Origin of the sequence: Desulfosporosinus sp. HMP52, assembly GCF_000765145.1 — a bacterium.
Taxonomy (GTDB): Bacteria; Bacillota; Desulfitobacteriia; order Desulfitobacteriales; family Desulfitobacteriaceae; genus Desulfosporosinus.
Genome location: NZ_JMGA01000002.1, coordinates 1 through 57,671, shown reverse-complemented (window position 1 = coordinate 57,671; position 57,671 = coordinate 1). Strand labels below are relative to the sequence as shown.

General features: G+C 42.0%; 57 protein-coding genes and 5 riboswitches. Of the genes, 15 read left to right on the top strand and 42 right to left on the bottom strand.

All coding sequences use genetic code 11. The annotated features are described in order from the left end of the window. Positions 1-147: 147 nt before the first annotated feature. Together DP73_RS00810 and DP73_RS00805 are read right to left on the bottom strand one after the other, a co-directional pair. Positions 148-804, bottom strand: coding sequence for a Crp/Fnr family transcriptional regulator (locus tag DP73_RS00810; RefSeq protein ID WP_034596732.1), 657 nt, complete (start codon positions 802-804; stop codon positions 148-150). A gap of 121 nt (positions 805-925) precedes the next feature. Then, the gene (locus DP73_RS00805; protein ID WP_034596730.1) at positions 926-1,510 is read right to left on the bottom strand and encodes an RsbRD N-terminal domain-containing protein; all 585 of its coding nucleotides are present in this window, start codon (positions 1,508-1,510) and stop codon (positions 926-928) included. Positions 1,511-1,751: 241 nt separating this feature from the next. On the opposite strand from DP73_RS00805, the gene DP73_RS00800 reads away from it, so the two are divergent. Further along, positions 1,752-2,225: a hypothetical protein gene (locus tag DP73_RS00800; RefSeq protein WP_034596728.1), complete on the top strand. Its 474-nt coding sequence runs from the start codon at positions 1,752-1,754 to the stop codon at positions 2,223-2,225. A 209-nt stretch (positions 2,226-2,434) separates the two neighbouring features. Here the strand turns inward: DP73_RS00800 and DP73_RS00795 are convergent, their stop codons facing one another. From DP73_RS00795 to DP73_RS00735, 13 genes are all read right to left on the bottom strand, one after another. Then, complete coding sequence (locus DP73_RS00795) at positions 2,435-3,085, bottom strand: amino acid ABC transporter permease (RefSeq protein ID WP_014901580.1); 651 nt, start codon at positions 3,083-3,085, stop codon at positions 2,435-2,437. After that, the gene (locus DP73_RS00790) at positions 3,082-3,753 is read right to left on the bottom strand and encodes an amino acid ABC transporter permease (protein WP_014901579.1); all 672 of its coding nucleotides are present in this window, start codon (positions 3,751-3,753) and stop codon (positions 3,082-3,084) included. The genes DP73_RS00795 and DP73_RS00790 overlap by 4 nt, the downstream gene beginning before the upstream one ends. Continuing rightward, a complete protein-coding gene (locus tag DP73_RS00785; RefSeq protein WP_034596727.1) occupies positions 3,753-4,562 on the bottom strand; it encodes a transporter substrate-binding domain-containing protein in 810 nt (269 codons plus the stop codon). The genes DP73_RS00790 and DP73_RS00785 overlap by 1 nt, the downstream gene beginning before the upstream one ends. A 94-nt stretch (positions 4,563-4,656) precedes the next feature. Next, the gene (locus DP73_RS00780) at positions 4,657-5,382 is read right to left on the bottom strand and encodes an amino acid ABC transporter ATP-binding protein (protein WP_034596725.1); all 726 of its coding nucleotides are present in this window, start codon (positions 5,380-5,382) and stop codon (positions 4,657-4,659) included. 435 nt (positions 5,383-5,817) lie between these two features. After that, positions 5,818-6,168: a type II toxin-antitoxin system PemK/MazF family toxin gene (locus DP73_RS00775; RefSeq protein WP_007778968.1), complete on the bottom strand. Its 351-nt coding sequence runs from the start codon at positions 6,166-6,168 to the stop codon at positions 5,818-5,820. Next, on the bottom strand, positions 6,165-6,443 hold the full coding sequence (locus DP73_RS00770) for a ribbon-helix-helix protein, CopG family (RefSeq protein ID WP_014183054.1): 279 nt from the start codon (positions 6,441-6,443) through the stop codon (positions 6,165-6,167). Before DP73_RS00770 ends, DP73_RS00775 begins: the two co-directional genes overlap by 4 nt. A 250-nt stretch (positions 6,444-6,693) precedes the next feature. Further along, positions 6,694-7,446: a glutamine amidotransferase gene (locus DP73_RS00765; RefSeq protein ID WP_034596720.1), complete on the bottom strand. Its 753-nt coding sequence runs from the start codon at positions 7,444-7,446 to the stop codon at positions 6,694-6,696. Next, the gene (locus tag DP73_RS00760) at positions 7,443-8,846 is read right to left on the bottom strand and encodes a MurT ligase domain-containing protein (protein WP_034596719.1); all 1,404 of its coding nucleotides are present in this window, start codon (positions 8,844-8,846) and stop codon (positions 7,443-7,445) included. Before DP73_RS00760 ends, DP73_RS00765 begins: the two co-directional genes overlap by 4 nt. 445 nt (positions 8,847-9,291) lie before the next feature. After that, on the bottom strand, positions 9,292-9,549 hold the full coding sequence (locus DP73_RS00755) for a hypothetical protein (RefSeq protein ID WP_034596717.1): 258 nt from the start codon (positions 9,547-9,549) through the stop codon (positions 9,292-9,294). Between the two features lie 149 nt (positions 9,550-9,698). Then, positions 9,699-10,811, bottom strand: coding sequence for an alanine racemase (gene alr / locus DP73_RS00750; RefSeq protein WP_034596716.1), 1,113 nt, complete (start codon positions 10,809-10,811; stop codon positions 9,699-9,701). A 5-nt stretch (positions 10,812-10,816) separates the two neighbouring features. Then, positions 10,817-12,403 (bottom strand): bifunctional ADP-dependent NAD(P)H-hydrate dehydratase/NAD(P)H-hydrate epimerase, encoded by a 1,587-nt coding sequence (locus tag DP73_RS00745; protein ID WP_034596715.1) that lies wholly within the window; start codon positions 12,401-12,403, stop codon positions 10,817-10,819. 25 nt (positions 12,404-12,428) lie between these two features. Further along, a complete protein-coding gene (gene acpS / locus DP73_RS00740; RefSeq protein WP_034596714.1) occupies positions 12,429-12,785 on the bottom strand; it encodes a holo-ACP synthase in 357 nt (118 codons plus the stop codon). Positions 12,786-12,804: 19 nt separating this feature from the next. After that, on the bottom strand, positions 12,805-13,404 hold the full coding sequence (locus DP73_RS00735; RefSeq protein ID WP_034596713.1) for a TrkA C-terminal domain-containing protein: 600 nt from the start codon (positions 13,402-13,404) through the stop codon (positions 12,805-12,807). 138 nt (positions 13,405-13,542) lie between these two features. Next, positions 13,543-13,673: riboswitch (cyclic di-AMP (ydaO/yuaA leader) on the top strand. A 152-nt stretch (positions 13,674-13,825) separates the two neighbouring features. Between DP73_RS00735 and eam the strand changes: the two genes are divergently transcribed. Continuing rightward, a complete protein-coding gene (gene eam, locus DP73_RS00725; protein ID WP_034596710.1) occupies positions 13,826-15,076 on the top strand; it encodes a glutamate 2,3-aminomutase in 1,251 nt (416 codons plus the stop codon). A gap of 25 nt (positions 15,077-15,101) precedes the next feature. After that, entirely contained in the window at positions 15,102-15,284 is a 183-nt protein-coding gene (locus DP73_RS00720) for a hypothetical protein (RefSeq protein ID WP_034596709.1), read from the top strand. A 35-nt stretch (positions 15,285-15,319) separates the two neighbouring features. On the opposite strand, the gene DP73_RS00715 is transcribed toward DP73_RS00720, so the two are convergent. The 9 genes from DP73_RS00715 to DP73_RS00675 all read right to left on the bottom strand — a co-directional run bounded on the left by DP73_RS00715 (position 15,320) and on the right by DP73_RS00675 (position 23,419). Continuing rightward, positions 15,320-16,261 (bottom strand): TIGR01212 family radical SAM protein, encoded by a 942-nt coding sequence (locus DP73_RS00715; protein WP_034596852.1) that lies wholly within the window; start codon positions 16,259-16,261, stop codon positions 15,320-15,322. Positions 16,262-16,436: 175 nt separating this feature from the next. Continuing rightward, positions 16,437-16,820, bottom strand: coding sequence for a VOC family protein (locus DP73_RS00710; RefSeq protein WP_034596850.1), 384 nt, complete (start codon positions 16,818-16,820; stop codon positions 16,437-16,439). A gap of 139 nt (positions 16,821-16,959) precedes the next feature. Beyond that, complete coding sequence (locus tag DP73_RS00705) at positions 16,960-18,174, bottom strand: DVU0298 family protein (RefSeq protein ID WP_034596708.1); 1,215 nt, start codon at positions 18,172-18,174, stop codon at positions 16,960-16,962. Positions 18,175-18,384: 210 nt separating this feature from the next. Next, entirely contained in the window at positions 18,385-18,600 is a 216-nt protein-coding gene (locus DP73_RS00700) for a tautomerase family protein (protein WP_014901563.1), read from the bottom strand. A gap of 279 nt (positions 18,601-18,879) precedes the next feature. Beyond that, entirely contained in the window at positions 18,880-19,635 is a 756-nt protein-coding gene (locus DP73_RS00695) for an ABC transporter ATP-binding protein (RefSeq protein ID WP_034596707.1), read from the bottom strand. Continuing rightward, complete coding sequence (gene cbiQ, locus DP73_RS00690; RefSeq protein WP_034596706.1) at positions 19,632-20,441, bottom strand: cobalt ECF transporter T component CbiQ; 810 nt, start codon at positions 20,439-20,441, stop codon at positions 19,632-19,634. Before cbiQ ends, DP73_RS00695 begins: the two co-directional genes overlap by 4 nt. A 91-nt stretch (positions 20,442-20,532) precedes the next feature. Continuing rightward, entirely contained in the window at positions 20,533-21,585 is a 1,053-nt protein-coding gene (locus DP73_RS00685; RefSeq protein ID WP_034596704.1) for an energy-coupling factor ABC transporter permease, read from the bottom strand. Between the two features lie 1,091 nt (positions 21,586-22,676). Continuing rightward, complete coding sequence (locus DP73_RS00680; protein ID WP_242865654.1) at positions 22,677-23,153, bottom strand: ABC transporter ATP-binding protein; 477 nt, start codon at positions 23,151-23,153, stop codon at positions 22,677-22,679. Between the two features lie 71 nt (positions 23,154-23,224). Then, complete coding sequence (locus DP73_RS00675; protein WP_034596703.1) at positions 23,225-23,419, bottom strand: hypothetical protein; 195 nt, start codon at positions 23,417-23,419, stop codon at positions 23,225-23,227. Positions 23,420-23,697: 278 nt separating this feature from the next. Between DP73_RS00675 and DP73_RS00670 the strand changes: the two genes are divergently transcribed. Then, positions 23,698-24,513 carry a sugar phosphate isomerase/epimerase family protein gene (locus tag DP73_RS00670; RefSeq protein WP_034596702.1) on the top strand — a complete coding sequence of 272 codons (816 nt, stop codon included), beginning with the start codon at positions 23,698-23,700 and terminating at the stop codon, positions 24,511-24,513. Positions 24,514-24,558: 45 nt separating this feature from the next. Here DP73_RS00670 and DP73_RS00665 read toward each other — a convergent pair whose 3' ends face one another. Continuing rightward, the gene (locus DP73_RS00665) at positions 24,559-24,978 is read right to left on the bottom strand and encodes a hypothetical protein (protein ID WP_034596700.1); all 420 of its coding nucleotides are present in this window, start codon (positions 24,976-24,978) and stop codon (positions 24,559-24,561) included. A gap of 184 nt (positions 24,979-25,162) precedes the next feature. After that, positions 25,163-25,344: riboswitch (cobalamin riboswitch) on the bottom strand. A gap of 364 nt (positions 25,345-25,708) precedes the next feature. Here DP73_RS00665 and DP73_RS00660 point away from each other — a divergent pair. Next, positions 25,709-26,239, top strand: coding sequence for an FmdE family protein (locus DP73_RS00660; protein WP_034596698.1), 531 nt, complete (start codon positions 25,709-25,711; stop codon positions 26,237-26,239). A 4-nt stretch (positions 26,240-26,243) separates the two neighbouring features. Continuing rightward, positions 26,244-27,065 (top strand): class I SAM-dependent methyltransferase, encoded by an 822-nt coding sequence (locus DP73_RS00655; RefSeq protein WP_034596695.1) that lies wholly within the window; start codon positions 26,244-26,246, stop codon positions 27,063-27,065. A gap of 55 nt (positions 27,066-27,120) precedes the next feature. Here DP73_RS00655 and DP73_RS00650 read toward each other — a convergent pair whose 3' ends face one another. The 11 genes from DP73_RS00650 to DP73_RS00595 all read right to left on the bottom strand — a co-directional run bounded on the left by DP73_RS00650 (position 27,121) and on the right by DP73_RS00595 (position 38,968). Next, entirely contained in the window at positions 27,121-27,627 is a 507-nt protein-coding gene (locus DP73_RS00650; RefSeq protein WP_034596694.1) for a hypothetical protein, read from the bottom strand. A 24-nt stretch (positions 27,628-27,651) separates the two neighbouring features. Further along, complete coding sequence (locus tag DP73_RS00645) at positions 27,652-27,843, bottom strand: hypothetical protein (RefSeq protein WP_242865653.1); 192 nt, start codon at positions 27,841-27,843, stop codon at positions 27,652-27,654. A 510-nt stretch (positions 27,844-28,353) separates the two neighbouring features. Then, positions 28,354-29,364: a substrate-binding domain-containing protein gene (locus tag DP73_RS00635; RefSeq protein ID WP_034596691.1), complete on the bottom strand. Its 1,011-nt coding sequence runs from the start codon at positions 29,362-29,364 to the stop codon at positions 28,354-28,356. A 17-nt stretch (positions 29,365-29,381) separates the two neighbouring features. After that, on the bottom strand, positions 29,382-30,191 hold the full coding sequence (locus DP73_RS00630; protein WP_128751357.1) for a metallophosphoesterase: 810 nt from the start codon (positions 30,189-30,191) through the stop codon (positions 29,382-29,384). A gap of 157 nt (positions 30,192-30,348) precedes the next feature. Beyond that, positions 30,349-30,996: an alanyl-tRNA editing protein gene (locus DP73_RS00625; protein ID WP_034596688.1), complete on the bottom strand. Its 648-nt coding sequence runs from the start codon at positions 30,994-30,996 to the stop codon at positions 30,349-30,351. 1,294 nt (positions 30,997-32,290) lie between these two features. Continuing rightward, on the bottom strand, positions 32,291-33,460 hold the full coding sequence (locus DP73_RS00620) for a YibE/F family protein (protein ID WP_081962892.1): 1,170 nt from the start codon (positions 33,458-33,460) through the stop codon (positions 32,291-32,293). A gap of 106 nt (positions 33,461-33,566) precedes the next feature. Next, positions 33,567-35,054: an alkaline phosphatase gene (locus tag DP73_RS00615; RefSeq protein ID WP_034596686.1), complete on the bottom strand. Its 1,488-nt coding sequence runs from the start codon at positions 35,052-35,054 to the stop codon at positions 33,567-33,569. Between the two features lie 214 nt (positions 35,055-35,268). Next, complete coding sequence (locus DP73_RS00610) at positions 35,269-35,448, bottom strand: hypothetical protein (RefSeq protein WP_034596684.1); 180 nt, start codon at positions 35,446-35,448, stop codon at positions 35,269-35,271. Between the two features lie 419 nt (positions 35,449-35,867). Continuing rightward, positions 35,868-36,051, top strand: a riboswitch (cobalamin riboswitch). Between the two features lie 334 nt (positions 36,052-36,385). Beyond that, positions 36,386-37,243, bottom strand: a complete 858-nt coding sequence (locus tag DP73_RS00605; RefSeq protein WP_034596683.1) for a metal ABC transporter permease — start codon at positions 37,241-37,243, stop codon at positions 36,386-36,388. Then, entirely contained in the window at positions 37,227-38,042 is an 816-nt protein-coding gene (locus tag DP73_RS00600; RefSeq protein ID WP_034596682.1) for a metal ABC transporter ATP-binding protein, read from the bottom strand. The genes DP73_RS00605 and DP73_RS00600 overlap by 17 nt, the downstream gene beginning before the upstream one ends. After that, a complete protein-coding gene (locus tag DP73_RS00595) occupies positions 38,039-38,968 on the bottom strand; it encodes a metal ABC transporter substrate-binding protein (protein ID WP_034596681.1) in 930 nt (309 codons plus the stop codon). Before DP73_RS00595 ends, DP73_RS00600 begins: the two co-directional genes overlap by 4 nt. Before the next feature lie 241 nt (positions 38,969-39,209). On the opposite strand from DP73_RS00595, the gene DP73_RS00590 reads away from it, so the two are divergent. From DP73_RS00590 to tsaA, 3 genes are all read left to right on the top strand, one after another. Further along, positions 39,210-39,671, top strand: coding sequence for a Fur family transcriptional regulator (locus tag DP73_RS00590; RefSeq protein ID WP_128751356.1), 462 nt, complete (start codon positions 39,210-39,212; stop codon positions 39,669-39,671). A 160-nt stretch (positions 39,672-39,831) separates the two neighbouring features. Continuing rightward, positions 39,832-40,032 carry a CooT family nickel-binding protein gene (locus DP73_RS00585; protein ID WP_014901452.1) on the top strand — a complete coding sequence of 67 codons (201 nt, stop codon included), beginning with the start codon at positions 39,832-39,834 and terminating at the stop codon, positions 40,030-40,032. A 13-nt stretch (positions 40,033-40,045) separates the two neighbouring features. Next, positions 40,046-40,609 carry a tRNA (N6-threonylcarbamoyladenosine(37)-N6)-methyltransferase TrmO gene (gene tsaA, locus DP73_RS00580; RefSeq protein WP_034596679.1) on the top strand — a complete coding sequence of 188 codons (564 nt, stop codon included), beginning with the start codon at positions 40,046-40,048 and terminating at the stop codon, positions 40,607-40,609. Between the two features lie 240 nt (positions 40,610-40,849). On the opposite strand, the gene DP73_RS00575 is transcribed toward tsaA, so the two are convergent. Continuing rightward, a complete protein-coding gene (locus tag DP73_RS00575; RefSeq protein WP_034596677.1) occupies positions 40,850-41,653 on the bottom strand; it encodes a manganese catalase family protein in 804 nt (267 codons plus the stop codon). 241 nt (positions 41,654-41,894) lie between these two features. After that, a riboswitch (cyclic di-GMP riboswitch) is annotated at positions 41,895-42,005 on the top strand. A 375-nt stretch (positions 42,006-42,380) separates the two neighbouring features. On the opposite strand from DP73_RS00575, the gene nhaB (DP73_RS00570) reads away from it, so the two are divergent. From nhaB (DP73_RS00570) to nhaB (DP73_RS00560), 3 genes are all read left to right on the top strand, one after another. Next, positions 42,381-43,910 (top strand): sodium/proton antiporter NhaB, encoded by a 1,530-nt coding sequence (gene nhaB / locus DP73_RS00570; RefSeq protein ID WP_034596676.1) that lies wholly within the window; start codon positions 42,381-42,383, stop codon positions 43,908-43,910. Positions 43,911-43,969: 59 nt separating this feature from the next. Further along, a riboswitch (cyclic di-GMP riboswitch) is annotated at positions 43,970-44,073 on the top strand. Between the two features lie 165 nt (positions 44,074-44,238). Beyond that, positions 44,239-45,768 (top strand): sodium/proton antiporter NhaB, encoded by a 1,530-nt coding sequence (gene nhaB, locus DP73_RS00565; protein ID WP_034596675.1) that lies wholly within the window; start codon positions 44,239-44,241, stop codon positions 45,766-45,768. 325 nt (positions 45,769-46,093) lie between these two features. After that, positions 46,094-47,599 (top strand): sodium/proton antiporter NhaB, encoded by a 1,506-nt coding sequence (gene nhaB / locus DP73_RS00560; protein ID WP_034596673.1) that lies wholly within the window; start codon positions 46,094-46,096, stop codon positions 47,597-47,599. A gap of 138 nt (positions 47,600-47,737) precedes the next feature. Here nhaB (DP73_RS00560) and DP73_RS00555 read toward each other — a convergent pair whose 3' ends face one another. From DP73_RS00555 to amrA, 5 genes are all read right to left on the bottom strand, one after another. Beyond that, positions 47,738-49,177 (bottom strand): carbon starvation protein A, encoded by a 1,440-nt coding sequence (locus tag DP73_RS00555; RefSeq protein ID WP_034596672.1) that lies wholly within the window; start codon positions 49,175-49,177, stop codon positions 47,738-47,740. 155 nt (positions 49,178-49,332) lie between these two features. After that, positions 49,333-50,142: a LytTR family DNA-binding domain-containing protein gene (locus tag DP73_RS00550; protein WP_034596669.1), complete on the bottom strand. Its 810-nt coding sequence runs from the start codon at positions 50,140-50,142 to the stop codon at positions 49,333-49,335. After that, positions 50,139-51,908, bottom strand: coding sequence for a LytS/YhcK type 5TM receptor domain-containing protein (locus tag DP73_RS00545; protein ID WP_242865651.1), 1,770 nt, complete (start codon positions 51,906-51,908; stop codon positions 50,139-50,141). The genes DP73_RS00550 and DP73_RS00545 overlap by 4 nt, the downstream gene beginning before the upstream one ends. 19 nt (positions 51,909-51,927) lie before the next feature. Beyond that, entirely contained in the window at positions 51,928-52,890 is a 963-nt protein-coding gene (gene amrS / locus DP73_RS00540) for an AmmeMemoRadiSam system radical SAM enzyme (RefSeq protein ID WP_034596665.1), read from the bottom strand. After that, the gene (gene amrA, locus DP73_RS00535) at positions 52,883-54,145 is read right to left on the bottom strand and encodes an AmmeMemoRadiSam system protein A (protein ID WP_034596841.1); all 1,263 of its coding nucleotides are present in this window, start codon (positions 54,143-54,145) and stop codon (positions 52,883-52,885) included. Before amrA ends, amrS begins: the two co-directional genes overlap by 8 nt. Positions 54,146-54,552: 407 nt before the next feature. Between amrA and DP73_RS00530 the strand changes: the two genes are divergently transcribed. From DP73_RS00530 to DP73_RS00520, 3 genes are all read left to right on the top strand, one after another. After that, positions 54,553-54,933, top strand: coding sequence for a RidA family protein (locus tag DP73_RS00530; RefSeq protein WP_034596662.1), 381 nt, complete (start codon positions 54,553-54,555; stop codon positions 54,931-54,933). Between the two features lie 193 nt (positions 54,934-55,126). Beyond that, positions 55,127-56,446 (top strand): MFS transporter, encoded by a 1,320-nt coding sequence (locus tag DP73_RS00525; RefSeq protein WP_034596660.1) that lies wholly within the window; start codon positions 55,127-55,129, stop codon positions 56,444-56,446. Positions 56,447-57,040: 594 nt separating this feature from the next. Next, positions 57,041-57,556 (top strand): hypothetical protein, encoded by a 516-nt coding sequence (locus tag DP73_RS00520; RefSeq protein ID WP_034596656.1) that lies wholly within the window; start codon positions 57,041-57,043, stop codon positions 57,554-57,556. The last annotated feature ends 115 nt before the right edge of the window (positions 57,557-57,671 follow it).

Here is a 57,671-nt window from a genome sequence, read left to right as displayed (position 1 = left end):
TTAACAACACAAATTGATTGTTAAAACCAGACTGAAGACATTTTTATGTCATTTTAACGACAGAGAAATACAGCCGACAAAATAAAGGTCGTTCGAGTGACCTTTATTTTGTCGGCTGGATTACATTCTTTCTAATGAGCTATTTTACTATTCTTGAATCCAGGTTTTTAGCTTGTTGGTATTTACACCAACTATCTCTCTACCTTCATATTGGATGCTTCCATCTTCCTTAAACAAGTTGAGCAGGGAGGAAATTGTTTGTCGTGCTGAACCTATCACACAGGCCAGTTCTTCTTGAGTAACCCGCAAGCGCACATGAATGATACCATCTGCCCCTTTATCCCCAGAACGTTCAGCCATAGCTAACAAAAAGATCGCCAGCCTCCCTTGGATGGGGTTCATGATAAAATCATAAATAGTATTTTGAGCTTCCCTCAACCTATCACTCATCAATCTGACTATTTTCTCAGAAAATATTGGCATCTCGGCCATCATCTTTTTAAAACCATCTTTCCATATAATCAGAATAGAGACATTGTCCATAGCTTCGGCACTATATTCTCTCTCATTGATATTGCTAAGTACTTCAGCCAGACCAATGAAGTCCCCGGGATAACGAAGTGCCACAGACACCTGACGGCCGTCTGAGGTGGTGCGATATATTTTTACTAAACCAGATTTAATATAATAAACTTCGTTGGCTTTTTGGCTGGTGGAAAAAATTATCTGCCCTTTGGGATATTTGATTTCTGAAGCTATTTGATTTAAATACTTCAGTTCTTCTTCGGCTATCTCAAACATCATCTTCCCCCTCTTACATAAACAATTAATATGGAAAAAGCCGGTATATTACCGACTTTAAATCTCTTACCCATTATATCATTTTTGACCGCCAGCAAATAAAGTTCTTTCTTATTTGTGGCTATTACTCTTTTGTCTTCTCGGAACCATTATTTGGGTTGATAGGGGGACTATCTCTATGTCCGAATTCTTCCATTGGGAGCTCAGACATTAAATTTGCCTTCTTAAGCAGAGTAAATGTCATCCTTTTTAGTTCATCTGTCCTAAGTTCGTAAAGCTGTTCTCTGCATTTTACATAGATATTGAAAGCATTAAGAGCAAGCTCATCAATTTCTGATTCAAACTTCATGAGCTCACCATATATTTGATGTTTTTTAATATCCTGTTCTAGTTCTTTACGAACCACTCCTTTAAGAGAAAAAACAAAGCTCAATGCTTTCGCTGGGGTGAAATCTTGGATCGCCCTAACTCTTATTATATCATCAATGAAGGGCAGCTCCTCCTCGAATCCCTCTCCGGCAATTAATGCTTCTAGGATTTTGTCCATTCCCTCAGTAAACGTATGCCCAACCGGATTTCTAAACCTATCTTTCTGATCCTTCAAAAAGCCCGAGGTATCTGTAGGATATGTCGCCATGATTGCATCAAACCACTTCTGCAAGATAGCAGATTTCTTTTCTTCAACGAGGTCTTTTATCATCATATCCATTTATTTAATCTCCTTATTTAAAAGAACGTGTTTCTTTTTCCGATGCCTCTTCAAACCTTTTTAATATCGATCTAGCTAAGGCCTAATATAGTATTTGCGGATCTAATTTAATTATGTAATCATATTTGCCAAACGGAGATTTGCTAATATATAAGAACCCTTTGAAGTATAAAAAAATACATGCAACAAACACTAATCAATATCAATCAAAATAAACGTTTAACTCTAGGAGGATAAATTTATGAGAAAACAAACTAAAAGATGGGTTGTGTTTACTACTGCTTGCTATATATTTATGTTCCTGTTGATTCATCCCAAAAGATTAGTAAAAGCAACAACCTTTGGATTTTCGTTAGGTTTTGTCCCTGCAATCTTTTTAAACTGGTTTACGGTTAAAACTTATAGACTATGGAGATTACCTGGTGACATTCTATTAAATGGAATCCCTATTCTGGCTTGTGTCTCTTGGCTTCCTCCTGCTGCGATTTTCGGTAATTATTTCCCTTACAGAAAAAACCTCACTTGGAAAACTGGTTATATACTATTGTTTTCTTTAGGAACTACAATGGTTCAATCTCTGCAAAGTGCAATGGGTATGTGGGAAAATAAAAACTGGAAAACTCTATATACTCTTCCACTTGCTATCTTAACACATACTTCAATGACCTTTCTTCTACCACTCTTTAAATTGCACAAAATAAGGATAGACAACTAAATATCAACTTGACATTAAGTTGTTTATCCCTTAAACAACTACAATACTACAATCTTGTTTCAGCTTGCTGGCCCTTCTTATTAAAGGGCCTTTTTGAGCATTCAACCGCTATATTAAGCACATAAAATATTTTGCAATAAGGCGCTCACTAACTCTCTTAAGGGTAATAAAAAGGCGACCCCATTAATAGGGTCGCGACTAATTATAAGTTAATAGCTTTGATGAATCATTTTTAATTGTTGCCGACGAGCTAAAATTGAAAGTGAATAATTCAAAACGAAGTACGTTGAGGCAATCATTCCAAATACTGTGAAGACTTGACCTGTTGTTCCATATTGGCCCAAAATGATCATGCCCTTGCCAGTAAGGTCTTCTACACCTACAACCCATACGAAAGATGTATCCTTAATAACAGTTATAAACTGAGATACTAAAGGCGGTATCATCTTGTGCATGGCTTGCGGTAGTATAATATGCATCAAGGTTTGGCGATAAGAAAACCCCTGGGACTTGGCAGCTTCCCACTGCCCTTTGTCAATGGAGGTTAACCCCCCTCGAACTATTTCTGCAATGATCGCTGATGTGAAGACTGCAATTGCCACAATTCCCGAATTAATCGGTTTCATCGTAGTCATAAAACGAAAAACTAAAATAAATAGCAGCATAGGAATGTTTCGAACACATTCAATATACAACGCAGCAATTCTGCCCAGAATAGGCTGTTTAGAATAACGAGCAATTCCCAGTAGGGTTCCAAAGACAAAACTGATCAGTATTGCCATGACAGCAATATACAAGGTCGTCATAAGTCCCTGACCAAGAAAGCGAATTAGTTCAGGTTTAAATACTTCTTGAATCATGCAGATACCCCCGTTTTACCTTCGAAGCGGCGTGTTAGCGTTGCTAAAGGTAAACAAAGAAGGAGATAGAGCAGCCCAACTGCAACATAGGCAGGCCCGTAATATAGATTATCACTTGACCATGAGTCGGCACGATACATCAGATCTCCACCGGCTACCATAGCCATTACCGATGTGTTTTTGATCAAGTTAACCGCTTGATTAGTAAGGGGTGGTAAAACTACTCGAGAAGCTTGCGGCAAGATAACATGCCGCATTGCTCCCCAAAAACTAAATCCCTGAGATAAGGCAGCTTCCATCTGCCCCTTGTGAATCGAGTTGATTCCAGCCCTGACCACTTCGGCGATATAGGCCCCATGATAAACCCCGACACCTAGAACCCCCACAGTAAACACCGGCAGCATAACGCCCATATGCGGCAGCCCATGATAAAGGAAGAAAACCTGGATAACCAGAGGCGTGTTTTGAATAAATTCCACATAGACGCGACTTACTAGCTTTGCTAGTGTCCACTGAGAAGTACCTAACACCCCAAACACTATCCCTAGTATCAATGCTAATGCAAGGGAAAGGATGGCAACCATGATTGTAGTTTTAAACCCCTCAGCAAGTACCGTCCAATCACGGAAAAGTGCTTCCCATTTAAACCAAGCAAAAGGACCAACCACTATTTAAGCCCCCACTTTTGAATCATTTTATCGAGTTCACCGGATGCTTTCAACTCAGCAATGGTATCATTAACTGTTTTTGCTAGGCCGTCATTTCCTTTCTTGGAAGCAACGCCATAGTCTTGAGGACTAAAACTATCGTCTAAGATAACCGTTGAGTCATCTAAATATCCAAACAAGATAGAGCCATCTACCGAGAAACAATCAACCCGGCCGGAATCCAAGGCAGTCTTAATTTCCGGATAAGTGCTAAACTCTAAGAAGGTAATTTTTGCTCCAAGTTTATCTGCAGCCTCTTGAATGGCTTTCTTACTGGTAGCACTTTGGGCTACACCAATCTTTTTGCCATTTAAATCCTTGAGGCCTTTAATACCGGAATCCTTTTTGACCATCAATTTTACACCATCTGTAAAATATGAATCAGAGAAGTTATAACTCTTTTTGCGCTCTTCGGTAACTGTAAATGTGGCAATAACGAGATCCACATCTCCACTGTCTACTAATGGTCCACGTGTCTTTGCTGTTACTGCAGTAGTTTCGATTTTCTCAGTTCCCAATATTTTTTTAGAGATAGCTTTAGCTAAGTCAATCTCATAACCGTCAACTACGTCAGACTTAGGATCCTTATAACCAAATTTAGGAACATCAACTTTTACCCCTACTTTAAGAACGCCCCTGTCTTTAATGGCCTGCACATCTGCCGGCAGTCCGCCACTGCTTTTCTCAGGAGCCGCTGGAGTTGATCCACATCCTGTTACAAGGCCGGCAACTAATAATAGACTCGTCAAAACCATACTAAACTTTTTCATGTTTTATCCCCCTCTTTAATTTTCTTTGGCTCAAGATACGAGATACGTGTATCTTGGCACTAACTTCAGTACACCTATTGCACCGAATTTCGGACTAGCGCAAAATTCGGCTAAGGAACGATTTTGTACGTTCGTGGGTAGGGTTTTCAAAAAAGCTTTTAGGAGTATTTTCCTCTACAATCTGTCCGTCATCCATGAAAATAACGCGGTCTGCTACGGTTTTAGCAAAGCCCATTTCATGGGTAACTACGACCATAGTAATTCCCTCGTGGGCTAAATCAACCATAACGTCAAGAACTTCCTGGATCATCTCAGGATCTAAGGCTGATGTTGGCTCATCAAAGAGCATGATTTTTGGGCGCATTGCCAAAGCTCTAGCAATCGCCACACGTTGCTGCTGTCCCCCAGAAAGTTGGGATGGATAGACATTAGCCTTTTCCTTCAGCCCTACGCGTTCAAGATAGGCTAACCCAGCCTCCGCAGCCTCAGCCTGGGACACCTTTTTAATAAGTATTGGGGCAAGAGTTAAATTTTCTAATACCGTTTTGTGCGGATAGAGATTAAATTGTTGAAAGACCATCGCAACTGATTGACGAACCTTAGCCACTAATGCCTTGTGAGCAGTAATTTCAACACCATCCACAGTAACCTTACCAGAACTCGGCTTCTCTAAAAGGTTCATACATCGAATTAGTGTACTCTTGCCTGATCCGCTGGGGCCAATGACCACCAATTTTTCTCCCGTTTTCACTGTTAGATCAATATTTTTTAAGACGTGCAAATGACCAAAATGTTTGTTTACCCCTTCTAATTGAATCAAGCGGTTTCTCCTTCCAATTATTCTATTTTTTACCATCTTAAGAACTCAAAATTTATTATTCCATATTCATTATTCGTCGAAATACACAAAAATTCCTCTTTTATGTAATAAAGAATAATGTATACACATTTAAGGTTGACAAAAAGTTACACTTCCTCTAAACTAAAGGCGAGCTGACATTGAGTTCGCGCAAATGAGCGCGACTAAATCGGAATACCATCTGCTATGGAACTTCATGTTACAAAGATATTTATCTTTGCTGTCATGTTGTGCAGGTGAGCCCGTACAGAGAAGGGACAACAATAGTTGTCTCTTTTTTGTTATTAGAAAGGTATTACGGTATATACTTTTTAAGTACAAAAAAATCATAAGACAACAAACAAAACAGCGTCGGTATTTTTCATCTCCCGAAACGCTGCCTCTTCGTTAATGATATCAAATATCCGCTAGCCCCAGACTAATTTCAATGGCCTGATCTACCCTTAACATAACCTCTTCATCCAATACAGCCACTTTTTCCTTTAGTCGACTTTTATCAATGGTTCGAATTTGTTCTGTAAGAATGACTGAATCCCGCTCTAATCCACTTCGTTTAGCTCTTACTTCCACATGAGTAGGTAATTTGGCCTTGGCAATTTGTGAAGTGATCGCTGCAATAATTGTTGTAGGGCTAAATTGATTTCCTATGTCGTTTTGGATCACGAGGACGGGACGAGTTCCTCCCTGTTCTGAGCCAACAACGGGGTTAAGCTCAGCGTAATAAATTTCCCCGCGTTTTATCATCATCTCTGATATGCCACCATCGTTTCTTCATAATACTCTAAAACCTCTTGCTCTGTTGAGAACAATTCCCTAGCTATGGATAAATTCAGTTGCGCCATCTCTTGGTAGCCTTTACGCATTTGCTCATGGATACCCTTTTTCCGGCGCTCGTGAAGGATGCTATTCAATGCTTCTCGAATAAATTCGCTGCGATTACGCTTTTCAACTGTGACGATCCCATCAACCTCCGCAAGCAAACTTTCCGGCAAACTTATCATAATTCGCTTACTTTCTGCCACATTAGCACCCCCAAGTCATTTAGCTAAAGCTATACTCTATTATAGACAGTAATCTAAAAAAGTGTCAACGAATTCGAATGGCAAATAAACCAAAACCCATGTAAAACAAGGTCTTTTCGCCATGTAAATTATGGTAAAGAGCCAGTTTCTTAAAAGAACTTAAATAGCGGAATTGTTTAATAATGATAGTATATCAGTATATCACTCATGATATACTGATTTTTGCTCATAACCAAACAGAGCTTTGAAATTAGGCTTGCTTCAACAATCTTTTGACCATTACCTTATGGGCCAATTCTTCCAAGCGATCATCCAGATTCATTAAAAGAGTATCTATTCCTCGTCTTTTAAGAGCTAATTCCAACAATAAATCAGCCAGATGAGGGTTCTTGGGCAGAAGCGGCCCATGCAGATACGTACCAAAGACATTCCGGTACCGAACCCCTTCCCCACTGTCCTCTCCATTGTTTCCATTCCCAAATACGACTTCCCCTAAAGGGCTGACTCCTTCACCTAAATGAGTCTTGCCAGAGTGATTCTCAAACCCCACTAATGTTTTGAGCCTTTGTGAATCATCCCCTAAAACTGCCTGATTAAGTTCTACAACCACATTCCCAATCAAACGCTTTGTGCCGGCAATTGTCCAGACATCTAGAATTCCCAACCCATCAATTCTTTCTCCGTTAGCCATTTGATAGTATTTCCCTAGCATTTGATAACCGCCACAAATGGCAAGTACTACCAGACCATTCTCGATAGCTTTTCTGAGTTCATCTTCCCTCCGCATTAGATCCTGAACCAATAAACCTTGTTCCCGGTCGGAACCGCCGCCAATGAATAGAATATCCATACTCACGAAATCTAAGTCTTCGCCCAAGGAGGCTTGTTGAATATCCGGCTCAATCCCCCGCCAACGACAGCGGGAAGCCAGAGTCAAAATATTTCCCCGATCACCGTAAAGATCCAATAAATCAGGATAAAGATGGCAAATTTTCAAGTTCATGCTCTGGCCTCCTTTCCACCCTTAGCTTCCGAGTTAGTTAATCCGGCGCTATTTTGGAGATTTTCTAAGATGCCTCGGAAGGGAAAAAGCAGTGTATAGGTCGGTAAGATAAACCATGCTTCGTCCTCGGCCCGAGTTTTTTTCAAGTGATCTAAGGCTCCCTCTAAACTGTGTTCCAAAATGAGCTTTTCAACAGATACACCGGCATATTTAAGCCGTAAGGCAATGTCTTCTGCTCGCAGACCTGTACAGACAACCTTCTTTATTCTTACATCCTGCTCGCCTATGCGTTCAAAATTCACATCCCAAAGCCAGGAAATATCTCTGCCATCTGCTGCCAGATCATTAATTCCAATCAGTATCCCCAAAGGTTTATTAACACCGATCATTGTCTGAATAACTTGATCAAAACCGGTCGGATTTTTAACGAGAGTTAAGGTGACTTCTCCTTCTGACAAATAAAACCGTTCCATACGTCCCGCCTGAGGGATGAAGACTCGCAATCCTCTTGCGATTGTTTCATCTTCGCAACCTAACTCACGAGCTGCTGTAAATGCCGCTAGGGCATTGTATAAATTATAGTATCCTTGCAAAGCGATTTGATAGGTAACTTCATTAACCTGAAATAGCAAAGTTCCTTCATTCTGATGAACATCTTGGGCAAGTATCTTCGGCTCTGGACGCTGAAACCCGCAGCCCGAACATTTAAAAACCCCTAATTGCCCATAGTGAAACAGGGAATATTCCAAGGCTGTTCCACAACTAGGGCAAAATCTGGCTTCCCGGGTCTCTTGACTCTCTTCACGACTATCCGGAGTACGTTCCACCCCATAATAGATAGCTTTAGTAAGATTCGTTCCAAACTGAGCGACTAAGGGATCGTCTGCATTTAAGATCAGAACTGTTTCCTTCGGCAATGATTCTTTAACCATGCGAACTGTTGTATCTAATTCTCCATAGCGATCAAGTTGATCGCGAAAAAAGTTTGTTACAATTGCCAAATTAGGAGTCACCTGCTTACAAAACTTTGGCACAGTTGCTTCATCAACTTCCAACAATGCCAACCTGGCTCTCGATGATCCTCTCCAACTCGTATTTTGGATCAATGCCCCTGTAATACCGGTAACTAAGTTTGCTCCTGCTTGATTAAAGGCGAAGTCTTTTCCGGCCTCTCCCAAAATACTGGCCAAAAGATTTGCAGTTGTCGTCTTTCCATTGGTTCCGGTAACCATTATAATCCCGTCTGTATAGGACTCACTTAAATGTTTCATGATCTGGGGGTCAAGCCAATTTGAAATCTTTCCAGGGAGGGTTGTCCCCTTTTTCCCCGTTGCTAACAAACCTGCTGTAATTATTTTACCCGCCCATAGGGCAAGCCAAAAACGCCATGTTCGCTTCATGTCTACTCCTTCAAACCTTATCATCTATTTTAGTACTTATATGTATTATCAACCAAAATCGGCTCAAAACAAACCTATTTTTATACCTCTTCTAAAGAGTTAGATTCTTAGGGCTTTATTATTTTTTATATACCTATCTTACCACGAGTAACTAAGATTTTTATACTATCAGTCTCGTAGTTATTGGTTATCAATTAACAGTTATCCTCAAATTTATTTAATCCTTTGACAGCATGAAACATATTACTCTATTTCTTTCTATATCTTACCGTCCTAATTGAAGCTTTCGAGTAAAATTTGACAACCCCCTTCAGGAAAGCTGAAGGGGGCCTTAAATTCTTAGCACTATCATATATATCATCAAACTACTATTGTATAAAGCGGTGAACATTATCTATTAAAAAGAAAATATCCGTCTTAGGAGTCCACTTTAAAAGATCATATCTTAAAAAGCTTTAAATCCGTTGATACTTTTATTAACAACTAAGTCAAGGATGGGCCCTACCGCAAAGCTTAAGAAAAGACGGAACCCTTCTGCTAAGACTAAAGCTACACCTATTCTAAGGAGAAGGCGACCCCAACGGGATGTGGAACGACGCAGTATACCTTCATAATCCAAGGCCCCGGCAGCGCCCCAGCCGAGCACCAGGCAAATTATAAAAAAAGCATAACTCAATCCCGTCGTTAAATCCAATATGGCCATGGCACTCCCCCCTTGCCACAATTTATGAGACAGCAAAGGGTTTTATTCTTTATGCAGCATAATCTTTTGCAGAAAACCTGAATGGTTCATGACCGTAAAGGCAGTCACCAAACTCTTTAGATTACAGAAGGTTGGAGAAGACACCTTCCTTAGGCCTCTTTATAAAGGCGCGGAACTCTTTTGGAAACTCCACAAACCACTTCATAGCTAATAGTGCTCATCCAGTCTGCCATTTCAGTCGCTGTTAAGTGTTCATTACCATCTTTACCGAGAATGGTCACCACATCTCCCACCTGAACATTTGGGATTTTTGTCACATCCAGCATAGTTTGATCCATACAGATCCGCCCTATTATTGTCGACCGTCTTCCCTGAATCAGCATTTCACCTTGATTGGACAGGGCTCTACGCAGCCCATCCGCATAACCCACCGGAACAGTAGCAACACGAGTAGGATAAGCCGCTTGAAAAGTTCGCCCATAGCTTACAGTTTCACCAGTCTCAATGGTTTTTACATGGGATACTTTTGCTTTCCAGGACAAAACCGGCTGCAGACCGATGTTTTCACTGATCTGAGCAGATGGCTGAAGCCCATATAAACTAATTCCCAGACGGACTACCTCAAAATGTGAATCCGGAAATTGGATAATCCCGGCACTATTTGCGGTATGACGAATTGGAATAGTAAGTCCGGCCGCCTTTAGTTGATCATAAACTGTTTGAAAAGACTTTAGCTGCTTTTTAGCAAATGACAAATCCTTCTGATCTGCAGTGGCAAAGTGGGTAAAAATTCCTTCAATAATAAGATTCGGCAATTCAGCGATCTTTAGAATCTCAGGAATCTCTGTCTCGCGAAATCCGATTCGTCCCATTCCTGTATCAACTTTTATATGCAATCTAACACTCCGCTTGAGTCTCACAGCTGCCTCGGAGAGTGCTTGAGCCTGATTCCATTGAAAAATCGTAGGGATGATATCTTCTCTAACCAGAGTTTCTGAATCATTTTGCTCAGTTGCACCAAGAACCATAACCGTCACCTCAGGAAATACGGCTTTGATTTCCAGAGCCTCTTCTAAGAGGGCAACCCCAAAGCGCTTAGCACCACAGGCAATAAGAGTCTTCACCACGGGAAGCGCTCCATGGCCGTAAGCATCTGCTTTTACAATCGGCATTATTTCACTTTTTGTGTATGACTGAAGCTTAAAGAAATTATCTTTAAGCGCTTGCAAGTCTACCTCAGCCCAAACCTGTCTCCCTCCCATAATCTTTATCCTCTCTTTCCCTCTAACCCCTTAAGTTCTAAAGCACGTCGAACTTTGGGGAGTTGATTTGCTACTTCCGAAGCCGTAAATCCTGACCAGCCAAATTCCCCCGCTAAGGCATCTGCCGCCTTTCCGTGTAAATACACTCCCAGACAAGCTGCCTCAAGGGGCGGAACCCCTTGAGCTAACCAAGCAAGAATACTCCCGGTAAGGACATCTCCTGTCCCGCCGGTACCAAGTCCGGGATTCCCGGTTGGGTTAAAAAATGCACGACCATCGGGGGAAGCTATTATGGTCACCGATCCCTTTAAAACAACTACAGCTTCCCACTCGACTGCTTTGGCGACAGCAATTTCCAGCCGGTTGCGCTCAATATCTTCGATGCTGCACTGACAAAGTCGGGCCATTTCACCCGGATGTGGCGTAAGTATTAACTCTCCTCGACCACTCCGCAAAGCTAACAAACCCGAATCCAATCCTATAAGATTGAGAGCATCGGCATCCAAGACAACAGGGCAGCTAATATTTTTTAGTATTTCTTCCAAGACAGAAGCAAAGTCAATATTCTGAGAAATCCCCGGGCCTACAGCTAGGGCTTTAGCCTTCTCAGCTTGTTTTAAGACCACTGGCCAAGCTTCGTCATTAAGAGAATCAGCGCCGGGTGCTGACCAGACAGTTGCTTCCGTGATAGCCGTATCTACTTCTCTGGCTATTCCTAGAGGAGTAACGACTTGCAACAGCCCTATGCCGCTCCGTAAAGCACCTTGTCCTGCCAGAACCGCTGCCCCGCTCATACCTTTAGAACCTGCCACAAGAATACCCTTGCCATGAGTTCCTTTATGCCCTTTAAGCTGCCGAATAGGAATCATATCACGTACGTCTGCATCCATTAGCACAAATGTTGAAATCCCTTCCTCCATTAAGTAGGATTCCGGGATGGAAATAGGATCCACTACAACTCGGCCACAATATTCCGGGCCTTCACCGAGAAAAAGTCCCCATTTTGGGAGTCCAAAGGTAACTGTTGTCTGGGCTCGGACTGCAGTTCGATAAACTTTACCGGTATTAGCCTCAACACCACTAGGAATATCAATAGAAACCACCCATCCGGGAGCAACGTTTACTTCATCCACATATTCCTCGATCAAACTTGGCAAAGCTCCCCGCATTCCAATTCCAAATAAGGCATCAATTACAACATCGGCCTGGGCTAAAGCTAAGCGTGTCAAACGCCGTTGTTTCTCTCCTTCGACGACAAATAGTTTCCCGGTGGTACCTTGAAAAAGACGCAAATTTAACGCTGCATCTCCTCTAAATTCCTTTTGAGCAGCAAATAATAAGACGGTAACATCCATCCCTTGAAAAACTAAGTGCCGGGCAACCGCTAAACCATCCCCACCGTTATTTCCTTTTCCAACCAGGATCACCGCTTTTCGGCGGTTTAGACCTTCTTTGCCATTGGGGATATTGCGCCGAATTTCTTCGACCACTGCCCAGGCCGCATTTTCCATAAGGAGCAAACTTGGAATACCATAATGATAAATGGCTTTCTCTTCAATCTGCCGCATCTGTTCTGCATTGACCACACGCATTTTCCCCACCCCAATTTCTCTCAAATCAACTCAAGATTGCGAAGGCCATAGCCTGGGTACGATTATGTGATAGGCTTATTCGCACTTGAGATCCTCCTCTAGCACTTACGTGATTCATGGCTCTTGGACTAAGATATACTATTGGCTCTCCTTCTGGATTACTTATAATTTCTACATCATGCCAGGACAATCCATGCAAGCCCGTGCCTAAAGTCTTTAAAACTGCCTCTTTTCCTGCAAAACGAGCTGCATAACTTTGAATTCCTTTGCCAAGTAAAGCCTCTCTTTCCTGGCTTGTGAAAAGACGTTCTAATAATTTCGGTTGACGTTTCAAAGCCTGTGCTACTCGTTCAATTTCAATAATATCAATTCCAGGATACATATACATTACTCCATCCAAATTATAGAATTGCCCTCAATTTCAGTTGTCCTTCAGCTGAGCCTGCAGCCAATAAGACATCCTCTCCTCGAAGGACAAAACTAGCGTCAGGAGAAAATTGTTCCACCCCGTCGCGAACCACCGCAACGATCGTAGCCCCCGTTCGCTCTCGAATTTTCAATTCCTGCAGAGTCTTGCCGATAGCAGGAGATTCCTTACCGATTTCGATTTCTCCAACATCTAACCACCGCGACATTAGGCGATCGGTATAACCCAGAAATTTATTTAAATGGCTTTCAATTTTAATATCAATTTCACGCCTTTGATCCATAAGCTTCTTAAGATCTTCAACAAAGATTTGAATTTCTCCTTTTTGATCAAAAGACTTAACAAACTTTTCAGCCATAGCCTTTGAAGTTACAGTTATTCCCACACCCTGACTGACTACAACCACCCCAACATTTTGCAAAACTGCTATGGCCCGGCGAATGGTTTCTGGCGAAACATTATACCGCCCTGCTAATGTTGAACGGCCGTGAATTTTTACTCCCTCATGATATTCTCCCATCATGATTGCGTGAGCTATATCAATGGCAATTTCCTGATACCGAGCCTTTTCCAATCTATTCAACCCCTTACCCATTGGGCTATTAACCCTATAAATATCTTCCTATTATAACATAGCCAAATCTTGGTGACATCATGCTCTTGACAGGTAACAACCCTTATGATAAGATAAGGTTGTCAGTAAAATAAATAATTAATCCATTTGCTGAATTTCCAAAAGGAAAACGGGGGAACCAATTCTTGGGGTGAATCGCCTAATGGCGTAGAGCAGTTTTTCAGCTCGAACCCGACAGCTAACCTCGTAAGCGTTGAAAGACACGATATTCGTGATATTTGCGTTTATTTCTTTTGGGAGCCAACAAATTTGATTGGTTCTCTTTTTGTTTTTATTACACTCCTCAAAGACTCTCGCACTAATGAAAGAACAGACGTATAGCGCAACATAATTGGGAAAACAAATAGAGGAGGGATATCTCATGGCTGTCGAACTCCAAGAACGATCCGGTACCTTTCGACAATATGCGCTTAAGCGTGCGGATGAGCTTAAACAAATGATACTTCCATTCATAAATAATTCCCCAAATGTACCCACGGGACTTTTACTTTCAGACGCCTACGAATCCCGCCGGGCAAATATTTTAAGCTATTTCAACGCCACACTTGAAGACTGGGAAAATTGGCACTGGCAGATGGCCCACAGAATCACTGAGGCTCATGTTTTGAACGCTCTGCTTCCGGGATTAACTATGGATCAATGTGAGGAAATTGAGCGGGTGGGAAAAACTTACCGTTGGGCAGTATCCCCTTATTATCTTAGCTTAATGAGTGATACTGATCCCCTAGATCCAATTAGGCTGCAGGGATTGCCCACTCTGCCTGAACTAGCAGAAGACTTTGGGGAAGATGATCCCATGGGCGAAGGAATTACCTCCCCCGCTCCTTGTATCACCAGGCGTTATCCGGATCGTTTAATTATAAACGTCACTAATATGTGTGCTATGTACTGCAGACATTGCCAGCGCAGACGAAATATTGGCGAAAACGATACACATTCTCCTCGAACCCAACTTAAAGCTGCCTTGGACTATATACGTACCAATCCCGAGATACGTGATGTCTTAGTAACCGGCGGAGATGCTTTACTGCTTAACGACCTCACCCTGGACTGGTTGCTGGGAGAGCTCCATGCTATTCCTCACGTAGAGATCAAGCGCCTCGGCACAAGAGCACCAGTGACTTTGCCAATGCGCATAACGAATGAACTATGTTCAATACTCGCTAAATACCCACCCCTTTATATTAACACTCAGTTTAATCACCCGAAGGAAGTTACGGAAGACGCTAAAAAAGCGGCTGATAAACTAATTTCAGCCGGGGTAGTCTTAGGTAACCAGGCAGTTTTACTCAAAGGGATTAATCACGAACCAGAAGTTATGAAAAAACTCAACCACGAATTACTCAAAATCAGGGTTCGTCCTTACTATATTTTCCACGCCAAAAATGTCAAGGGGACTCGTCACTTCGTTCCTCGAATTCAAGACGGGCTCAAGGTTATGGAACAGCTACGAGGATACACCTCAGGACTTGCAGTGCCAACTTATATTATAAATGCCCCCAAGGGCGGTGGCAAGACACCCATTTTGCCCCAATACCTGGTATCCCTTGATGAACAACAAGCCGTTTTACGAACTTGGGAAGGAAAACTCGTCCATTACGAGACACCATAATTAAAGTGAAAGGGGTGAGTGCCATATGGAACGTCTCAATAACGACCAAATAGCACAAAAGATTCTCGATACAAATTCAGATATCAAACGGTACTTGAATTTAGCGCCTGGTGTTAAACTAACGCCGCCCCAGCCAAAACCGGTAAACTCTTGCTATAATAACCCTTTGTCTCAGGCTATGTTTCCACGCCCCAAACTTAAACCTTAAATTGTTTAAGCTTTCTCCTTCTCCATCAGCGACCTTTATAGGTCGCTGTTTTCTTTTACCTCCTGATCGGCTTTCTTGCCTTGCCAGGTATCCCGTCGCAATAACTCAGCATCAATAGCATTGAGAACTTCCCATTTTTTACGACTCCAGAGTGGCCCAATGAGATCATCTGGGGGGCCATCTCCGGTCAAACGGTGAATTACCATCTCGGAAGGCAAAATTTCCAGAATATCAACGACGAGGGCAACGTAGTCCTCTTTAGTCATCAGTTCAAATGGCTCCTTTTGATAAATATCAGCTAAAGGAGTTCCTTTTAAGACATGTAAAAGATGAATTTTTATCCCTTGAATAGGCAAGCTGGCAACCGCTCGGGCAGTTTCCAGCATTTCAGTCCTTGATTCGCCAGGCAATCCTAAAATTATATGTGCGCAAACCGGTATTCCTCGTTGGCCTAATTCCTTAACTCCCTGTAGGAATTGCGCATAATTGTGTCCCCGACGGATCCATTTCATTGTGCGATCATGACTACTTTGCAAGCCTAGCTCTACCCATAAATAAGTACGCTGATTTAATTCTGCCAGGTAATCCAGCACATCCTCCGGTAAACAATCCGGCCTGGTTGAAATTGAAAGCCCTAGAACATTCTCTTCCGCCAAGGCTTCCTCATAGACCTCCCTTAATCGTTCAAGAGAGGCATAGGTATTAGTGTAGGCTTGAAAATAGGCTATGTATTTTGCATTAGGCCATTTCTTCCGCATCCGTTCTCGTACTTCAATAAATTGTTCATGCAACGTCAACCTCTGATCTCCGGCAAAATCTCCGGAGCCGCGCTCGCTGCAATAGACGCACCCATTCCGACCTAGGGTTCCATCTCGGTTTGGGCAAGTAAATCCGGCATCTAAGGAAACCTTAAAGATCTTCTCTTGGAAACGATTACGTAAGTGCTCATTAAAAGTGTGGTACCTTTTTGTCTGCATTGTCATTCAGGCTTCAAGACCTCTTCTTCGTAAGAAATAATTACATTTTACTTTTGGCAGCGGCATGGCGGTAAACAGTTAAGTTTCAGGTAGATCCATGGACTCTCATGTGCTAGGATAATATTACCACATAGCTTAAACTTTGAAAAAGATTGGGCCGCCTAGCCCGGCTTAACTATACCTGATACAGTTCGAGTCTCTCTCCACTCGGCCCTCTGAAGAAGAAATTATACCGCCCTTCCCCTATCGGCATGGGCTCAAAACTATCCATTTCAACCTGATGATCTTTTAAGTGATCAATTGCTTTGAATATATCGGATACTTGAATGGCTAAGTGATTCACAACTCCATCTTCAAACCGATAGCTCTCAATGACTTCCACAAGCTCAATTACTGTGCCCCCTAATTCCAAGAAAACCAACTCAACCTGGCCCGGTTTAATCCGTCTTAAGTATTTAAAGCCAAGCACCTCTTGGTAAAAGCTAACGGCCTTCTCCAGGTCTAAGGCCTTAATTCCTATGTGTTCTATTCCGATAAAAAGAGATTCTTTTTCTTCCATACTGCTCACCAACCTTTTATTTTTGTGAACAAAACCAGTTTCCCCCACGACATTCTTTGTCTCTCTATGATTCGTACTTAATTATTTTTCCCAAAATCATTGTTCTATTTAACTCAAAAGTAGGCACTTAGTGCTAGTGCTAAGCATCTGCTGATTCTTCTTTATGGCCTGGATCTGTGGCCCCTTCCAGTTCCAAAAGCTTTGCTTTGACATTCAATCCCCCTGCATATCCTGTCAAACTTCCGTTCTTACCAATCACTCGATGACAGGGAACCACAATTCCAAGGGGATTTTGATTATTGGCCATGCCCACTGCCCTTGAACCTTTTGGATTACCCACCTTTGCTGCTATATCTCCATAGCTGCGTGTCTCTCCATAGGGTATCCGCAGAAGCTCTTCCCATACCTGAAGTTGAAAGGGGGTTCCTATCTGATGAAGGGGGATTGTAAACTCCTGCCTCTGTCCAGAGAAATACTCAGACAACTGACGAAAAACTACCGCATTAGGTTCTCGTTTCCTGATTAGAAACCCTTTCGGGAATCGGCGTGATGCCCAGGCCCGTAAAGACTCTTCCTCTTTAGCAATCGGCTCGATTCCTAACCAACATAGTCCCTTAGCGCTGAAAGCAGCTGTTATTTCAACCTCCAGGTCACTGATTGTCACCTGTTCCGACCAATAGGCAAGGGTTGGAACCTGCCAAAGTTCCTGAACGGAATAACTGGCAAATCTTCCGTCTTGATAGATTTCCAGCCTAGCTTGATCGTTTTTTAGACGTTGATCCAGTTCATCAGAAACCCTCCATTTCGGGCCCTGCTCGCGATAAAGGGCAAAGTCTTCCTGAGGTTTCCTCACCAGTGAATAAATCAGCGCAGCCAACCCCCTAACGAAGGGTTTTTCATCCTCCAATAAGGGGCTTATGCGTTCCTCCAGAGGATCAACCAAGTGTGGCGCAGTTTGCGCTAATTGAACCAATCCCCATAAAGCCCCATCCTTTAAACTCTCATCAACCAGCAAACCGGAAAGCATCCAGTTAAAATGCCCGCAAGTCTTGGGATTATAGGCTAAGAGACTTCCAATGGCCTCCGATGCATTCCAGGCCGTCCCCCCTGATTCATCATTAAGCATCCAAAAATATCTCCTAACAAGCTCCACAGCAAAGGCGGGTTTAATCTTTTCGATTTCACGAACTAAAAATCCCAGCCCCTCTACAGCTCTCCAAAAGATAAGCCCATCTTTAACATAGATTCTGGTCATCAACTGACGATAAACATTTCTATGTTCGCTAGCCCAAAGCTTAAGTGTATCCCAATCCCGGTTCTCTAAAACCTGTTCTACTTCTTTCTTCGTAGGCATTAGATACCCCTTCTCTCTTTATAATATTTCCTCTTTTATATTCCTTATTTTTAACAATTCTTTATTAATAATAATATTATCACAATTTCAGGGAAGTGTATATTAAAAAAAGCATTATTAGACTACTTATGAGGTAAAAGTATTTCCTAAAAAAAGTCTAGAAATCATATAAGCGGCCCCAAAAGGCCGCCTGCTTAAAATAAACTATGATTAGTCTCTAATTTCTTTGTACTTATCCCAGTAAGCGGTTTCGGTTAACACTTCCCCACCAATACCCATATTACTGTATTCGTGTTCATCCAGAGTTACAGTAAAAGCTGCCATTGGAATTCCTAAAGCTTGAGAAGCAGCCTGACTCATTCCATGGATAAGACTCCTTTTTTGATCAATAGTAAGAACAGGTCCATCAAAATTAATCATTGGCATATAACAAAGCACCTCCACAAATTTTCATTTTTACTCTTGTATAAATTTCCCGATTAAGCTTAAAAAAATGTAAACCAGGGTTTATTAACAAAGGATTTATATTACCTTATTTGGTAAGTATATCCTTTTATTTCATTGATAGCATCTGGGGAATTAGCTCTCATCTATGGGCTTAATATTATAATTGGATGAAGGGTCTAATCAAGGGGAAAAGGGACAGTCCTTTTAACGCACATGTAATGTGTTAAAAGGACCGTCCCCACAACACTTCACAACACTTTATTTCTTTGATCCGCAAACGGGACAGTTTTGCAGAGCTAATGGTACCTCAAGTCCACATGCATCCATCAGTTCAGCATTCACCAGAATTTCTGAAGTAACCCCATCAGCGGCAATCTCTCCATTCTTAATGACAATGGTTCTGTCACACATCTCGTAAATCATGTCCAGATCATGGCTGGTGACAATTTTTGTGTGCTTGAAGCTCCTTAGCAGCTCCATCACCCTCCGTCTTGATTTGGGATCCAGGGCCGCTGACGGTTCATCCATCACTAAGATGTCGGGCTGCATGGAAAGCACTGAAGCTATAGCGGCAGCACGCTTTTCTCCACCGGATAATTTAAAAGGCGCTCGATCCTTCAAGTGAAGTATCCCAACTACCTCTAAAGCATTAAGGACACGCTTCTCAACTTCCTTTTCATTAAGCTTATAGTTCCGTGGTCCAAAAGCAACATCATCGTAGACGGTGTTCATAAACAGCTGGTCATCCGGATCCTGAAAGACCATCCCCAGCCTTTGCCGAATCATCGGCAAGGTCTTTTTGGTAACCTGAACATCTCCCACGCAAACCTCGCCCTGACTTGGAAAGAGAACCCCCATAAGCAACATTAAAAGTGTTGATTTTCCTGCCCCATTGGCTCCTATGATTCCCACAGACTCGCCGTGATGAATGCTGAAAGACATTCCCTTAACGGCATTATGACCATCAGGATAATTGAAATGGAGATTTCTGACCTCAAGTTTATGATGACTCATCTAATCACTCCTGTTAGCAATGAACCTATTAACAGGGGGAGATTATAAGTTCTTGCCAGTATAAAGAAAACAACCCATCCCCCTAAATAAGCCCAATCCCATCTACATATTTTATTGATTTCTCCACTATGGTACTCTCCTGAAAAACCCCTTAAACACATGGCTTCGTAAATACGCTGTGCCCTGTCAAAAGTGCGCAAAAGCAGCTGACCAGCCAGGGAACCCCAAGCACTTCTATGTACACCTTTTTGTTTCGGCGCCCGCAGTGAGTAGGCTCTTAAGGTGCGAGCCACCTCCTCCATCAACACGGAGATATAGCGATACGTTAAAAGGAGTTGGAGTACAAATACACGAGGTACTTTCAGAATTCTTAAGGCCCCGGCAAGTCGATCCATACCGGTAGTGGCAATGAGCAGCAAAGCAGCTGTTACTGTTAGACCACTTTTTAACAAAATAGAAAGAAAAGTAACCCATCCCCTGGAAAATTCTCTTCCGGCCAGGACAAAGGTCTGCTGGTCAAAGACGGGGTTTAGTATTCCTATACCAATAATAAAGGGAGAAACCAGCAAGATCCTTAACAAAATAGGTTTAACCGGTAGTTCAGCTAAAGCCAAAACCATCACCGGATAAAAGAACAAGGGCAGCAAGCCGGCAACCTCATACCGGCCAAAGGAGACAACCACAGTTAAATAACTAACTGTGGTTAACAATTTCACCAAAGGATGCAGCTTGTGGATCACGGTTTCCTGCCGAGCCAGATCATCAAGCAAGCGCATGTTGTAGATTGAATCTGCAATGTTTGCCATATCAACTATCCTATCCTAATCTTATCAATTCTAAGACAACTACTTCTATACGTGGGTGTGCCTTAACCAGGCTTAAGTGTGGAGGAGACTCTTATGAGTTTATTCTATACTTTCTACGTTTCATTAAACTAATGCCTCCACCAACAAGAGCAGCTAAAATCAAGGTCAGACTTCCGCCCACTAAGCCGGAAGTACTGGTTCCGCCGTCAACAGCAGGCCAAGCTTCTTCCCCTTCTCCTGTACTTTGTTCAGGCTGATCCTCATTAGCCTGAAAAGAATAATCCGGCAGAAATGCTGTTTTAGACTGTAAGTCCGACAATTGCTGATGAAGACCGCCGGTTGCTTCCAGCTCCGCTGTTCCCGCCGTCTTGATCATAGCCCATTCTAAGCCATCCGGGTTAGAAGAAGCAAACCAGGATAATCCTGCTCCTGTAACCACAGCAGCCGCTACCAGACCTGCAACAACCTTTTTAATGGAGATGTTGCCAATGGTTTCTCCCGAGGAAGCCTTTTCCATAATTTCCGGCCGGGCGTTCCAAATATAGGTTGCAATTGCTGCTGTGACAAGACCTTCAACTACACCAATTGCTAAATGTATTGGCTGCATTAATAAGACAAAAGTCCCAAAAGGCAATTCTGTTTTCCCAGAAAAGAGAGTTTCTAAAACAACCCCAAAGGCTCCCAACTGCAGACCGATAACTGCCGTTAGAACCGAGGCCAAAAATATACGTTTTGTTGAATATTCCTTTTTCATCAAGACTTTATAAATCAGAGGGTAAGCTATAAAACATGAGAAAAAGCCCATATTGAACACATTACACCCATAGGCCAGCAAGCCTCCGTCGGCAAAAAACAAGGCTTGTATGGCCAGCACCGAGGCTATGGTCAGAAACCCGGCATAAGGTCCTAATAAGATTGCTAGAATAAGTCCTCCTCCAATATGACCGCTGGAGCCGGTTGCCGGGATGGTGAAATTAATCATCTGAGAAGCAAAAATAAAAGCTCCCATGACCCCCATTAAAGGAATCTTTTTTTCGTCCATCTCGGTTTGTACCTTTTTGATGGAATAGGCGGCAACTCCTGCAGTTGCTGCCCACATGGCTCCACCCACAACCGGTGAAATCAAAGCATCTGCCATATGCATATATACCCCTCCAATTATTCTAAATCATATCATATTCTTTGTCCGGCGAGTAAATATTTTTAAATAGTTTAATATTTTGAGATAATTTCTCTCTCACCCTCCCTCAAATAAACAAAAAAACCACAAAGTTGACCCTAATGAGTCAAACCTCCATGGTTTCTGCAAACACCTTCATGGTCTTGCTTAGCGATATAAGTTTTACTGACTATTCTACAACCCTGCTTAATTCTCCTGCCAGATACTCAAAATTTTAAAAATTAATTCTACGTTGCTTTTCTGAACTAGAATAGGCCGGCCTATTGGGCTAGGCTAAAGAATATCTCTCCTCAATTATTATTATAGAAGTAAACTTCAATTATAATACCGGAATAATGCTAGTTGCTGACGTTTTTATGAGACTCAATAAACTCCGTTCCGGTTCCTACATCTACAACTTTAAGTTGGTTTTCCTTCACTGCCTTGACCAAAATCCTCTGCCATGCTTTCTTCTCTTCTTCGGAATGAATCCCATGACCTGAGAATAATTTCTTTTCTTTCTAGAAGGAATAAACCTATTTATGTAGAATATAACAACTATAGTTATAAATTCTAAATGTAATGACCATGGAGGTCTTGACTAGGCGCTAAGCCTGGTTATATCTTCCAGGGTTTTTTTCATTTACAAGGAGGTGTTTATTATAGATACTAACTAATTTAAGATGACCATACTAAGTCTACCTGCCATAATTTTTCTGCCTGCATCTTACGTGCATATATATAAACCAGTAATTCCTAAGAAGTTCCTCTTCATCGGGAATATCGCTATTTATTCAGACTTAAGAATATTTTGATCTGACCGTCACAATGTTATTGAGTCTGACAGAACTGAAACCCTCCTTCTTAATATAAAAGTTGACTTCTTATTTTTGAGGAGTCAACCTTTTTTATTTTTGCAGCTCGAAATTTTTCTCTATAACTTCATGACGATCTGATAAAGACCTCCTTTTCCCCTGCGTCCTTAGCGTTTGGTCTAAATCAGTTAGATGCTTGAACAGTATCGTAAATTTTTGCACCTTAAGTTGGAATCACGACCATCTGATTCCGCACCCGCTCTACACTGACCGGAACTCCATAAAGATATTTGCTGCCGTCATCACTTCCTGGCCCCCGGCGGCAAAGACCTTGGTGTTCTGCAATAACAGAAACTTATCTGAGAAGCGTAAAGCCAGATTTAAATCGTGCATTACAGCAACTACCGCAATATTCTTCTCCTGAGTGGCAGTTTGAATGGTTCTCAGCACTTCGATTTGATTTCTTAAATCCAAGTTGCTGGTAGGCTCATCTAACAACAGAACCTCAGGTTCTTGGGCCAAAGCCCTGGCAATGATGACTTTCTGCAGTTCCCCTCCACTCAGTTCATCTAAGTAGCGGAGAGCATACTCTTCCAGACCGGTTTTGGCCAATACCCCTTGTACCAAAGCCAAATCTGAGGCTGCGGCTTCCCATTTAATGTAGGGCTTGCGGCCTAATAAAACCGCATCAAAGACAGTTTGCCGATTGCTCTCGTAGTGCTGGGAGACGTAAGCCATCTTTAGCGCTATAGCAAGCCAAAAATTCCTTTTTTATTTCTTGACAAATAATCATATTCTTATGATTCTGTCTAAGAATCAACTCGGGGAAGTGCTTTGCTTTGTCTGGATAATTCTTCGAGCTCGTCATCAATATCAATGAGCTTAATAAGCCACTGAGAGCGCTGTTCCCTTTCCGATATAAGTTTCCCTAAGATTTCTTCTCGAGCATTCTGTAGTTCTTTTTTCCGCTTTTCTATCTCCTGCAGCTTATCTTTGTGACTCATTAATCATCCTCCTTGTAATAAAATACTTTTACTGAAAAAAATATGACCATAAAGGTGACTTCCTTTGAAGTCAGACCTCCATAGTCATATATTCACAATATTATTAGTTCTATAGAAATTAAGAAATTCCTGTCTTCTCAACAAAGTTTACAAGGATTCCTTAACCTGTTTAGAGAATATTGAAATCTATAACCTATGAAGCTCAAGTGTCAATTATTTTCCATGCAGAGTCTGGTGACTTTAGTAGTAGAGAGTTACTCTTTAAGGGGGGCACGTAGATGACAATTCCCTATCCTCTCGGTATTTTTTCCTGGTTCGGTTATGTACTTCCATTTCCAGAACGACTTAGCTTGATTAAGGAAGCCGGATTTGAGGCTACCTCTATCTGGTGGGAAGATGAGGACATTCCCTGGCCGATGAAGAAGGAGAGCATGCCAGAGTTGGTCAAAGAAAGGGGGCTTATCTTAGAAAACCTACATGTACCTTATAATGACTCCAGCGAAATGTGGTCAGAGGACAAATCCCTGCGCTCGGGATTTATCCAAAGGCATATCCGCTGGCTACAGGATTGCGCAGACTATGAAATTCCCATGATGGTAATGCACTTGACGGAGGGCCACACCACACCGGAGCCCAATGATTTTGGTGCCGAAAGCATGTTTGAACTCGTAAGGGTTGCTGAGAACCTGGGGGTAACCATCTCTATCGAAAACACCCGTCGCAATGATAATGTCCCTTATTTGCTTTCTAAAATTCCATCCGGCTCTTTGGGCTTTTGTTTCGATAGCTCTCATTACTTTCTAACGGATAAACTGGACTTCCATCTCCTTAAGAATTTTGGCCGGCGACTTGTCACAACTCATCTGTCGGATAATGACGGTCTGGAGGATCGGCATTGGCTGCCTGAAGAGGGTATCATTGATTGGGCCCAAGTAGCCGGACACTTTCCAACCGATTATCGGGGATGTTTAACTTTGGAGGCCTATCCGACGGCGGAGGAGCAGGAAGGCCCACCTCAGTTATTTCTTAAAAAAGCTCTACAAAGATTAAAAACTCTCCACAGTTTATTAGAGCGGGAAAGCTTGCCTAAATAGAGTTGCAGTTACTGATGATTTGATCAGGAAGTAATTGCTTGGCTCCTAAGGTCTCAGCTTTTTCCGAAAATGAACCTTTTCGTGCTTTTGTCTGAGTTGTCTGACCCAATTCCCTTTGTCTTCGTACATTTCTCCCCCCAAGGTCTTAATCATGCGTGTACCATTCACCGTCTGGGCTTCCGGCACACCGTAAAAAGAATTGGTTAACTGAGTAAGTATCGTAACCACTCGATTCTTCCTCACGATAAGCACGACTTGGTAACCTTCTCTGGTAGGGTCTGGAGCCAGATAATATTTAATGGATCTTTTCATTCTATTTAATATACAAGCTACCTCATTAGCTTCCTCAAAGGAGACCTCTCGCGCAGTTTGTAGCCACTCCTCCATAAAGCGATTCACCATGAGGGGGTCTAATCCCAGTCTAGAGACAGCTCCTTCTAAGCTATGCACTGTGGCCGTAATCATGATAATCCTCCTCCCATCGATATGAATGTCCCCTACTAGAGGTCTAGAAATTCGCGCTTAGAGTAACTTGGAAACCATAAAAAAGCAAAATCCCTCTACAGCTACCTGTAAAGGGATATGGTTACTCCACTAGCCGGACCTGATTTTCCGGCATAAACGGCACCTCCCCTATCTTCCGTAGGTTCCTGTGTAATCTGTAACGAGCAGGTCTCCTGGCTTAAGTTCATTGCAGCCCTATGTCTTCCCGGTTGCCCAGTGACATTGTATAAGGCTGCTCACTACTACAGTGGCGGGACCGCGTCAGCTTAACTGACTTCCCTGTCAATACTTTCTTTATAAAAGTACACTCGTTACATATTTAGTTTTTAGTTTTTCGAGAGTAATTAGACTAATAGACAATTTTAAGTTTCTAATCCGTGACTTTAGATGACTATCTTAATTTTTTCAATATTCCTACATTTCTACGTAAGTTTCAAAATTCCTGCCTCTAAAAGAAATCTTCCAAAATATATTCTTCCCTTAAGCAGGGTTACAATACGCCTTGGTTGCAGGCCACTTTTCTCTCCACCTAGACAATTTATACAGCAGGAATTCATGGAATCTTGTAGAATACTAATCTTAATCATAAGCACACCAATTCATGAAGATGTTGGTGAAGACCATGGAGGTCTGACTTTGATAGGTCAGTTTTCCCTTGGTCTTTTTTATTATGAAAAAGGGGGATTAAATTATGTGCAGAGTCCAAACATTGTGGGAAAAAGCAGTAGAATTTCACGGGCATGAGTGCCCAGGGCTGGCAATCGGCTACAAAGCTTGCGAAGCCGCCATTAAGAAGCTGGGGATTCGGTTTTCATCGGATGAAGAAATTGTCTGTGTCACTGAAAACGACGCTTGCGGAGTTGATGCTGTACAGGTAATCACAGGCTGTACTTTTGGTAAGGGGAATCTTTTGTACAAAGGCACAGGCAAAATGGCCTTTAGCTTTTTTAACCGCTCCAATGGCGAATGCCTGAGAATGATCGTAAAGCCTTTTGCTGAAGAAATGGATCGCCAGCAACGTCAAGAATATCTTCTGAACTCACCTGCTGAAGAACTCTTCAACTTCTCCAAGCCGTCCTTTGAGTTGCCCGAAAAGGCCAGAATCTTTACTACCGTAATTTGTGAGAATTGCGGAGAAGGGGCTCCCGAGCACATGCTGCGCATCAATGACGGCAAAAAAGTGTGCCTGGACTGCTTCAAGGACTATTCGAGAGGGTGGTAAAGAGATGGATATACAATATTACACCGATCTGTGGAGTGAAGGAAAGGTTGCCAGGGCCTCAGCGACGACCTTTTGGGACAATCGGGCCGATGAGTTCAATAAATTAGTTTCCCCAAAAACTTCTGACCAACGAATTGGGAAAATTCTTGAATTTATGTCCGATCATAATCTTCTTGCTAAAAACTGCAGTGTTCTGGACATCGGTTGCGGTCCGGGAGGATTTGCTGTTGAATTTGCCAAGACATCCCGTGACGTTACCGGCCTGGACATATCCTCTAAAATGCTGGATCATGCCCATAGAAATGCAGCCTCCGCCAACCTGACCAATATCTCCTTTGAAAACTTAAATTGGGATGAGGTAAATCTTGAGGAATACGGTTGGGAAAAACGGTTTGACTTGGTTACAGCCATCAACAGCCCAGGAATTCATGATCAAGTCACCCTAGAGAAGATGATCGCTGCCAGCAAAGGATACTGCTTTTTGTCTAATTTTATAAGTCGTTCAGACTCTGTTCAGGACGTTATTCGCAGGGAAATCCTGCAACTTAAAGATCCAAAGTTTTATGTTAACACAGTCTACTGTATTTTTAATATTCTTTGGCTAATGGGCTATTATCCCCACATTACCTATGTGGATACTGATCGAGAGCATGTCCGCTCAATCGAAGAAGCTAGTATGTATTATGGCACACTTTTTGAACTTAGAAATGACCCCGCTGATGATCAAAACAAGTCAATTAAGAATTATCTCGAATATATCTCTTCTGATGGGTTTGTGAGAGAGAGGGTTCAAACAAAAACTGCTTGGATCTATTGGAAGGTCTGATTTGTGACTGCCTCCTCCAAACTCAGAGGGACGCTAGAACAGTAACCGAATAGATTTATTTAAATACTGCTAAATCTCCAACCTTAATCCTTTTCTCTTTTTGCTGTCCATCTTCTGCTAACCAAGAAATTATTACTTCATTAGAGTTTAATATTTTCCTTAAAAAGTCTTCGTCTAACCCTCTCGTATAAAGTGTAATCTCATACAAATATTCGGCAGTATTTTCATTTCCATTGTCCCGAATATAAGAGTTTCCAAACCAATACAAATCATCTTTGGTATCTTCAAAGATTTTCTTAAAATCAGGAACTAGAATTCTTCGGTTCTTGATGTTCTTTGAATTTTCTTCATCTAATTTAAAGGTGAAGATTTTAAAATCCTCCTTAGCTGGATCCTTAATTCCTGAAGTCCCGATACCTTGAAATTGCTGATCAGTGACACTTATTATTTCAGCTGTTATACCTACATTCGGTTCATTATTCTTTTTGCTGCATGCAGACAATGATAAGAAAATCATGGTAGTTAAGAATATTATCAGTGTTTTATTTAATAATCCCTTCAATTACTTCCCTCCAACACAAATCATTTAGGACTTCATCTCTTGGGTGTCGTCATCTTCCAATAGATACCAATATGGTATAGACTCCTTGGTACTTATACAACCAAAAATACTATCTTCATACAATTGGTAGTTGGTTTCATTTCCCCATTTATTATGGATATATTTGGCTGCGACTTCTTTATAAGCAGGTTCTTGCCTGATTGAAATAATTCTCATTTGCCATCTCCCCATCTATAAAGAATATTTGCTTCCCTTTCTCAAACAGATGCGAAAGAATACCCACAATTTCCTTTCCTCAGCGCCAAGGATGGTGCGGCTTTTGCACCATATTAATCTATTCAGATTTTCTTTTATTCCTTCTGTATATAAATTCCCAAGTTACACTACTAATTCCCACCAGTAAGAATAGAAATCTTAAAATACCTAGACCATAACTATTTATCTCTTTATATATCCAAACCAATAATATTATTAAGAGTAAAGATATATTAATCCACCACCAAATATTCAGACCCTTCGGCATATCTTTCACTAAAAATCCCCTAACCCTTTCTAAAAAACTATCAGCTTTCGTATATTAAGTATTCTTAACTTCTCAATTAACCCAATTAAATAACAAACATTTAAAATCCTGCCTGCCAACGCCACTGAGATCGCCCGGTGACTGAAGGAAGCCATGGATCTGCATCAGCATGGGGAATGGGGCACCTGAAATACAAATTATGCTTATTCAGCACAGGGAATCAGTCCGAGTCTTTCTATGGTCTCTGCGCCATCTTTTCCCTGAAGCCAGGTGATAACCGCTCGGGCGCTGTGATCCTTCGACAGGTCGGAGCGAAGGACCGCGTAATAGCCGTCGGACAGGGGATAATAGCCCTGCGCAATATTCTCTGCTGTGGGCGGCACTCCATCAAATGAGAGGATTTTCAGACGCTCGCCGATGCCAGTTACTTCATTCATCTGCTGCAGGTAAGTATAGAGTGTGTAGCCCAATGCATAGCTGTTGGTCGGGCTCCCTGACAAACCGCCTTTATGGTAAAATGCTACCTGCTCCAGCATGCCCTCCATAGTAAGCTCTACATAATTATTCTGAATCTTGGGGTGCATTTCCTGATTGTTTAGGATCAGATTGTCCATTTGAGACTGGCTTCCGCTGTCGGAATTACGGCAAATAGGAATAAGTTTTCTATCCGGCCCTCCCAGCTTACTCCAGTTGGTAATCCCATAGTTCAGATATATTTCTCTGATTTGCTCCAATGTTATGGATTCCACCGGATTCTCAGCGGAGGTGATAAATATCAAAGCCTCGGCGGCAACCTTGTGGAATTCCAGTTTCACGCCTGCATTCTCCGCCTCCTCCAGTACATCAGCAGAGGCATAGGGTACGAAGATCACATCCACCTTCCCTTCAATCAGAAGATGATATGAGGGTACGGTTTTCGATGCCTTTGTGGGATATCCGTCTGTATTGGCCCCATCCTCATACATAGCCCGGTATACAGCCTGCACGATGGAGAGTGTGGAAGTTGATCCGTCAATTATCGGATAGTTATTAGCAGTAATACCCAGGGCCGCAGCCCTGGTCGTCATTGTACTGTCAGTATTGCCAGTAGGAGCAGGCTGCGTCGTATTAGGGGGCAGTGTTGGCTGTTGCACTTCCGTAGTGCCGTTGATGGAACAGGCACAAAGGGTCAGCAGCATTAAGCTGGCCACTATCAGACTGATGATTCTCTGCATATGAATCCTCTACTTTCTTAGCTAGAAACTAATGTCACCAGTACAATTTCCGGTCTATTGTAAAACCTAATCGGTAAAACGCTTTCTCCTAAACCACCATTAATAATCATTTTCGTAGAACCGGAAGTAAATTGGCCGTAATCAAACTCAGGGAAAAATCCTTGCCCCGGTGCTATCACTGCACCAACCAATGGAAGTCTGACTTGTCCACCATGCGTATGTCCTACTAAAACTAAATCAATATTGTCTTTGATAGCCTTAGAAAATATGTTAGGAGCATGTGCTAATAAAACCTTAGGTACAGAATCCGAGACACCTGCCAGAGCTATATCTAATTGATCTCTTCCTAGATAGGGATCGTCGACACCCATTATCCAGATATAAGAATTGCCTATTTTATATTTGAAATGTCCGTTGTCCAGTATATGTACCCCTTGGGCTTCCAATGGAGACTTGATTTGGTAATTTGTCCACCACTCATGATTTCCAGGAACAAAAAATACAGGTTTAGAATGCAACCCTTTCACTAAAGATATTGCTGGCTCCATATTAGGGTTACTCTTATCAACTAAATCACCTGTAATTGCAACTGCATCAAATTGCTGTCGGTTAATCAACTCAATTAAATTCCTTTGACTATCTCCGTATTCCTTGCTATGAAAATCAGTCAAATGGAGAATAGTGAATCCCTGAAACTCAACTGGCAAACTAGAAATCGCAATGGTATATCGTTTTATCGCGATGGAATGGAGATCAAAGTATAGATAAGATAATGTTGCAATCCCACCTAGGATAAATGATCTACGGGACATGAGCTTAACTCCCAAAATCAAACCTCCTTCAAATCCCACTCCGATAGCGTAATGACATATAACGTATTGGGTGTTCCCAACACGTCCGAATGCGACCAATATCATTCATATATTCTAAGTTTCGGAACTGCTTGTCTCTGATGTTCTTAGGGAGGGAGAAAGTCTACCCCTTTTAAGGATTGACCATAGTGATTTCAATTCTTTCTTTGTTCTTTCCTATATTGTCACGCTTTAGCTTAATTGGACCAATTTCCCCTGTTGTTTTCAAATGTGTGCCCCCACAAGATACCTTGCCAAAATCTAAAACTTCCCAATACCTTTTTTCAGCTTCTACATTACTGAAATCACTGGTAATTGGTAGATTCAGTTCGATTAATCGATTCGCTTCACTATATAAGAATGAAAATGTTTCGGAGATATTTCCATTCCATACAAAGTCAACTCTGGCTTTAGTGTCTGAAATATTTGCCCCGATTTTCTCTGGATAACCAAAGTTCTGATAAACAAGCTCTAGGATAATTTCTGCTGCAAAGTGAAGCTTCATTATGCGATATCGTTTTTCCCAATCGATCACAATAATTACTTCATCACCAAGATCAATATCATGCTCACCGTCTAGAGTATAAAAGATCTCTTTACCCACCTTTTCTGCACGAATAATGTTATATCCATTGATGGTTCCACAATCTGACGCTTGTCCACCTGAAAAAGCAACCGCAATCGTTCTATCTACTGTAATTACATTGTCTGTAACTGAAGTAACTTTGGCATCTAACGTGGTGCGGTATGGGTCTTCCCAAAAAAATTTCTTTACACTCATATTTCACCTCAAAATTATCATGCAAGGTCGATACCCTATAACGGTTGAGTGTTACCGTAGCTTCATATTACTTTCATATTGGCAAAGTTACGTAACACCTTGTTATGTAATGATGACAACAGGATGTCGGCCTTGCAACCTGCATTTTGTCCGACATTTGGCGTAGAAGAATAATTAAAAACATCATCTAAATCGTTGGTTAGTAAGGGGCGTAATATAAGTCTTTAGTCTTTAAAATTGCCATATCTATACCTCTCATTATACAAATAACCTTTATTGTACATAATCCTACAATGTCTTTCTTTTTAATTCCAAGGCCGTCCTGCGCAGCTTCTAATCTTTTCACCCGGTCTTCAGTATAATTTGAATCTGATAATCAGCCAGTTATCTCTTTTCATAATACAAAAACAGACTTAATACCCTCTTCCATGATTTTACTATTCTCCGATTATCTACAAAACCCTTTATTTTTAGTTCTTTTGACCATTTCATGATTTAATTTTTTCAAGGAAGAAATATTCTCGTGAACATGAGATTACCGTGCTCGTCTATCCGGAAAACGAAACTATTGTGATATACAAACTGGTTAACCACAAGTATGGACGCCCTGAAGTCTATTCCGCAGAGGATCGAATAACGACTAGCATCTTTGACACTCTAACAATTAATTTAAGTGAAATATTTGTACGCCACCTCCCCTTTCGAGAATAACAGTAACTTAACCGAAACTTCCCGATCGAGTGTTCTTTCGGTAATTATTTCCAAGTTCATCCAAACAATCAGAACTGGAGCATCCCATTCCAGGTTACTTTTGGGCAACTAAACATTGCAGCCCTAATCATTAATCTGCACTTCCTTACAGTTCTTTCCTATAGATAAATAAAAAAGACTTAGAAAGCTTGCCTAAAAAACTCAACCCGCTCCCTCAATTTTAGTAAAAAATAGACCACGAAGCTGACTTTGTTTGAAGCCAGACCTCCATGATCTATTTTTAAATTTTGTTAATTTTGGTATCTTTCAGTTGGCATCAAACATCAATACCTTGCAGAAGAATACTTCTGGGAAAAACAATATAGCTTTTTGATATAGCTCCGATAGCCAGATTTCAGAGTCAGGGCAGAAATACATAATATGCATTATTCTCACCCTTTCTTAAATCATTGTAATAAAAGGCCATGAAGCTGACCTCTCCTGGGTCAAACCTCCTATGTAAATACCTTTATGGTTTTTGCATAGAGCCCTCAATGGAGACTACGCTGGGGAAGTAAGCTTACCTGAGCTCAGAGGAAAACCTCTACACCGGCCTCTTGGTCAAAAGAATGCCCGAGGCCAGGGCAGTAAAAGGAGCCACTGCCACAAGTCCGAAGCTTCCCACAATCGTATGCATAATCTCCATGGAGACATACTTTAAATTGAAGATATCGACAACCGGCGTTCCTTGTGCCATGAAAAACATCAGCAAGGAAATATATCCTCCCGTGTAGGCGAACAATAAGGTGGTCGTCATGGTTCCCACCACTGTCCTGCCTACGTTTAGCCCGGAGAGTATGGCTTCCGCCCTGGTGATATCCGGTTTATTTTCCACCACCTCATGAACCGCGGCGGCAATGTCCATCGCCAAATCCATAACCGCTCCTGCCGAAGCGATAAAAACGACGGCAATCAAGATCTCGGTCAAATTTAAATGGGCGTATCCCGCGTAGAGCAGACTTTCGGAATAAGGCAGCACTGCACCATGGATTTTAAAACTGTGGCCAAAAACAATGGCCAAAATAGTGGTGAGTAACGTTCCTGAAAGAGAACCCAAAACCGCTGCCATAGATTGACGGTTCAGCCCCCCCACCATAAAAATAATGATGGAAGTAGCTGTCACTACAAAATACAAGGAAATAATGATAGGATTCCACCCTTTTAGAAGCAGGGGGATCAGCAGTTTCCAAATCATTAAGACCGTCATTAAAAAAGATAACAGGGCCTTTGCTCCCGTCCAACGGGCAAAGAGAATTAAGAAGATGGCAAAAATTCCGATGAGAATGCTCTCCAAATTTATGCGGTAATGATCAATCATTGTGACATTTCTAATGTTTTGGTCAGTGTAGTCAATGACTGCCAGGGCTTTGTCTCCTTCAACGAAGGATTTATCCATTTCCAATCTGCCCATGAACCGATTGTGAGCAAAGGTTTGCTGCCCTTTAAAAGAACCATCCAGAATTTCCACTTTACAAACTTGCTCCCCTTCGAAGACAAAACTTACCGTCTTCGAAACATTATCGTTATTAACTTCCAGTACTTTAACTACTGCCCGCATACTATCCGGATAGCTATTCTCTTGAAATCCAGTTGGCAGGAGAAGCAAAATAACTACAAAGATTAGGACAATAAAGTTAAAAATTAGTTCTCTCAACGGTATTTTTCTTAGATAAGCAGCTTTCTTCTCTAAAGACTCAAGAAGTATTCTCTGCAAAGCATTCCCTCCCGATTACCAAGGTATCAGTCCTAAGGGGTTTGGACCCCTCAGGACTGATACCTTATTTAAACAGCCGATTTATTGATTTCATCTTTACAGACGTTTACTTCGCCCGTGCACTTTTGGTAATCGCAGACAGTTTGTTATAAATCTTAGTATTATCATAGTACCCGCCAAACATCTCTGAACCGGTACCTACAGCATAAACCGGTACGGGTACACCTGTATGGGAATAGGAGGAGAAGCTTAGTCCTGCTCTGTTATTGATGATATGAGAGAGCGTCACTGATAAGGGGTTATAAGTCCCATAAAGGACACTTTCTTGATCATTTGAAGGCTTTGTATCCGTTGACATAAACTTTGCAAAAGCGTTGCTCAGCAAGGATGATTCGTAAGAAGTCAGAGTGGCTGTATCTAAGCCATAGGCCGCTTTAATCTTATCACTTAAATCTTCCAGCTTTGGATTGGCAGGATTAGTTTCTTTGTACTGTTTACTAATTTTGTCAAATTCCTGATAAGACATGGTTACCGGCTGAAGCTTCTCGAAATGGGTACTGTAGCCTGTCAGAGAATAACCAATAGTCATACCGCCGCACTCGTGGTCAGCCGTGACAAGAATTAAAGTATCCTTAGGATGGGCTTTGTAGAAATCAAAAGCAACTTTCACAGATTCATCAAAAGCGATGGTATCATAGATAGAAGCTGTGGCATCGTTGGCATGATTGGCCCAGTCGATTTTTCCTCCTTCTACCATCATAAAGAAACCTTTTTTATTATCTAATACTTCAATTCCCTTTTTGACATAATCAGCCAAGCTGAGTTCCTCTGCCTCGCGGTCGATTTCATAGTCTAAAGCTGTCTCATAATCATCCGGATCAATGGCCACAACTTTGCCTGAACGGTTATTTAGAGTCAGGATTTCTTCTTTAGTATTCGCTATGGTATAACCGGCTTGCTCGACTATTTCATAGATAGATTGATCGGCGCCCTTAGGCCCTTTTTTTTGATCAAAATCGCCGCCGCCAAAATAATCAAAGCCACTGGCTGCCAGTTGTTTGCCAATTTCATAGGCATCATTTCTATTACTGACCTTAGCATAGTAAGCGGCGGGAGTGGCGTGAGTGATGGGAACGCTGGTTACAATACCAATCTTATAGCCTTTAGCCTTTAAATCTTCCGTGATGGGCGTGTAAGTCTTGGTTTTACTTTCATCCATATTTATGACGCCGGACAAAGTTTTCTGACCTGAAGCGAGAGAAGTAGCCGTAGAAGCAGAATCGGGAATAAAGGAAGAAGAATCCTGAGTCATAAGGGCACCTTGAACAGGATACTTAGTAAAGCTCAATTGCTCAGGAGAAAGCTTTCCAGGCAAAGATTTTTCACCCAGATACATTTCCGCGCTGCTGACTTGGGCATAGCTCATGCCATCTCCGATAAACATAAAAACATATTTTGGGGTTTTTCCTTGATAAACCTCCTCCTTCGCTGACTTTGCTACCCCCAGGTTCGGCTGGGCAGCCAAAAGGGATATAAGTACTGTCCCAATAGTTAATATAGACACGATACTTTTGGAATGTTTTCTTTTGAACATTACTATTTACACCTCCAAGAAATTTTCTTTGTTATTGTATAACACTAGTATTAAGCACTGATTATGCATTTGTAAGAAAACTGTTATTTTTTTCTATTTCAATATAAAATGCGTTGGTTGAGAATCTCTCTTCTCTCACCAACGCATTAATCCCATCTTCATTCAATTCTCTACGGAAGCAAATCCCGTTGTTTTCCGTAAATATCTTAAAGATCTATCCTTCTTGACGAACACCAGATAATTCTTCCAGCTCGTCTTCAATATCCATAAGCAGCACCAGCCACCGAGATCGCTGTTCTTTTTCCGATATGAGTTTTCCTAAAATGTCTACTCGCTTATGGTGTAATATTTTTTTGCGATCTTCTAACTCTTTAACTTTATCTCGTTGTCTCATCGTTTCGTCCCTCCTAATTTTAAGTAAGTTGAAAAGAACCATGGAACTGACGATATCCAAGATGCCCTTCACGGTTCGAATATTTTTTATTTCGTAATTTTTATAATTCTACAAAAAATTCAAAATTCCTTCTTTCTTTTAATAAATTTTAAAATTTTCTGTTTAAGTTGCTCTAAACCCTTCGTTTATACTTTTTTATTTAATTTTTTTAAAATAAAGATAAGCGTCCTCCCTTACATTTATAGTAATAAAGAGGGCGCTTTTGAGATAATTTCTAACCACCGATTCCAATCTACCATTATGAGTTCCAAGTTAATAGGGACTCTCATCATGAGGCACAAAAATAAAAATATTTAAATATTTAGTCTTCTCTGGATTCATTGACAGTAAAATTAACCTGTGCTACGCTTTTATCTAGCTTAATATTTTGTTCAACAAGTACACTTCTCGACCATATACCGAGAGAAAGTGTTTAATAGGGAAGTCAGTTTGATTCTGACGCGGTCCCGCCACTGTAGTAGGAGAAATGCCTTGTGCTGTGTGCAACACAGACGCCTAGGATACTCCTAAAGCCAGGAACCTGCTTGTTTGACCTTTAACCCCCACGAAGGATGGGCAGGTTAGATATTGTAATATATTTATAACCTCCTGCCTTTGGCTGTTAGGAGGTTATTTTATTCTTTTGCGAGCTTTCCACGAAGCTTTCAAAACCTTCCTGCATCTTACGTGCGACAATGATAACTCATACTCGCCAAGGAAAGTTAGATCCTTCTGGAATATATCTACTTCAGCCTTAATGATTTTGTGATCTGACCGTCACAATTTTGTTGGGGCTGATATTATTTTCCATAGCCTGCAGAAAAGGAGTTAAGGCAAAATGCCCCTGAAATCCTTAATTTCCATTATCTGGTGGCGCCTTCGGCAGTGGCAGAGAGGTCTACCCCAGCCTTAACTTCAAACCAAAGGTAAGAGCAAAAAATCCTGATGTAATCAGAACAATGGTCGCCCCGGTAGCTGTTCCCCAGAAGTAGGATAGGATTAACCCAGAGAGTCCGGAAACAAGGGCAATCAAGACGGAATAGATATGATACTGTCTCATATTCTTAGCAATATTTCTGGATGAGGCCGCCGGAATAACTAGGAGAGAGCTAATAATCAAAATTCCTACCCACTGGATAGAAATAGTTACGATAACCGCCATCATAACAGCAAATAAGTACTCGTACTGTTTAACCTTAATTCCTCTGCTCCGGGCTAAGGATGGATTCATACTCGCTAGGAGAAGCTTATTAAATATAAGAACCCACAATAAGATAACCAGAACAAAAACCATTCCAAGCAGCAATAAATCCGTAGGGCTGATACTCAAGAAATCCCCGATCAGATATCCTGAATATTTATTGAATCCCCCGTTGCGAGTAAGGATTACCAAGCCCAAGGCAACAGCTGAAGATGAAAAAACCCCAATGATGGTGTCGGTAGAAGCTGTATTTGCTTCTTTAACGACAAGAATAGCAATAGTTATCAGTACTGAAAAGAACATCATTGACCAAATAGGTTTTATATTCAAGAGAGGAAATGCATTTCCCAGAATTACTCCAATGGCAATCCCTGTTAAGGCGGAATGCCCCAAGGAGTCTGAGAAAAAGGCCATCTTATTATTAACGATCATGGTTCCCAATAAGCCAAAGATTGGAGTTACCAATAAAACACCCAGAAGGGCATTTTTCATGAATCCATACTGCATCCAGTCAAAAGGAAGCAAAAAATCTACTAAGCTATACCAGAAGTGCATTAGCCACCCTATCCTTCTCCACCCTTTGGAAACGATTTGACCAATCTAACCCAAAGGTTTGAATTACTTTTTCATTAGTAAAGACTTCCTGGGGAGTCCCACAGCATTCTATTGTCTTATTATTGACGAAGGCCACTCTATTCGCGTATTCGGCTACCAAATTTAGGTCATGGGACACTAGAATGATCGATAAATCATAATTCTTTCTTAGCGTCGAAACAGTTTGGTAGAATAATTCTAAGCCCTTTTGATCAATGCCTGACACTGGTTCATCCAGCAACAAAAGATGGGGAACAGGATCAAGGGCCAGGGCTAATAAGACTCTTTGCAGCTCGCCGCCTGATAGCTCCCCCAGTCGTTTGTTGATAAGATGCTCTCCATGAGTTAGAGCTAAACTTTCTCTGACACGATCACGGATCTTTTTAGGATAAGTAAACCAGATAGGGAGATTCGTATGGGCAGCCGCAAACAAATCAAGAACACTGGTTGGAGACGTAGAATCTAAATCCAGCTTTTGGGGAACATAGCCCATAGAGGGCTTTGTGGTTCCGTTGTTAGCATCAAGAAATTGAAGTTCTCCCGTATGAGAAATTTCTCCTAAGATAGCTTTCAAGAGAGTACTTTTCCCTGCACCATTAGGACCTATGACAGCCGTTAAATCTCCACAATGAATGTGAAGATTTACGTTCTTCAGTATTTCTATTCCGCTGCGCTTAACCCCAAAATTATTTATTTTTGTACAGCATAAACTTGATTCGCAAATTTTACAATCGGAATTTACACAGATTGGATGTTTCATTTCAGCGCCTCTTGTAATGTGATAAGATTTGCTTCCATAAGATTAATATAAGCATCGGCTTCCATTGGCCCGGTTACGATGGGATCAAGCGTATAAACTTTAGCACCGGTCTCATTGGCAATAGCTTCAGCGGCCTTAGGATCATATTGCGGTTCAGCAAATAATGCCTTTATTTCTAAACCCTTAATCTGCTCGATGGTTTCACTTAATTCTTTGGCACTCGGTGCTGAACCCGGCTCTCGTTCAATTACCCCAACAGTCTTCAAGTTGAACTCTTTAGCAAAATAAGGGAAGGCCTCGTGAAAGGTAACAATATTTCGTTGCTGTACTCCATCAAGTGCTTGATGCATTTTAGTTCTTAATGCTTCAAGCTTCAGGACATAGGCTTTAGTATTTTCCTGATATTTTGCAGCATTACTAGGATCCAGGGCGGCTAGTTGATTCCCGATAGTTTGAACCTGGGTTATGGCATCGGTAATACTTAACCAAACGTGGGGATTTGCTCCTTCATCCCCTTCACCTTCGATTAAGGATATCCCCTTACTAGCTTCAATAATTTTGAGATCCGGAAGTTGATTTGTTATTTTATCCATAAAGGACTCCATGTCTGCTCCATTGATGACTAAGATTTGGGCACCTTCTAAATTTTTCATATCGTCAGGCGTTATGGCATAATCATGTAAGCATCCCGTGGTAGCTTTTGTTAAACTTACTACATTTACATTAGGGATATCCTTAGCAACATTTAACGCAAATACATACATCGGGTAGAATGACGCCGCTATGGTTATAGCTCTTTCGTTCTTTGTATCTGTGGTTTGACTGACTGTAGGCTTAGCATCGTTATTTGAACCACACCCACTTAACAGTAAAACCAACATACTTAACAAGACCATCCATAGAAACTTCGGCTTCTTCACAAACATAAAAATACCCCTTCCGCCACTTGCAACTGCCTTGCATTTGCATTTCTTTAAGTAGATTATACTCTATTATCTATAATTGTAAACCATTATTTTACTTCTTAATCGCTGTGGATCCCAGTAATACACCAATTTGTCAGCGAATGGCTCAATATACATCCCTGCTAACAATTAATCGAGTAAATATTGCTAAAATATTAAAAAGGATTAAAATGAACATAATAAAGCAATTGAAGAATAAGGAATGATCTTGTTGGACGAAAACTCAAAATATAAGGAATTGCTTAATCGGGAGGGTATTAAAAGCACACGCCATAGAAACGCTATTCTTGAACTCCTGGAAGAATCTGAATTTCCTTTGACTGCAGAACAATTATTTATAACCTTACGGGATAAGACAGCCTCAATTGATCTATCAACAGTCTACAGAACCCTCGATACTTTTGCCTCAAAGAACTTAATTATTAAATCCAATAGGGCAGATGATGGTAAAGCTCTCTATGAACTTAATCACAATGAGCATAAGCATCACCTTTTATGCGTAGGCTGCCACAAATTAATTTCTATTGATGACTGTCCCATAGGAGAACTAATGCAAACCTTGAAGAATAAGATAGATTTTGATATTACCGGACATAAACTAGAAATTTACGGCTATTGTCATGATTGTAAAAAATTTAACCACACCCTTTCTTCTGACGCATAAGGAAATAAATCATTTTTAGGTTGAGCATTAGGCAAATATTTTGCAGGATATAATTTTTGGTTGTCGAATAGATGGATTAAGCTTAAGTTCAGAGACAAACTATTTTGAATAAGCCCTAGGTTGTTTATTTATATACTTAAAAATAAAGGAGTTAACGATAATGTGTGAAGCTAATGCCTATCTTAAAGAAGGCGAAACTGAAGTAATGTTCATGGAGTCAGTCGATGTGATTGAACCTTACGAAAACGGCTTAAAGCTTATCGACATCTTTGGAATGCAAAAATTCATTCAAGCTAAAATAAAAGATATGACCCTGCTTAACCACCGAATTGTTTTAGAGAAAATCGATAATCCACTATAGGGAGGAGTCGAATATGACCGTTACTTTGCAATCCATCGGTACTATTCACACACCATATTTCACACTAAATACTCCTCAACAGCCCATACCAAATGCACCCGGTGATTTCTGGATTACATTAAATCCCGACTATACACACGCTCTAGAGGCCTTAGAAACTTTTAACTATATCTATGTGCTCTATCACTTTAATCAAGTAACTCCACCCATCGAAATGCTTACCCGATCCCCTTGGGCCCCAGAAATTGAAATTGGGCTTTTTGCCAGCCGTTCTGCGAAAAGGCCCAACCCTTTGGGTTTAAGTGTTGTTAAGCTAAAAGAAATACGCGGCAACGAGCTAATTATTTCGGGAATCGATGCCTATGACGGAACTCCAGTACTAGATATCAAGCCGTATATTGGCTCCCTAGACAGCAAAGAGGATGCTAATAATGGTTGGCTAGATGCTCTTCCTGATAGAAAACATACTATGGCTCATGCCCTGGGCCTTGCCCATAGCCATAGCCACAATCATGACCATCATCATGAACATGAACCCCTGAGACATGCAAAAAATCTCCATAGTCATAATGACTAGGTTCATCAAACTTATTGAATCTCGCACCAATAATACTAATCCGCAGTTTATGGGCATTGAATTTTCTTATCTTAAAAATTCCATGTTGACGTCTAGCAAACGAGTTCACTGAAGCATAACCTTAGTCCAAACTAAGTTAATAGGAAGCTAACGAGCAGAAAAAAGCGAGAGGCTAAATGGCATTCTATTGCACATTTAGCCTCTTTGACTATCAAAAGTCTATTTTGGGGACTTACTTATTTAATGTTTTGGATTAGGCTGTGGTTGGGAGTATTGTGGGTTATTCCGCGTATTGTCATTATATCCAGGCTGAACTTCCCTAGCTCCCGCTGGTTGAGGGTCTTTACCATACTGAGCAGGTCCACCATATTTCTCATTAGGGTTTTCTTCATAAGAAAACTCATTACCCTGGTTCCATGGCCCTCTGCTGTCCCCTTGACCTGTTGACATATTCATGTATTTTTTTGAGAAATCGGAATCACGGAAGTCTTTGTTTACTCCTGTTCCTTTTATTGTCTCCAGTGCTTGCATGAAGGAGAAATTATGGGATTCCTCACGACTCAATAGGAATCGAATCATATCTTTCACACCGGCATCGTCGGTTTGTTGAAGAAGACGCTCATAAACCAACTTAGCTCTAAGTTCCGCTCCGGCATTGGAAGAAAGATCTGTATAGAGATCACCGGTGGAATTTACAAAGGTGGAGGTCCATGGAACTCCTGCAGAGTTGATTAGAAGAGGGCCGCCTCCAAGTACAGCCATATGATTTGCCGAAAAGTCTTTAGGAATATTGTCGACGGGGCCAATCAGCATCGCCAGGCACTCACCCACCATCTCTAGATGGCTTAATTCTTCTGCAGCAATGTCTTGGAGCAAATCCCGAATCTTTGGATCATTACACCCTAAACTCTGAGAAAAATACTGCATGGCTGCTTTTAGTTCACCATTGCCACCACCAAATTGCTCAAGTAATAATACAGCAAACCGAGGATCCGGTTTATCCACATGTACGGTATATTCCATATCTTTTACATGTTTAAACACCTAAAAAACCTCCTTTTATTAATGATTTTTATAATCCTAAAAATGCTTTTGCAACAACATTTTCAAGAGATAGTATCTGATTTACACTTAACTTTTATCCATAGTATATAGGAATTTGTGATTACGATTTTTTTGTTTTGGTAATAACTTAAGTAAATGCCAATTATTATACTTGACGTTTAAAAGAAACATTTGGTATACTACGAATGATTTTGTAATCCGTAAAAATTAAATAGTCCAAGTTCGGTTGGGGTAAACTTCGCGAAAGCGAAGGACGCTAAAGTCATGGGTCTAAGGCTATATTCAAAGCTCTGCTAATACCTTTGAGGGCTATGATCGCCAGACTACAAGCACAGAACTTCTCAGGGGAGAGCGGTCTTTTTAGGTTGCTCTCTTCTTGTTTAAAGAAGAAGACTTCATCGAAGATTGATTTACTATTGAGCATTATTCTTATACCGACGTCCTAGTGGGGATAATCGAAGTAGTTATTTAGTTTTTTTAAGGAGGTAATTGTACATTGACTTAATTGTTGTGTAATTTTTATTCGACCTACGGACTTATTCTTACATCATGTAGTAGTTGATCTTACGAACTGTGGAGTGATACGCAAGTTCAGCAGCCTTAATGCAAAGTGTGGTATTCGATAACATGCTACAAAAGTCACTAACCTGTAAATATTCATAATGTTACTAAGGGATATAGAATTCTTATTTTAGAGGAGGGGCATATGAAACAGATAGGTAACGGACAGGTGAAACAGATGGGTATCGGACAGGCATTCAGTGCAAATTTTCTGGGTCACGCTCCGAACTGGTACAAAAAAACAATTCTTGCTTTTCTGGTGTTAAACCCTATTTTGATGTTTACCGCCGGTAAGTACATTACCGGGTGGGTCTTGATTGTCGAATTTATTTTTACCCTGGCCATGGCGCTAAAATGTTATCCACTCCCTGCGGGTGGACTTCTTGCCATCGAAGCCGTTGTGATTGGGCTTACTAACCCCCATTCCATCTATCACGAAGTTGAACTGAACCTGCCGGTTATTTTGCTTCTGATGTTCATGGTTGCCGGGATTTATTTTATGAAAGAAGGTCTTGTGTATCTATTCACCAAGATCCTTACTAAAGTACACTCTAAAGTAGCCCTAGCTTTCCTGTTCTCTATAATGGGCGCAGTTCTTTCCGCTTTTCTGGATGCCCTGACCGTAACGGCGGTGATCATCGCCGTGGCCTATGGGTTCTACAACATCTTCCACAAGTTTGCTTCCAGCGAAAAAGTCTACGAGACCTATGACATCAATCACGACCATATTATTGATGACATATACCAAGAAGACCTAAACCAATTCCGTGGTTTTCTGCGCAATCTGATGATGCATGGCGCTGTGGGTACTGCCCTGGGCGGAGCAACAACACTGGTTGGTGAACCGCAGAACCTACTCATCGGCTCCATTATGAAATGGGACTTCGTTGATTTCTTTTTAAACAGCGCACCTGTGTCCATCCCGGTACTGATCGCTGGTCTTCTGACCGCCATTGCCCTTGAAGTTACTAAATTTTGGGGGTACGGCTATCAACTTCCTGCGTCTGTTCGAAAGGTTATGGAAGATGATGCAAAAGCCAAAGATGCTGCCATGGATACCCGCGGACGTATACGCCTGATTGCTATGGCTGTATGCGGCGTCCTACTGATCTTCTCCTTAGCCTTGCACCTGGCAGAAGTCGGTATTATTGGTCTGATGATTATCATCCTGCTGACCGCTTTCAACGGGGTTATTGAAGAAGGGCGCATCGGTCATGCTTTTGAAGAAGCAATGCCCTTTACTGCGCTGCTGATCGTATTTTTCTCCATCGTGGCAGTTATTCATGACCAGCATCTGTTTACGCCAATCATTCAGTGGGTACTGCACCTGGAAGGCCAGGATCAGCTTGTCGCTTTCTTTGCGGCGAACGGTATCCTTTCAGCAATCAGTGACAACGTATTTGTGGCTACTGTCTATATGACCGAAGCACAGAAAGCCTTTGAAGCCGGCGGCATTGCCTTAGATCATTACAACAAGATGGCAGTTTCCATCAACATGGGGACAAACATCCCTTCCGTTGCTACACCAAACGGTCAGGCAGCGTTCCTGTTCCTGTTGACCTCTGCCCTTGCTCCGCTGATTCGCCTGTCTTACATGGAAATGGTGAAACTAGCTCTGCCCTACACCATCGTTATGTCTATTACAGGTGTGCTGGCAACAATGTACCTGTTGTAAGCCTAAAGGTATAATATTGTAGATATTGTAATATATAATTATAACTAAATACTCGTAAACTTCGGTTGGGGTAAACTTCGCGAAAGCGAAGGACGCTAAAATCATGGGTCTAAGGTGCTAATTTCACACACTGAAATTACGCTAGGATCGCCAGATTACAAGCAGGAACTTCTCAGGGAGAGTAGTCATCTTAGGACTACTCTCTTTTTATTTTGGGAATGTTAAAACACAATATATGGAGGTGTGTTAAATGCTTAATAACTGACCTGTGAATATCACAATGTTGTTAGTCAAATATAGCATTTTATAATTTTTGGAGGAGGGGCATATGAAACAAACGGGTAACGGACAGGTGAAACAGATGGGTATTGGAGAGGCATTCAGAGCAAATTTTCTGGGTCACGCTCCGAACTGGTACAAAACAACAATTCTTGCTTTTTTGGTGTTAAACCCTATTTTGATGTTTACCGTCGGTAAGTACATTACCGGTTGGGTTTTGATTGTAGAATTTATTTTCACCCTGGCCATGGCGCTAAAATGCTATCCACTCCCTGCGGGTGGACTTCTGGCCATCGAAGCCGTTGTGATTGGGCTTACTAACCCCCATTCGGTCTATCACGAAGTTGAACTGAACCTGCCGGTGATTTTGCTTCTGATGTTTATGGTTGCCGGGATCTATTTTATGAAAGAAGGTCTTGTATACCTATTTACCAAAATTCTCACCAAAGTACGCTCTAAGGTCGCCCTGGCCTTCCTGTTTTCTATTATGGGTGCAGTTCTTTCTGCCTTTTTGGATGCGCTAACCGTAACGGCGGTGATTATCGCCGTGGCCTATGGGTTCTACAACATCTTCCACAAGTTTGCTTCCAGCGAAAAAGTCTACGACACCTATGACATCAATCACGACCATATCATCGATGAAAAATATCATGAGGACCTGAACCAATTCCGTGGTTTTCTGCGCAATCTGATGATGCATGGTGCTGTAGGTACTGCCCTGGGCGGAGCAACAACACTGGTTGGTGAACCACAGAACCTACTCATTGCCTCCATTATGAAATGGGACTTTGCTGATTTCTTTTTAAACAGTGCACCCGTGTCTATCCCGGTACTCATCGTCGGTGTTCTGACCGCTATTGCCCTTGAAGTCACTAAGTTTTGGGGGTACGGCTATCAGCTTCCTGAATCTGTTCGAAAGGTTATCGAAGATGACGTAAACGCCAAAGACGCTGCCATGGATACTCGAGGACGTGTACGCCTGATTATTATGGCTGTATGCGGCGTGATGCTGATCTTCTCCCTGGCGCTGCACCTGGCAGAAGTCGGTATTATTGGTCTGATGATTATCATCCTGCTGACCGCTTTCAACGGGGTTATTGAAGAAGGGCGCATCGGTCATGCCTTTGAAGAAGCACTGCCCTTTACTGCGCTGCTGGTCGTATTTTTCTCCATCGTTGCAGTTATTCATGACCAGCATCTGTTTACACCAATCATTCAGTGGGTACTCCAACTGGAAGGCCAGGATCAGCTTGTCGCTTTCTTTGCGGCAAACGGCATCCTTTCTGCAATCAGTGACAACGTATTTGTTGCTACTGTATATATGTCCGAAACACAGAAAGCCTTTGAAGCTGGAGGCATTGCCCTGGAGCATTATAACAAGTTGGCAGTTTCGATCAACATGGGTACAAACATCCCTTCCGTTGCTACACCAAACGGTCAGGCAGCGTTCCTGTTCCTGTTGACCTCTGCACTTGCTCCGCTGATTCGTTTGTCTTATATGGAAATGGTAAAACTGGCTCTGCCCTACACCATCGTTATGTCTATTACAGGTGTGCTGGCAACAATGTACCTGTTGTAATCTAATAGTTCTAATTCAAAAAAACTTTATCAAACACATGACTTATTTAAACAATAGAGAGTGTCTATGCTGACACTCTCTTTTCAATGCTCAAATCTATTATTCTTTCATGGTGTAATCTTACATGGAGTAAAGAGTATGTCAAATTAGACTCAAGAGAACTTCTTATAGTAAAACGCTTGTGTTAAGAGCGGGTATTCAAGTTTAATGGCGATACTTGAATACAAAAAATGGTAATGCGGCAGAATACTCCAGTAGGTCACGACCTATGAGTATTTACAATGTTATAGCCAATATAGCATTTTTAATTTTGGAGGATTGTCATATGAAACAAATAGGTATTGGAGAGGCATTCAGAGCAAATTTTCTGGGTCACGCTCCGAACTGGTACAAAACAATAATTCTTGCGTTTCTAGTGTTAAACCCTATTTTGATGTTTACCGTAGGTAAGTATGTTACCGGTTGGGTGTTGATTATCGAATTTATCTTTACCCTGGCCATGGCGCTAAAATGTTATCCTCTCCCTGCAGGTGGGCTTCTGGCCATTGAAGCCGTTGTGATTGGGCTTACTAACCCCCATTCGGTCTATCACGAAGTTGAACTGAACCTGCCGGTGATTTTGCTTCTGATGTTTATGGTTGCCGGGATCTATTTTATGAAAGAAGGTCTTGTATACCTATTTACCAAAATTCTCACCAAAGTACGCTCTAAAGTCGCCCTGGCCTTCCTGTTTTCTATTATGGGTGCAGTTCTTTCTGCCTTTTTGGATGCGCTAACCGTAACGGCGGTGATTATCGCCGTGGCCTATGGGTTCTACAACATCTTCCACAAGTTTGCTTCCAGCGAAAAAGTCTACGACACCTATGACATCAATCACGACCATATCATTGATGAAAAATATCATGAGGACCTGAACCAATTCCGTGGTTTTCTGCGCAATCTGATGATGCATGGTGCTGTAGGTACTGCCCTGGGCGGAGCAACAACACTGGTTGGTGAACCGCAGAACCTACTCATTGCCTCCATTATGAAATGGGACTTTGCTGATTTCTTTTTAAACAGTGCACCCGTGTCTATCCCGGTACTCATCGTTGGTGTTCTGACCGCTATTGCCCTTGAAGTCACTAAGTTTTGGGGGTACGGCTATCAGCTTCCTGAATCTGTTCGAAAGGTTATCGAAGATGACGTAAACGCCAAAGACGCTGCCATGGATACTCGAGGACGTGTACGCCTGATTATTATGGCTGTATGCGGCGTGATTCTGATCTTCTCCCTGGCGCTGCACCTGGCAGAAGTCGGTATTATTGGTCTGATGATTATCATCCTGCTGACCGCTTTTAACGGGGTTATTGAAGAAGGGCGCATCGGTCATGCTTTTGAAGAAGCACTGCCCTTTACTGCGCTGCTGGTCGTATTTTTCTCCATCGTTGCAGTTATTCATGACCAGCATCTATTTACACCAATCATTCAGTGGGTACTCCAACTGGAAGGCCAGGATCAGCTTGTCGCTTTCTTTGCCGCAAACGGTGTCCTTTCTGTAGTCAGTGACAACGTATTTGTTGCTACTGTATATATGAGCGAAACACAGAAAGCCTTTGAAGCTGGAGGCATTGCCCTGGAACATTATAACAAGCTGGCAGTTGCCATCAACATGGGGACAAACACTCCTTCTGTTGCTACACCAAACGGTCAGGCGGCATTCCTGTTCCTCTTGACCTCTGCACTTGCTCCCCTGATTCGCCTGTCTTATATGGAAATGGTGAAACTGGCTTTGCCCTACACTATCGTCATGTCTATTACAGGTGTGCTGGCAACAATGTATTTGTTGTAAGGTTAAAAACGGTTCCTCGGGTCGGGCGGGTCTATTATTCTTAAGCATGTTTTGGGATATTTTTCAGGGTATAAAAGCACAAGCAAAAGAGGCCGTGTAGAAACATAGTTTCTCACGACCTCTTTATATTTTAGTTTATTACTTTGCAGAGACAGGAACAATCTGCTCTGACTGAACTTTGCGTTCCTTGCTAACTTTACGAGCAAATACCCCTGTGATTCCAAGGGTAATGACCAGTCCGACGGGATAGGAAATACTTGTCGGCAGTCCAAAGCCTTCCGGGGCTTGTAAGAGGTAGGTGAAGGTCACTGCCGTCATAAAAATTGCCGGAATTGTTGCAATCCAGTGCAAGCGTTTCTCCTGAACGAGATATACCGCAGCTGCCCAGAGCAGGATCATAGCTGTTGTTTGATTTGCCCAAGAGAAATATCTCCAGAGAAAATTAAAGTCAATTTTGCTCAGACCAAAGGCAACCGCAAAGATAGGAATTGAGATAGCTAAGCGTTTTGAGATTGGCTTTTGGCTCATCTTTAGAAAATCGGCGATTACCATGCGAGCTCCGCGGAAAGCAGTATCCCCTGAAGTAATCGGCAGAATAATAACTCCGATAATAGCCATCGTTCCGCCGATAGCACCTAGCATGGTTATCGATACTGTGCGGACTACTCCAGCGGGGCCGCCTGCGGCTAAGGCTTCTTGTAATCCAACCGTTCCGCCGAAAACAGCCATTCCTGCTGCTGCCCACACCAGGGCGATAGCAGATTCTCCGATCATCATACCATAAAATACTTTTCGACCATGTTTTTCATTTTGCAGTGTGCGTGCAATAAGCGGAGATTGGGTAGCATGGAACCCGCTGATAGCACCACAGGCTATCGTAATAAATAGTAATGGCCACATAGGCAAATTCTTAGGATGGAGATTACTTAGGGTTAGTTCAGGAATATGATATCCTTTTAAAACCAATCCCGCTCCAACTCCGACAGCCATGATAATAAGCAAAAGACCAAAGATTGGATAGATCTTGCCAATTATCTTATCAATCGGCAAAAGTGTTGCCAAAATATAATAGATGAAAATCGCCGCAGTCACCACACTTAAGCTAATCCACGACGGGGTAAGAGTAACAATTAGATTAGCAGGTCCGGCAACGAAAACAGTTCCTACAAGAACCAAAAGCACTACAGAAAAGACATTAACAAACTGACGCATTCCTTGACCCAAGTACTTGCCCGCAATATCAGGAAGCTGTGCCCCTCCATTTCTTACGGAAAGCATTCCACTGAAATAGTCATGAACTGCACCGGCAAAAATCCCTCCGAGGACAATCCAGAGAAAAGCGACAGGTCCCCATAAGGCACCGGCAATCGGTCCAAAAATCGGCCCCAAACCAGCGATGTTTAAGAGCTGTACCAGACTTCCTCGTCCAGAGTCCATGGGCACATAATCGACTCCATCCGTTTTCGCATAAGCTGGGGTTTCAAGGTTTTCATTGATCCCAAAAACTTTCTCTACAAACTTACCGTAGACCATGTAACCTAGAATAAGTGCGACAAATGAAAGCAAAAAAGTAATCACAAGAATCCTCCTCTCAGATTTAAACTAGATTAAGGAACTATGAATAACTGCCTTTAGTTTAAATCCTTCGAAGGAAAGGATGTCATTTTTATGTTTATAATGTTGAAAGCATTGTCTGAAAGTGATCCTTTCAAGTCTGTTTTGCAATATATATTTTAGATATCTAATTCGTCTTTTAACGCTTTGACATAAGCTCTGCTCACAGGAACTTTAGAACGCTTGGCATCATTTAAGATTAATGTATATGCTCCATTAAACCAGGGAACTAATTCACGGGCAAAGTTTAAATTTACTAAATAGCTGCGATGAGGGCGAAAAAAGGGATAACTCGCTAATTTTTCTTCAAGTGTCTGTAAGGTAGCCTTAATTAAATACACTTTTTCCTCCGTTTTAATGAAAACTTCTCTGTTTTCACGATAAACATAGAGGATATCTTGGGGATCTATCAGTACAACACTTTCTTCACTCTGCACAGCCAGTTTTGAGATTTTGGAAACTTGGGTATGTCTTTTGGGCATTGATAAGCCGTCACCTGTCATTTTTGACAAAAGTTCTAGAAGAGCATTATTAAGAACATGACCCTTGGCAGCGGTCAGAGGACTTTCTATCCTTTGACGAATTCTTTCCATAGTTTTTATGACCCGTTCCTCATCGAATGGCTTTAGCAGATAGTCTATTGCGCTAACTTCAAAAGCTTGAATAGCATGCCTGTCATAAGCGGTAGCAAAGACTATCATTAAATTCAGGTCTTCTTCTAGCAACTTTCTGGCCACGGCTAAGCCATCGAGATTGGGCATGTGTATATCCAGAAAGGCTACATCAGGTTTAAGATCCAAGATTAAGGCTAATGCTTCCGCGCCTTCCGTCGCTTCCCCAACAATATCCACGTCAGAGCATTGCTTTAGCAGATAAGTCAGTTCATCTCGAGCTAGAGATTCATCGTCGGCAATAACGACTGAAATCACTTAACATTCCCTCCCTGCTTAAAAGGTATCCTGAACCAAATACTTGTTCCCTGCTCTAATACACTATCAATATGAAGTCTGAACTCCTCACCAAAATGAAAGATAAGACGCTGATTGACATTATATAAGGCCAAACCTGTACCTTCTTGAGATTCAATTCGACTGTGGAGCAATTCAGCAATTCGCACTGCTGAAATCCCAATTCCGTTATCCGTAATATTAATGAGAACAAAATTTTCGTTTTCATTAACCTGCTCAGTAACCTGGACAAGAATCTCACCGGGTTTCTCCAGGCCTTTAAGCCCGTGGCGTATACCATTTTCTACAAGAGGCTGAAGTGTAAGGGGAGGAAGAAGGACATCTTTGAGTTTGGGGTTAATTTCAAATTTAACACTTAAGCGTCCTGGGAAGCGAGCTTGTTCAATTTCCAAATAGGCACGGGTATGTTCCAATTCCTGCCTTAATGCCACAAATTCGTAAAGAGAGGCATTTAGATTCTGCCTAAAAAAATTCCCGAGCTGAATGAGAAGTTTTCGGGCCATATTAGGCTGTGTGCGAATGAGAGCTACTATTGTATTTAAGGAATTGAAGAGAAAATGGGGGTTAATCTGGGCTTGAAGTGCTTTGATCTCAGCCTCCCGAATGAGTTGGGCATGGTTTTGAGCATCCACCACCTCAAGCTGGTGAGAAAGAAGTTTCCCTAAACCCTGGGCGACTTCTTTATCTACTGGCTTGATCTGTTTAACATTTAAAAAGTAGAATTTCAGAACCCCAACTACCTCATCAGACTTTTTCAAAGGCACAATAATTGCTACCGCTAGGGGGCAGCCTTTTTGCGGACAGTGAATTTCTGCTAAGGATTTAGGGATATAGAGCGTTCCTGTTCTTAGTACTTTCTTAGTTGCTTCTGTCAAAATAGTATGGCCCGGCAGGTGATGATCATCTCCTAAACCGACATGGGATAGAATTTTTTCATGATCAGTAATGGAAACTGCAGAAACACCCGTTGTCTTTAAAAGCAGCTTGGAAAGTTGTGTTGCCGACTCAATTGTAAGTCCTTGACGCAGAGTGACCAGCATCTGATCAGCGATATGCAGAACCTTTTGGGCCTGATTTGCCTCAATCCGGTCTTCTTCGTGGATCACAGAACGGATAATTGCTACGAAAAGTGCGATTCCAAAGCTATTTGCCAAGATCATCGGAAGAGCAATAACTTGTACCAGAACCACTGCACTCTCCCAAGGCTTAGCAATCAGAAGAATAATCACCATTTGAACGGTTTCCGCAATGACTCCAGTTAATAACGCTTTTGAAGTCGGGACAATTCTGCGATTCCCTATCTTAAGATATACAAGGCCGGCGATTAATCCTTCTGTCACCGTTGAGATCCCACAAGCAACACTGGTAAATCCGCCTAACAAAGTTCGGTGAATACCGGCGATGAGCCCAGCCCCCAAGCCCACCCAAGGGCCACCTAACAGCCCGCCAATGACTACTCCAACCACCCGGGAATTCGCGAGAGCTTCTTCAAAACCGATTGCATCTACCCGGGGTACCCAAAGAAAGGAGTTCGTACTAGGTCTTATAGAAATTCCGGTATAGGTGCCCACAATACCAAACAACCCAAAAACTATTGAGAGTTTAATAATCGTCCACTGATCGAGTTTATGATCAATAAGATTACGAAAGGCGGTGAGCCTCGTTAAGATAAAAGCGATTGCCACAATCAGGCCGATATGTTCAATCATTAGGAATAAGAGATGCACTGTTAGGAATCTCCTTTCATTACATCGTCATCCCAACTCCAAAAATACCCTCCCCACATTTTGGGCAATATCCCTGGTCTAGGTGGTTAATAAGGTGGGTTTGACGTTCAATAACAGCTTTCCCGCACTGTGGACAATAGGTCGTACCTCCCCCTCGTACATTTCCCAAATAGACATAAGGTAGATACTCTTTGCCAATATCCAAGGCTCTTTCTAAAGTTTTTCTCTCCGTGGGCGGAACATCAAGCTTATAAGCAGGATGATAGGCACTTAGATGCCAGGCCAGTGGGACATTAAGTTGGCGCAGCCATTTTGCTAATTCTTTTAGCTCTTGGGGATTATCATTTGCCCCTTGAATAAGAAGGGTTGTGATTTCCAAATGAACTCTCCCTGCTAATCGCTCTACATTATCTAATACCCAGGCTAATTTGCTGCCACAATAATGCTGATAAAAACTTTCTGTAAAGGCTTTTATATCAATGTTAACTGCATCCAGCCAAGGAATCAGTTCCTCAAGAAAGTGAGGCGCAATAGTTCCATTGCTTACCAAAACCACCTTTCCCCCTCGAGCACGAACCAAGGGAGCTGTATCTCTAATCATCTCAAACCAAACGCTGGGCTCTGAATATGTAAAACAAAGCCCTATTGATTCCCGCTCCTGCATAGAGAGATCTGCTAGCCTTGACGGAGAAACCTTTTTTCCAACTTGATGTTGCTGAGATATCTCATGATTTTGGCAAAAGGAACAGCTTAGATTACAACCAAAACCTCCGACAGAAAAAATCCATGATCCGGGATAAAAATGATAAAGAGGCTTCTTTTCAATGGGATCCATATTCCAGGACGCTACTTCACCATAGGTTCGAGATACAACTTCCCCTTCTCGGTTTTCTCGAGCATGGCATCTGCCTGATTGCCCATGACTTAATTGGCAATGCTGGGGACAGAGCAGACAGCTGGCTTTATAGCTGTGATTACTCATAATGCCTTTTAACCTCAAATCTCCAAAGTTCTACGGAGCCTTCGTAGATGCCCGCCTTTTGTTGAGCAATACTAATTTGCTCAGCCACCGTATCTACCCCTTCCAAATGGGGGAGTAAAAGTCCGCTTTTTCCTCGTTGTCGAACAACAACTCCATATCTCCAGGGATCCAACTCTTCAGGCCCGTCGATCTTCTCAAGTTCTCCAAGTACATCTACCGTAAAGCTTAGCGAATCCAATTCCTCCCCTCGAACTGGGCGAAAACGCGGATCCTGTGTCCCGGCAGCGATTGCATTATGCTGGATTTCCAAAGCTAAATTTTCCTGCCATGGTTCGGTTGTCCCAATACACCCTCGCAAATTCCCCCCTTGTTTCAGTGTGACAAAACATCCCCTTCGCACAGAGAACTCCGATGTTAACGGGGCAGGCAAATCTAGTACCCCCTCTTCACCTTTCTCTAAATACGTGGCCAGACAACGCCGGGCCCACTGTGGCAAAGGCGAAGAATGATAGAGATCAGCAACGAGATACCCTACGCCAAAAGGCCCTTCATACGAAAGGACTTCAGGTGCTCCCTCTTTAGCTGCCAGTGCCAAGAGCAGGCTTCGGTAACCGCATTCACCGGCTTCTTCAACAAGGTCGGCCGGCAGATCAGTGATTTTTCTCGTATCTCTCTGGAGAGTCTTCACTATAAATTGGTCGAATTCCGGCCCGGCAGAAGCAAAGCCATAGGGCCCGTCCTCTCTCAAACGATGAGAGAGATCCCCACTTGCTACAAGGGCATAGCGTCCCGGCAATTCCTCAAGAATCTGACCGATCCGCAGCCCGTAATCCTCAGGATGCTCTAAGGGCATCCCTAACAGAACGACCTTGCCCTTCCACCCTGCCTCTTGCAAGAAATATAGAGGTACAAAGGCACCATGATCAATAGAACCCTGGATCGGAATAATTCCTGAAAGGTTTCGAAATTGTTCTATAACCAGAAGGTCGGTTGCTAAAGACAAACTGACCTGTGGGGCTCCAAATTGAGCAAAACTTCCTTGAATATTGTCATCAACGACAAGAGTCATGCCATCCTTGACAAGAGGCGCGTGAGGTGAAACTAAGATTACCGTTTCAACTCCCGCTTGAGCTATTCGATTTGAAATCTCTCGATAGGAATCTAAGCTTGCTTGACATTTTCTTTCCTCTCCCTTACCAACTTCAGGAACCAGAAGAGGAGGATGGGGAACAAATATTGTATAAACTAAGCTCATGTTCAACACTCCCTTGATGGAATCATTTAACAACAGTTTGACAAGAGCTTTCTCCTTTGTCAATTAAGAGTCAACTCTTAATGAGGAGCAGTTGTTTGCTAAAATAGGTTTCTCAATTTATCAAATAATTATAGCTTAATACTTGGGAACAGTTCCGTTAGCAAACTATCCCTGTCCCCCAGAAACAAAACGGTACTAAAACCAAAAACCGATGAAGTTTTAAAACCGGATAAAAACTCCTTATAAGGGAAAAACTATTTTCAATCAACCAAAAATTCCAGTTTCTTGCTTGGTTATTCCCCTAAACTCGGCTATACTTAATAAGTCATAGCATAGAGAAATTAATTCAGACAGAGTTCTCTTTCTGAGATATTTGCATGACAAAATTCAAGGAGGTAGATCTTACCATGAATAAACAAACCCTTAATACTCAAAATGCCCCTGCTGCTATTGGTCCATATTCACAAGGGGTCAAAGTAGGCAACCTAATCTTTACATCAGGGCAATTGCCTATTAACACTCAGAGTGGAGAATTAGTTACTGATATTGAAGGAGCTACCAAGCAATCCTTAGATAATGTTAAGGTAATTTTAGAATCCTCCGGTTCTTCAATGGATAAAATCGTCAAGACAGTGGTTTTCTTAAGAGATATGAACGATTTCGCAGCAATGAATGCGGTTTATGCCACCTATTTCCCGAGTAATCCACCTGCTAGATCTGCTGTCCAAGTTGCAAAATTACCTAAAGATGCAATTGTAGAAATTGAAGCAATCGCTCTCGCTGAATAAAGCGTTTTTAAAAAAGGTTCCTAAATTCAACTTGCGAATTTAGGAACCTTTTCAAATTAAGTAAATTTTTATCCAAAACCCATAACTTTTGGAGGTATTTGCATAATAGAGTGGAGAATATGTACTATACTATCTAATAACATAAATGTTTAAACTTTAGATCTTATCAGCATGCTTAGAAAGGACGAAGGCTATGACCCTAACCGAACGCTTAGAAACATTACCTGTATCTAAATTTCATTATCTTCTGCTGATCTCAGCTGGCCTAGGTTGGATGTTTGACTCTATGGACACCGGAATTATTTCCTTTGTACTCCCTGTGTTAATGAAGGCTTGGAGCCTCAGCCCAGAACAAGTCGGTACAATCGGGAGCATCGGACTTGTAGGTATGGCAATCGGAGCCATACTTTCGGGAACTATCGCTGATGTCATTGGCCGGAAGAAGGTTTTTGCCTCAACACTTATTATCTATAGTTTGGCAACAGGATTATGTGGTCTGTCTTGGAATTATGAATCTCTATTATTCTTTCGTTTTTTAGTAGGGTTCGGTTTAGGAGGGCAACTTCCTGTAGCTGTAACCCTGGTAAGTGAATTTTCTCCTGCTAAACATCGTGGTAAATTTCTCGTTCTCTTAGAAAGTTTTTGGGCCATAGGGTGGCTCTTAGCTGCTCTTGTTTCATATGTGATTATTCCCTGGTTAGGATGGCAATCCGCCTTTTACATTGGCGCCCTTCCCGCCCTGTATGTATTCTATCTCTGGAAGTCCATCCCTGAGTCTCCTCGTTACTTAGCCTCAAAGGGAAGATTCTCTGAAGCGGAGGAGATTGTAAAGGACATTGAAACTCAAGCCGGTGTTCAGCGTTCTAACACGAAGCAGCACTTGCAACAGAAGACTCTGCCAAGAATGGCAGTGACCGAACTTTTTTCAGCAAAATTTCTCAAGAGAACTGTCTTTCTGTGGCTGCTCTGGTTTGGCATTGTCTTTGCTTATTACGGAATTTTTACATGGCTTCCTTCGATACTCGCTTTAAAGGGTTTTGCCTTAACTAAAAGTTTTCAATATGTAATGACGATGACTCTTGCCCAAATTCCTGGTTATTTTAGCGCTGCCTATTTAGTGGATAAGATTGGTCGAAAACCAACCCTGGCTATATATCTCATCGGCACGGCAATTTCTGCTTATTTCTTTGGACTAAGCACAGATGTTCAAACTATACTTATAATGGGATCTCTAATGTCCTTCTTTAACCTGGGTGCCTGGGGAATTGTCTATACTTATACTCCGGAGCTTTATCCTACCCATGCTCGAGCTACCGGATCCGGTTGGGCTGCAGGTTTTGGAAGAATCGGCGGAATCTTGGCTCCTATAGTGGTGGGTTTAATGATAGGGACTTATAAGTTACCTTCAGAATCTGTATTCCTGATGTTTGCAACAGTCCTTATTCTAACGGCCCTCAATGTAATAATCCTTGGAGAGGAAACTAAAGGAAAACCCATGGATGAAGCTTCCTAATGAAAGTAAACTTACTTGTACAGCATGCACAGCGGAGGAGGGTTCGTTCACACATTTATGGTGTTAAAAGAACCCTCCTCCCTTTAATCGTATAAGAAATGAAGTTTGAGTAGACCCTCATGCAGCTACATGGCGGCACCATCAAAGGATGAAAACTGAAGGACTGCTTGATAATACGCTGAAAAATTCTGCGAGGCCTTACGACAGTCCCTCAAAGTACTGCTTATACCCTAGAAAGCTGGCTGGAGGAGCGCTTTTCTGCTAAGCGGATGCGTCAGTGAAGCCGCGCTAAGGCGAGGGCCGACGGTTCGCGTCCTCGTAGCGCGCCGCAGGTTCACATTCAGAAATACCCGGAGGTTCGGACGCGCTCGCGAACCGTCCAGCGAGCCAGCGGCGGAACTCGCAGACGCGTGCAGAAAAGCGCTTCCCCCAGAGCCAGACAGAAGAACCGACCCCAATTATACCCAGGAAGGTTTTTTTTAAGAGTCGGTATACAACTTCCTTTTATTTACATTATTGTAACTTTTATCAATTAAGTGCATACCGTGTATTACGAACCAAATAATTCAAACGTTTATATAAGGGGGCTTTCCCATGAAATCCTTGATGGGGCAACGGGGTTATTCCCCAACGCAATACAACAGATTCTCCCCCATTCAGAGGCAGGAATCAAGACCTGCTTCTCAGCAAGGGACAGAACCATCCCCAAATCAATCGTTTAATTCCCAACCGGTTCCGCAACCGTCGCCTAAGCCGGTAAGTCAGCCTGTATCACAACCTATAACACCCTCCCCGTCTTCTATTCAGAAGCAAACACCGTTACCAGACCCTCGCTCCTCTTCAGCAACAGCAGAGTCTCTGAACCCTTGGCAACAGCAGGCCGGAGCTCTTATCAAGCAATATGGCCCATCTCTAATGAAGCAAATCGGCCCCCCTTTGGTACGAAAAGTAGGCCTTCCCATTGCACAACGTCTAGGCCCTCCTTTAGCACAGAGGGTAGCGATCCCCCTGGCACGACGGGTCGGGCTGCCTCTGGTACGCAAAGTGTTTTTTCCTCTTGCCAAGCGGGCAGGCTTTGCCCTGATTCGTCGCATAGGCCTTCCCTTTTAGCCCCTTCATTCTTGACAACTATCCTTCGTTATTATCAATCTCGCTTGAAGTATGAGAGTCTCAATAAAAATAATAAAAGGCCGTTGGCAACGGCCTTTCAGCTTGTAGACAATAG

Coding starts and splice junctions, on each gene's coding strand:
- nhaB (WP_034596676.1), top strand. CDS start 42,381: ATGAAACAGATAGGTAACGGACAGGTGAAACAGATGGGTATCGGACAG.
- tsaA (WP_034596679.1), top strand. CDS start 40,046: ATGACCGTTACTTTGCAATCCATCGGTACTATTCACACACCATATTTC.
- DP73_RS00665 (WP_034596700.1), bottom strand. CDS start 24,978: ATGATTACGGCCACAGTGCATAGCTTAGAAGGAGCTGTCTCTAGACTG.
- amrA (WP_034596841.1), bottom strand. CDS start 54,145: ATGAGCTTAGTTTATACAATATTTGTTCCCCATCCTCCTCTTCTGGTT.
- nhaB (WP_034596673.1), top strand. CDS start 46,094: ATGAAACAAATAGGTATTGGAGAGGCATTCAGAGCAAATTTTCTGGGT.
- DP73_RS00670 (WP_034596702.1), top strand. CDS start 23,698: ATGACAATTCCCTATCCTCTCGGTATTTTTTCCTGGTTCGGTTATGTA.
- DP73_RS00610 (WP_034596684.1), bottom strand. CDS start 35,448: ATGAGACAACGAGATAAAGTTAAAGAGTTAGAAGATCGCAAAAAAATA.
- DP73_RS00700 (WP_014901563.1), bottom strand. CDS start 18,600: ATGCCAATGATTAATTTTGATGGACCTGTTCTTACTATTGATCAAAAA.
- DP73_RS00680 (WP_242865654.1), bottom strand. CDS start 23,153: ATGGCTTACGTCTCCCAGCACTACGAGAGCAATCGGCAAACTGTCTTT.
- alr (WP_034596716.1), bottom strand. CDS start 10,811: ATGGGAGGGAGACAGGTTTGGGCTGAGGTAGACTTGCAAGCGCTTAAA.
- eam (WP_034596710.1), top strand. CDS start 13,826: ATGGCTGTCGAACTCCAAGAACGATCCGGTACCTTTCGACAATATGCG.
- DP73_RS00585 (WP_014901452.1), top strand. CDS start 39,832: ATGTGTGAAGCTAATGCCTATCTTAAAGAAGGCGAAACTGAAGTAATG.
- DP73_RS00525 (WP_034596660.1), top strand. CDS start 55,127: ATGACCCTAACCGAACGCTTAGAAACATTACCTGTATCTAAATTTCAT.
- DP73_RS00760 (WP_034596719.1), bottom strand. CDS start 8,846: ATGAAGCGAACATGGCGTTTTTGGCTTGCCCTATGGGCGGGTAAAATA.
- amrS (WP_034596665.1), bottom strand. CDS start 52,890: ATGAGTAATCACAGCTATAAAGCCAGCTGTCTGCTCTGTCCCCAGCAT.
- DP73_RS00645 (WP_242865653.1), bottom strand. CDS start 27,843: ATGAGAATTATTTCAATCAGGCAAGAACCTGCTTATAAAGAAGTCGCA.
- DP73_RS00655 (WP_034596695.1), top strand. CDS start 26,244: ATGGATATACAATATTACACCGATCTGTGGAGTGAAGGAAAGGTTGCC.
- cbiQ (WP_034596706.1), bottom strand. CDS start 20,441: ATGGCAAACATTGCAGATTCAATCTACAACATGCGCTTGCTTGATGAT.
- DP73_RS00755 (WP_034596717.1), bottom strand. CDS start 9,549: ATGGCCATATTGGATTTAACGACGGGATTGAGTTATGCTTTTTTTATA.
- DP73_RS00705 (WP_034596708.1), bottom strand. CDS start 18,174: ATGCCTACGAAGAAAGAAGTAGAACAGGTTTTAGAGAACCGGGATTGG.
- DP73_RS00745 (WP_034596715.1), bottom strand. CDS start 12,403: ATGCGTGTGGTCAATGCAGAACAGATGCGGCAGATTGAAGAGAAAGCC.
- DP73_RS00810 (WP_034596732.1), bottom strand. CDS start 804: ATGATGTTTGAGATAGCCGAAGAAGAACTGAAGTATTTAAATCAAATA.
- DP73_RS00600 (WP_034596682.1), bottom strand. CDS start 38,042: ATGAAACATCCAATCTGTGTAAATTCCGATTGTAAAATTTGCGAATCA.
- DP73_RS00595 (WP_034596681.1), bottom strand. CDS start 38,968: ATGTTTGTGAAGAAGCCGAAGTTTCTATGGATGGTCTTGTTAAGTATG.
- DP73_RS00675 (WP_034596703.1), bottom strand. CDS start 23,419: ATGAGTCACAAAGATAAGCTGCAGGAGATAGAAAAGCGGAAAAAAGAA.
- DP73_RS00720 (WP_034596709.1), top strand. CDS start 15,102: ATGGAACGTCTCAATAACGACCAAATAGCACAAAAGATTCTCGATACA.
- DP73_RS00695 (WP_034596707.1), bottom strand. CDS start 19,635: ATGAGTCATCATAAACTTGAGGTCAGAAATCTCCATTTCAATTATCCT.
- DP73_RS00710 (WP_034596850.1), bottom strand. CDS start 16,820: ATGGAAGAAAAAGAATCTCTTTTTATCGGAATAGAACACATAGGAATT.
- DP73_RS00805 (WP_034596730.1), bottom strand. CDS start 1,510: ATGGATATGATGATAAAAGACCTCGTTGAAGAAAAGAAATCTGCTATC.
- DP73_RS00785 (WP_034596727.1), bottom strand. CDS start 4,562: ATGAAAAAGTTTAGTATGGTTTTGACGAGTCTATTATTAGTTGCCGGC.
- DP73_RS00795 (WP_014901580.1), bottom strand. CDS start 3,085: ATGATTCAAGAAGTATTTAAACCTGAACTAATTCGCTTTCTTGGTCAG.
- DP73_RS00520 (WP_034596656.1), top strand. CDS start 57,041: ATGAAATCCTTGATGGGGCAACGGGGTTATTCCCCAACGCAATACAAC.
- DP73_RS00635 (WP_034596691.1), bottom strand. CDS start 29,364: ATGCAGAGAATCATCAGTCTGATAGTGGCCAGCTTAATGCTGCTGACC.
- DP73_RS00715 (WP_034596852.1), bottom strand. CDS start 16,261: ATGCAGACAAAAAGGTACCACACTTTTAATGAGCACTTACGTAATCGT.
- DP73_RS00775 (WP_007778968.1), bottom strand. CDS start 6,168: ATGATGATAAAACGCGGGGAAATTTATTACGCTGAGCTTAACCCCGTT.
- DP73_RS00590 (WP_128751356.1), top strand. CDS start 39,210: ATGATCTTGTTGGACGAAAACTCAAAATATAAGGAATTGCTTAATCGG.
- DP73_RS00605 (WP_034596683.1), bottom strand. CDS start 37,243: ATGCACTTCTGGTATAGCTTAGTAGATTTTTTGCTTCCTTTTGACTGG.
- DP73_RS00800 (WP_034596728.1), top strand. CDS start 1,752: ATGAGAAAACAAACTAAAAGATGGGTTGTGTTTACTACTGCTTGCTAT.
- DP73_RS00615 (WP_034596686.1), bottom strand. CDS start 35,054: ATGTTCAAAAGAAAACATTCCAAAAGTATCGTGTCTATATTAACTATT.
- DP73_RS00765 (WP_034596720.1), bottom strand. CDS start 7,446: ATGAACTTGAAAATTTGCCATCTTTATCCTGATTTATTGGATCTTTAC.
- DP73_RS00625 (WP_034596688.1), bottom strand. CDS start 30,996: ATGAGTGTAAAGAAATTTTTTTGGGAAGACCCATACCGCACCACGTTA.
- acpS (WP_034596714.1), bottom strand. CDS start 12,785: ATGTATCCTGGAATTGATATTATTGAAATTGAACGAGTAGCACAGGCT.
- DP73_RS00685 (WP_034596704.1), bottom strand. CDS start 21,585: ATGCATATGGCAGATGCTTTGATTTCACCGGTTGTGGGTGGAGCCATG.
- DP73_RS00660 (WP_034596698.1), top strand. CDS start 25,709: ATGTGCAGAGTCCAAACATTGTGGGAAAAAGCAGTAGAATTTCACGGG.
- nhaB (WP_034596675.1), top strand. CDS start 44,239: ATGAAACAAACGGGTAACGGACAGGTGAAACAGATGGGTATTGGAGAG.
- DP73_RS00530 (WP_034596662.1), top strand. CDS start 54,553: ATGAATAAACAAACCCTTAATACTCAAAATGCCCCTGCTGCTATTGGT.